Raw genomic sequence first — 55,480 nt, 5'->3', positions numbered from 1 at the left:
AGCAAGGTCAGGCGGGGTTCGCAGGCACCTGGCAACAGAAGCCTGCACTTTCCTCTTCCATTCAACCTTGCCGATATCCGCCGCGCGCCACGATGGCACACGCGCGCGCATGCGCGACACAGGCATGCATCACATTCCTTTTTCCGCATATTTTTGACCTAGGTCAAAGTCACCCCTTCGTCCGGTCGTTAGGCGGGGAGGTGTGAAAACCTGTTTCGCAAATTCAGGTTTGAATGCCAAAGGAGATTCGACATGCGCAAGACCCTCACCGCCGTCGCGCTGACGCTGGCCGCCGCCGCGGGCCTGCCCGCCCAGGCCGAGGAGGCCAACGACAAGCTCGTGACCATCCTGACGAGCGAGAACCCCCAGACGCAGCTCATGAGCATGGTGCTGACCATGACGTCGCTCAAGCAGGGCGCCGAGACCTACACGCTGCTGTGCGGCCCGGGCGGCGACGTCGCGCTGAAGGACGCGCCCGAGGGTGCCACCGCCCCGCAGGAACCCAAGGGCATGAGCCCGCAGAAACTGATGAAGATGATCATGGACCAGGGCGGCACGGTCGAGGTTTGCGCGATCTACCTGCCCAACAAGGGCGTGGGTCAGGACGCGCTGATCGACGGCGTGGGCGCGGCCAAGCCGGGCCCGATGGCCAAGCGCCTGATGGCCGAGGACACGCAGGTCATGTCGTTCTGATCCTGCAACCCTGCACCGAATCGGAGCCCTCTCCTTTCTCCTCCCCGGGCTCCTTTACCTGGGCCGCCGCGCCATCGTGCGGGCGGCCCTTTTTCATGCGGGCGCGGCATTGCCGACGGCATCTTCGCAAGCGGTGCGCCTGCGGCGCGCATGATGTCTCGTCGCCGGCCTGCGGCCGTCCTCCTCGGGCGGGTGCGATCGTGGCCGTTGGCCCCCGGCCCCGCCCGGCGGGGACACGCGGCGGATGTCAGGCGCCTCCGGCGGGAGTATTTGGGCCAAGGTGAAGGCACGGGCGCTCTCAGCGCTCGGCCTTCTTTTCCCACTTGCCGGAGGCTTCCGACCAGTACTGCGCCCGGCACCCGGCCTGCGTGAGAGCCCTCCATTGCGCCCGCGCCTGGTCGACCGCCGCCGCGTCGCCGCCGTCGAAGATGACGCAGACACGTTCGAGGCGCTGCACCTCGCCGGGGTCGACCGGGGCGCCGTCCACGCTCATCAGGCATTCCGCCGCGTTGGGCGCGGCACCCGGCGCGGTGGTCAGAAGGATGGGCTGATGGGCGGCGTTGGGCGCCCCGGCCAGCCCGTGGGCCAGGAACTGCTCCTCGGGGCCGAGCCACAGCTTCTCGTCCAGCCATTCCATGCGCGCGGCATCGACGCCGCGCACCGCCACGCGCCAGCCGGCCGCGCGCGCCTTTTCCAGCAGCATGGGCAGCGTGGCCTCCAGCGGCCGGCGCGTGAGGTGATAGAAGAAGGCCGCCCCCATCGCCGCGCGCCTCAGCCGGTCTCGTACCCGTCGGCGACCAGCCGGTCGAGCGCGCGCACGCCCCAGCCCGTGGCGCCCTTCGGGGCAAGCGTGGTCTCGGTGCCCGTGCGCGCCACCCCGGCGATGTCGAGGTGGATCCACGGCGTGTCGTCGGTCACGAACCGGGCGAGGAACTGCGCGGCCGTGATCGAGCCGGCCGAGCGGCCACCCACGTTCTTCATGTCGGCGATCTGGCTCTTGAGCAGCTCGTCGTAGGCATCGCCCATCGGCAGTTGCCACGCGCCCTCGCCGGTGTCGTCCGCCGCCTTGAGGAAGGCGCGGCACAAGCCGTCGTCGTTGGCGAAGGCGCCCGCTTTCTCGTGGCCCAGCGCGATGATCATCGCGCCCGTCAGCGTGGCAAGATCCACCATCGCAGCGGGCTTGAACCGCTGCTGCGCGTACCACAGCACGTCGGCCAGCACGAGCCGCCCCTCGGCATCGGTGTTGATCACCTCCACGGTATCGCCCTTCATCGAGGTGACGACGTCGCCGGGCCGGTAGGCGCGGGCCGAGGGCATGTTCTCCACCAGCCCGACGAGACCCACGACATTGGCGCGCGCCTTGCGGGCGGCCAGCGCGTGCATCACGCCGGTGACGACGCCCGCACCGCCCATGTCCATCGTCATCTCCTCCATGCTTGCGGCAGGCTTGAGGCTGATGCCGCCGGTATCGAACACGACGCCCTTGCCGATCAGCGCGAGCGGCGCGGCGTCCTTTTCACCGTGCCGCCACTGCATCACCGCCACCTTGGAGGGGCTGTCGCTGCCCTGCCCCACGGCCAGCAGCGCGCCCATGCCGAGCTTTTCCAGTGCGTCCTCTTCGAGGATCTCGACCTCGACGCCCAGTGCCTCCAGGCCCTGGATGCGGCGGGCGAACTCGGTGGTGGTCAGCACGTTGGCGGGTTCGTTGACCAGGTCACGGGTCAGGAAAACGCCCTCGGCCACGGCCAGCCCCGGGCGGGCGGCGGCCTCGGCCTCGTCGGGCTTGCCGCACATCACGGTGAGCGGGCCGGGCGCGGTGTCATCCGCGTCGTCGCCGGCATCGCGCGTCTTGTGCACGTCGAACTCGTAGGCGCGAAGCACCGCGGCCTGCACCAGCTCGGCGGGTTTGCGCAACGGGCCGGCCAGGACGAGCAGCGGCGCCTTGCCCTTGGCCTTGCCCAGCGCCGCGCCGGCCTTGCGCAGGTCCTCGGCGCCCGCGTTGCGGGGCAGGCAGACGATGTCGACGGCCTCGGCGGCCATGCCCGCCGGCCAGGCCAGGGTCACGACGTCGCCGGGTTTCTTCCTGGCGAAACCCGGCGCCTCGGTCATCCGCGCCAGCGCGCCCTTGGTCAGCTTGTTCACACGCCGGGCACCGGCGTCCATCTTGCCGTCGGGGGTGATGAAGGCCGCCACGCGGCCCTCGGCCTCGGCCACGCGGGCAAGATCGGTCTCGGTGAACTGGACGGCGACCGGTTGGGTCATGTTGGCTGCTCCCATTCCTGTGGATGACTGTCGCGGTTGCGCGAGTCCTAGCGCGCCTGCGCGAGCATGACCAGTTAGCAGTTTTCCCCCGTGGCCAATTCCGATAGATTGCCGGACAATATCTTGAGGGGTGGGAGTCTTCCGTGACCAGATTCGACAGGTACATGCTGTCGCAGTTCATGGTCCTGTTCGGGTTCTTCGCCCTCGTTCTGGTGCTGATCTTCTGGATCAACAAGGCCGTGCGCGTTTTCGACCGGCTGCTGGGCGAGGGCCAGACCGGCATGGTGTTCCTGGAGTTCACGGCGCTGTCGCTGCCCGCGGTGATCGGCGTGGTGCTGCCGATCGCGGTGTTCGCGGCGGCGATCTACGTGACCAACCGGCTGAGCACGGAAAGCGAGCTGACGGTGATGCAGGCGACGGGCTATTCGCCGTGGCGGCTGGCAAGGCCCGTGCTGGTCTACGGGCTGATCGCGGCGGCGATGATGTCTGTGCTGACGCACGTGCTGATCCCCATGAGCGCCAGCCAGCTTTTCCTGCGCCAGACCGAGGTGTCGCGCAACGTGACCGCCAAGTTGCTGACCGAGGGCGAATTCCTGCACCCGGCCGACGGCATGACCTTCTACATCCGTGAAATCACGGCCGACGGCGCGCTGAACGACGTTTTCCTGTCCGACCGGCGCGACCCGGCCAACCCGATCACCTACACCTCGTCGCAGGCCTACCTGGTGCAGGAGGCCGGCGACACGCACCTCGTCATGGTCGAGGGGCTGGCGCAGAACGTGCGCGGCGACGGCGACCGGCTGTTCACCACGCATTTCGAGGACTTCTCCTATGACATCAGCCAGCTGATGGAGGCCGGCGCCGTCAACCGCGACCGGGTGAGCTTCACCGCCACCCCGGCGCTGCTGGGCCAGCCGGCGGCGGTGGCGGCGCGCACGGGCGCCGCCGTGGGATCGGTGTTGCTGGAAGGGCATTCGCGCATAACGCAGGCGCTGATGTGCGTCATCGGGGCACTGGTCGGCTTCGCCACGCTGCTCGTGGGGACCTACAGCCGTTTCGGCGTCTGGTGGCAGATCCTGGGCGCCTTCGTTCTTCTCGTGCTGCTCAAGCTGGCCGAAAGCGGGGTGTCCGGGCTGGTGCTGGCGCAGCCGGCGCTGTGGCCGCTTCTCTACCTGCCGGTGGTGGCCGGGTTCGGAACCGTCATGCTCCTGCTGGCGGTGGCGGCTCGGCCGGGGCTTGTGACCCGCGCGATCGCCCGCGCGCGGTGGAAGGGAGGCACCGCATGACGCTCGACCTTTACTTCGCGCGCAAGTTCCTGGTGTCGTTTCTCGGCGTCTTCGTGGTTTTCGTCGTGATCCTGACGCTCATCGACCTCGTGGACGAGGTGCAGGATTTTCCCGACATGTCCTTTGCCGAGGTGCTCGAGCTGGTGTTCCTCAAGGCGCCGGAGGCCAACTACGAGATCATGCCGCTGGTGATGATCCTGTCCACCGTCGCGCTCTTCGTCCGGCTCGCCCGCAGCTCGGAACTCGTCGTCGTCCGCGCCGCGGGGCGCTCGGCGCTGCGTACGCTGGCCGCGCCCATGATCGTGGCCGCGCTGGTGGGGGTCGTGGGCCTGACCGTCTTCAATCCGGTCGTGGCGGCCACCGCCAAGCGATACAACGAACTGATAAATGCGCACCTCGGCGCCGGTCGCAACGTGCTCGCGATTTCCGACACCGGGCTGTGGCTGCGCCAGGGTGGCGCGCGGGGCCAGACGGTGATCCATGCCGAACGCGCCAGTTCCGACCTCAGCGTGCTTTACGCGGCGACCTTCATCGCGTTTTCGCCCGACGGGCAGCCGTTGCGCCGCATCATGGCAGACAGCGCCGCACTGGAAGACGGCGGATGGCGGTTGCGCGACGCCAAGATCTGGCCGCTGCGCGTGAGCGGCAATCCCGAACGCGCGGCGCGCGAACTGGACGAGATGACGGTTCCCTCGGCGCTGACCCGGGATCGGATCGTCGACAGCTTCGGCAAGCCCGAATTCATTTCGATCTGGGCGCTGCCCGGCTTCATCGACCAGCTCGAGGAGGCGGGTTTCTCCGCGCGGCGCTACGCCGTCTGGCTGCAGTCCGAGATCTCGCGCCCGTTGTTCCTGACCGGACTGGTCATGATCGCGGCGGCCTTCGCCATGCGCCACGCACGGCTGGCCGATACCGGCGTTTCCGTGCTGACGGCCGTTCTGCTGTGCTTCGTGCTCTACTACATCCGCAACTTCGCCCAGATCATGGGCGAGAACGGGCAGGTTCCCGTGCTGCTGGCGGCCTGGGCCCCGCCACTGGCCACCTTCCTGCTGGCCGTCGGCATCCTTCTGCACATGGAGGACGGATGAGACCGGCGCGCCGCATCTTCCGCCACGGCGCGTGGCTGGCCGCGCTGGCCGTGCTGCTTGGCGCGGCGTTGCTATCCACCTCGGCGGCGGCGCAGGACGGCCCGGCCGTCCTGGTCGCCGACAGTATCCGCACCGAGGGCGGCCGCCTGATCGCCGCGGGCAATGTCGAGGTCATGCACGGCGGCCGTCGCATGACCGCGGAACGCGTGGTCTACGACCGGGCCGCAGACAGCCTCCGGATCGAGGGGCCGATCACGCTGCACGAAGGCGAGGAGACCGTGGTGCTCGCCGACGCGGCCGCCCTCGACGCGGACCTGCGCAACGGGATCCTGCGCGGCGCGCGCATCGTGCTGGGCCGGCAGCTTCAGCTGGCCGCCGCTCGGATGGAGCGGCGCGGCGGCCGCTACGTGCAGCTGGACAAGACGGCCGTGACCTCCTGCCGGATCTGCGAGGACGGCGACGCGCCGTTGTGGCAGATCCGCGCCGACCGCGTGATCCACGACCGCGAAGCGCGTCAGCTCTATTTCGAGGGGGCCCGGTTCATGGTGCGCGACACGCCGGTGTTCTACCTGCCGCGGTTGCGCCTGCCCGACCCGACGGTGAAACGCGCGACCGGGTTCCTGATTCCCTCCCTCTACACGTCGAGCCTGCTGGGCACCGGGGTCAAGGTGCCCTATTTCATCCGCATGGGCGACCACCGCGACCTGACGCTCACCCCCTTCGTCACCGGCAAGACCCGGACGATGGAGTTCCGGTACCGCCAGGCCTTCCGCAACGGTGACCTCAGCTGGCGCGGCGCGGTGTCCGACGACGACATCGGCAGCGATTCCCGGCGCGGCTACAGCTTCTTGCAGGGCGATTTCGCGCTCGACCGCGGCTACCAGCTGAGCTTCGACATCGAGGCGACAAGCGACGATGTCTACATGCTCGAATACGGCTATTCCGAGAAGGACAGGCTGGACAGCCGGATCGCGGTGGACCGGGCCGAACGCGACGAATACGTGCTGGGCGCGTTGACCCACTACGAATCCCTTCGCGCCGGGGAAAGCAATGCCACGCTCCCCACGCGGGCGGTGGACGCCACCTATGAACGGCGCATGTTCCCGGCCGCGACAGGCGGCGAATTGCGGCTGACCCTGGGGGCACATGCGCACGAACGCACCTCCTCGATCGCGACGGACGGGCCCGACGTGGACCTGTTCGCGGACGGGCGCGACATGACGCGGCTGTCGGCGGGCTTCGATTGGCGCCGCACGTGGACGGGTCCGGCCGGGCTGCGCGCCACGACGCAGGCCGGGCTGGCCGCCGACGGCTTCTTCCTCTCGGATGCCGGCGCGACCAGCCTGAGCCGGGCCAGCGAGGTCACGCCGGAAACCGCGCTGACGCTGCGCTGGCCCCTGAGCAAGACCGGCCCGGATGGCGCGCGCCACCTGCTTGAGCCGCTGGCGCAGGTCGCCTGGGTCGGCGGGGCCAACCCCGACATCCCGAACGACGAAAGCACGCGGCCCGAGTTCGACGAAGGCAACCTGCTGTCGATGTCACGCTTCGCCGCCCCGGACCGCCGCGAGCGCGGCGCTGCTGCCGCGCTCGGCACGCGCTGGACCCGCTTCGGCACCGACGGGGGGCAGACCACCCTCGCGCTCGGCAAGGTCGTGCGGGACGAACGCCAGCTCGATGCCAACGGCACGCCCGATTTCACGCGCACCTCGGGGCTGCAGGGGCGCCATTCCGACACGCTTGCAGCCGTTCACGTCGAACGGCCGAACGGGCTGTCGCTGACGACCCGCGGATTGTTCGAAAACAGCCTGGACGCGGCCACGAAGGCCGAGACGCGCGCCGCCTGGACGAACGCGCGCGCCGATTTCGGCGCCACCTACATCTGGCTCCGGGCCGATCCGGCGGAAAACCGCCCACGCACGATCTCGGAATGGTCGCTCGACGGCAGCTACCGGTTGTCGCGGCACTGGACGGGCAGCGCCCACTGGCGTTATGACGTCGCCCGGGACGAGGCGGTGACCGCCGGTCTCGGCCTGACATACACGAACGAATGCGTGGACATCACGCTTTCGGCCTCGCGTCGGTTCACGTCATCCGGGGTGCTCGAGCCCTCGACCGGGGTCAGCCTGACCGTCGGGTTGCGGGGCTTCAGCGCACGCAAGAAGGACGGTGACTACGTCCGAACATGCAGGAACTAAGCAGGAAGATACATCGAATGCGTCACATTCTGACCGTCATGACCCTGGCCGCCGCGCTGGTGGCCGGCACCATGGGGCTGAGCACGCCGGCCAGCGCGCAGAACCTTTTCGAACCGGTCATCAAGGTCAACGACAAGGCGATCACGCGCTATGAACTGCAACAGCGCGAACGCCTGCTGCGCCTGCTGCGCGCGCCGGGCGACGCGGCCAAGCTTGCCCGCGAGCAACTGGTCGAGGAGCGTCTCAAGCTCGACGCGGCCGAGGCCGAAGGCATCGTCGTGGACGAGGCCGCCGTCGAAAGCGGCATGGAGGAATTCGCCGGCCGCAACGACATGTCCACCGAGGAATTCGTGGAGGCACTGGAAGGCAGCGGCGTGGAACGCGAGACGTTCCGCGATTTCGTGCATGCCGGCGTCACCTGGCGCGAACTGGTCCGCGCCAGGTTCGGAAGCCGCGTGTCGGTGAGCGAGGAGGACATCAAGCGTGCCAAGGCCGCGACCAGCGGGGTCACCGGGGTGCAGGTCCTGGTGTCGGAGATCATCCTGCCCGCGCCGCCGCAGCAGATGGCCCAGGCCGAACAGCTGGCCAAACGCATCGCGCGGGTCGAGACGATCGAGGGCTTCGCCGAGATGGCGCGCGAACACTCGGCCGCGCGCTCCAGCGTGCGCGGCGGGCGCATGGACTGGCTGCCGATCACGGAGCTGCCCGAACAGTTGCGCCCGATCATCCTCGGGCTCGCGCCGGGCGAGGTCACGGACCCGTTGCCGCTGGACGGCGCGCTCGCCCTGTTCCAATTGCGCAACATTCGCGAGGTTTCCGCGCCGGAGCCGGACTACGCGGCGATCGAATACGCAACGCTGGCGATTCCCGGCGGGCGCAGCGAGGAGACGCTTTCGACGGCGGCCGAGATCGAGGCGGTCACCGACACCTGCGACGACCTGTACGGCGTGGCCCGTGACATGCCCGAGGACGCGTTGCAGCGCACCAGCAAGGCGCCGGGCGAGATACCGCAGGACATCCGCCTGGAGCTGGCCAAGCTGGACGCGGGCGAGGTGTCCATGAACGTCACGCGCAACGACGGGCGAACGCTGCTGATGCTCATGCTCTGCGGCCGCAGCCCGGAGCTGGAAACCGACGCCGAGGGGCCGTCCGAGGAGGAGCTGAGCTTCCAGATCCGCAACCGGCGGCTGGAGTCCTTCGCGAATTCCTATCTCGAGCGGCTGCGCGCCGAGGCCCGCATCGTGAGGCAATGATCCCGCCCGTCGCACTGACCTGCGGCGAGCCCGCGGGCATTGGCCCGGAATTGGCCGCGCGGGCGCATGACGCCCTGGCCGATGTCTTGCCGTTCTTCTTCATCGGCGACCCGCGGCACCTGCCCGAGGGCACACCCGTGGCCGAGATCGATGACCCCGCCCAGGCGGCCGAGGCCGCCGGAACGGGCCTGCCGGTGCTGCGTCATGATTTCCCCGGCCCGGCAAGGCCCGGTCATCCCGACCCGGCGCTGGCGCGCGCGGTGGTCGAGGTCATCGCGCGCGGCGTCGCGCTGGTGCAATCGGGCGCGGCCGGCGCCCTGTGCACCGCGCCCATCCACAAGCAGGCGCTCCAGGAGGGGGCGGGGTTCGCCTATCCGGGCCATACCGAGTACCTCGCCGCGCTTGCGGGGGTCGACCGCGTCGTCATGATGCTTGCCGGTCCGCAGTTGCGGGTCGTGCCCGCGACGATCCATATCCCGCTGGCGCAGGTGCCCGGTGCGCTGACGGCCGAACTTCTGGAACAGACCGTGCGGATCACGCACGCCGCGCTGACCCGCGATTTCGGCATCGAGCGCCCCCGCATCGCCGTGGCCGGGCTCAACCCGCACGCCGGCGAAGGCGGCCGCATGGGACGCGAGGAGATCGAGGTGATCGCGCCGCGCCTTGATCGGCTGCGGGCCGAGGGGCTGGATCTGCGCGGACCGCTGTCGGCCGACACGATGTTCCACGATGCCGCCCGCGCGTCCTATGACGCGGCGGTGGCGATGTACCACGACCAGGCGCTGATCCCCGTCAAGACGCTGGATTTCGATCGCGGCGTGAACGTCACGCTGGGCTTGCCCTTCGTGCGCACCTCGCCCGACCACGGCACGGCACTGGATATCGCCGGAGAGGGAATTGCCAACCCGGCCTCGACGATCGAGGCGCTGAAACTGGCGCGTGACATGGCCCGGGCCCGCACCGCATGACGCGGTGGCGCCCCGCCTTGCCCCCGGGGGTTTGCCACCCCCGGACCCCCGGCGAGTATTTCGCGCAAGATGAAAACGGGGGGCACGCATGAGCGCCATCGACGATCTGCCGCCCCTGCGCGAGGTGATCGCGGCGCATGGATTGTCCGCCCGCAAGGCGCTGGGGCAGAACTTCCTGCTGGATCTCAACCTGACCGCAAAGATCGCCCGCACCGCGGGCGACCTGACACGGGCCGATGTGCTCGAGGTCGGGCCCGGGCCGGGCGGGTTGACGCGCGGCCTGCTGGCTCAGGGCGCGCGGCACGTGCTGGCGGTCGAGAAGGACGCGCGCTGCCTGCCCGTGCTGGCCGAGATCGCGGAGGCCTACCCGGGGCGGCTCGAGGTGGTGCAGGCCGACGCGCTGGATCTTGATCCGCTGACCCGCTTGACCCCGCCGATCAAGGTGGTCGCCAACCTGCCCTACAACGTGGGCACGGAACTCCTGGTGCGCTGGCTGACGCCAAGGGCCTGGCCACCGTTCTGGGACAGCCTGACGCTCATGTTCCAGCGCGAAGTGGCCGAGCGGATCGTCGCGACCCCCGGCTCGAAGGCCTACGGGCGCCTTGCGCTGCTGGCACAGTGGCGCACCGATGCGCGGATCGTCATGACGCTGCCGCCCGGCGCCTTCACGCCGCCGCCGAAGGTGGAAAGCGCGGTGGTGCAGCTGACCGCCCTGCCCCGACCGCGCTTCCCGGCGGACCCCGGGATTCTGGAGCGGCTGGTCGCGCGGGCCTTCAACCAGCGCCGCAAGATGCTGCGCGGGGCGCTGAAAGGGCTTTCACCGGACGTCGAGGATCGCCTGCGCGCCGCCGGGATCGCGCCCACCGACCGCGCCGAAGCCGTTTCGCTGGAAAAATTCTGCGCGCTGGCACGGGCCCTGGAACACTAGCACCCGGCGCACGGGGTGGGCGCCGCCGCGAAACCCGCCGGTTACTCGGCCGCGGCGGCCGTGCCCGAGCCGCCGGAGTCGCCCGACTGCTCATCGTTGCCGTCGTCGCCAGTCCCTTGGTCGTTGCCCTCTCCCGAAGAGCTATCGGAGCCCTCACCCGAAGCGTTCTCGGACCGTGCCTTGGATTTCTGCTTGGGCTTGCGGCCGCGTTTGCCCTGCGACTTGTTCTCGGGCGTTTCCACGAGGCCGCTGTCTTCGCTGCCGCTGTCGACCACGTCGGGCTGCGCCGCCTCGGCCGCGTCGGGCTGCTCGGATCCGCCGCCGGAGTCGCGCTCCTGCCGTTTCGAGCGCTCGCGGTCGCGTTCCGCCTGGCGTTCCCGGTTCTGGCGTTCCTGCTCCTCGCGGCGCTGGTCCTGCTCTTTCTGGGCGGCGCCCAGCATGCGCAGGTAGTGTTCGGCGTGCTGCTGGAAGTTCTCCGCGGCGACGCGATCATTGCCCAGCTGCGCGTCGCGCGCGAGCTGGTTGTACTTGTCTATGATCTGCTGCGGTGTGCCGCGCACCTTGCCCTCGGGCCCCGAGCTTTCGAACACCCGGTTGACGATGTTGCCCATCGAGCGGCTGCGGCCCGACTTGTTCCGCGAACGTGACTTGGAAGATCTCATGTTTTAGCTGTCAGCCCTGTGCTCGTCGCGTCGTTTTGATCCGAGGGGCGCGTCAGCGCGCCGATCTTGTTAACGGATCCCGACATATTCCGGCTTGGTGTCAAGCGGGACCGCCCGTGCGGGCATCCACCGGCCTGACTGTCTTCCACTAAACATGCCGACCGCCATAGCACAAGGGGAAAGCCGCAATTTTCCGCGCGAACCCGTCCATTCAGCCCCGATTCGGGTCGGATTGTCACGCCCCGGCGGCCGCACTGCACGCGCTCACGACACGATCGCGCCCCGCCATATCGGCATGCACCGCCACGTCGCGCAGGCCCGCCGCGCGGAAGATCGCGGCCACATCCGCCCCCTGCCGCCAGCCGATTTCCACCAGCAAACGCCCGCCGGCCGCAAGGTGCCCGGGCGCGTCCGCCGCGATGGCGCGGTAGGCCGAAAGCCCGTCACCGCCGGGTGTCAGCGCGCCGTGCGGGTCGTGGCCGGCCACGGCGCGCGGCAGCTCGGCCATCTCCGCGGCGGTCACATACGGCGGGTTCGCCACGACCAGATCGAAGCGGCCGGAAACGGAGCCGAACCAGTCGGATGCCAACAGGTGCAGCCGGTCCGCCACCCCGTGCGCGCGCGCATTGCGCCCGGCAACGGCCAGCGCGGCCCGAGAGACATCCGTCGCCACCGCGCAGGCCTCAGGCCATTCGGCCAACAGCGTGACGGCGAGTACCCCGCTGCCGGTCCCCAGATCCAGCAGGCGTGTGGGAGCGGGCCCGTCAAGCGCACGCGCCACCAGCGTCTCGGTTTCCGCGCGCGGGTCGAGCACATCGGGCGAGATCGCGAAATCGCGCCCCCAGAACACGCGGCGGCCGAGGATTCGCGCCACCGGTTCACCGGCGGCGTGGCGGTCGAGATATCCGTCGTAGGCGGCCCGGGCCGCGTCGGGCAAGGGGCTCCCGGCCTCCGGAACGAGACGGTCGGCGGCGATGCCGGCGGCCTCGGCCAGAAGCGCGCGGGCGGCGCGCGCAGGCGCTTCGGCGCCGGCCTCCGTCAACCGCCGGGTGCCCGCGGCCAGCGCCTCGCGCAGGGTCATGTCATCTCGGCCAGCTGGCGGGCCTGCGCGTCGGCGGTCAGCGCGTCGATCACATCGTCAAGGTCGCCGGACATGACCTCGCCCAGTTTGTAGAGCGTCAGGTTGATGCGATGGTCGGTCATCCGCCCCTGCGGGAAATTGTAGGTGCGGATGCGCTCGCTGCGGTCACCGGTGCCCACCTGCGCGGCCCGGTCGGCGCTGCGTTCCTCGGCGGCGCGCCTGCGCTCGATGTCGTAAAGGCGCGCGCGCAGCACCTCCATCGCGATCTCGCGGTTGCGGTGCTGCGACTTCTCGGAGCTGGTGACGACGATGCCGGTGGGCTCGTGGGTGATGCGCACCGCCGAGTCGGTGGTGTTGACGTGCTGGCCACCCGCCCCGGAGGCGCGCATCGTGTCCACGCGGATATCGCCGGGATCGATCTCGATGTCCACGGCCTCGGCCTTGGGCAGCACGGCGACGGTGGCGGCGCTGGTGTGGATGCGACCGCCGGATTCGGTTTCCGGCACCCGCTGGACCCGGTGCACGCCGGATTCGTATTTCAGCCGGGCAAAGACGTTCTCTCCCGTCACCTGCGCGACGGCCTCGCGCACGCCGCCCAGTTCGCTTTCCTGCAGTTCCACGATGTCGAAGCCCCAGCCCCTGGCCTCGGCGTAGCGCTGGTACATGCGCAACAGGTCGCCGGCGAAAAGCGCGGCCTCCTCGCCACCGGTGCCGGGGCGGATTTCGATCATGGCGGGGCGCCGGTCGGCCGCATCGCGCGGCAACAGCGCGCGTTGCAGCGCCTCCTCCAGTTCGGGGCGGCGCGCCCGCAACTCCTCGAGTTCCGCGCGTGCCAGCTCCGCCATCTCGGGATCGTCGAGCATGGCCTCTGCCGCCTCGATGTCCGACAGCAACTTGCGATAGGCCGCGATCCGCTCGACCACGGGGCGCAACTCGGCGTATTCGCGGGCCAGCTCGGCGATGTCACCGCTGCCCTCGGCCATGCGCGCCTCGAGATACTCGAAGCGCTCTGTGATCTGGTCTAGGCGGTCCAGGGGGATCATGGAGACAGGCAGATGCCCACTCGCGCGGGTTTGGTCAAGGGGCTGGGTCGTGGTATCGTCGACCCATGCGATCGATTTTGACCAGCTTGCTGGCGCTTGTCCCCCTCACGCCCGCCTTCGCCGACGCGCAGGTCGGTGGCAAGACGGTGGATTGCTATTGCACCGACCGTTCCGGCGATCGCGTGGAACTGGGCGAGGTCATCTGCCTGCGGGTGGATGGCCGGATGTTCATGGCGCAATGCCAGATGTCGCTGAACAACCCGATGTGGCGCAAGATCTCGGACGGCTGCCTGTCATCGTCGCTGCGCCAGCCGGGCGAGCCAGCGATCGACGCGTTCGGCATTGACCCCGAAGTCTGAGTTGCCGAAGCGCAGCCGCGCGTAGACCTCGATGCGTTCGCCCCGAAGGCGGATCGTGGTGTAGTCCGGAAACCCCCAGACCAGCGAGCGCGTGACGTAGGTGACCATTCTCTCCTCGACCGAGCCCGCCAGCACCCGCGTGCGCGGCGCGCCGGTGATGATCTCGTGCAGCCGCCGGAAGCTTTCGGCGTCCGCGTGCACCACGCGCATCGCCCCGCCCGTGAGATCACGGTCGGTCACCGCCTCGGGCATGCGGTGCCAGCGGTCGGCATCCGACGGCGCCAGGCGGATGTAGAGCGCCAGCGCGATCAGCAGCGCCAGGATCACGATCTGCACCACGTGTTTCACCCTCATGCGCATTTTCCTCACCGGCCGCTGTCGCGGCGCGTCCAGCCCCAAAGGCACAGCAGTTCCATCGCCACATGCGCGCCCGCCACCGCCGTCGCGCCGCCCGCATCGTAGGGCGGCGAGACCTCGACGACATCGCCGCCGACCATGTTGATGCCCGCGATGTCGCGCAGCAGGATCGCCGCCTGCGCGCTCGACAATCCGCCCCAGACCGGCGTTCCGGTGCCCGGCGCAAAGGCCGGGTCGAGGCAGTCGATGTCGAAGGTGACATAGACCGGCGCATCGCCCAGGATTTCGCGGATGCGCGCCGCGGTGGCGGCCGCGCCGTTCTCGTGCACCTCGCGGGCGTCGATGATCGGCACGCCCAGCGTGTCGTCCACGACCGTGCGGATGCCCACCTGGACCGAGCGGGCCGGGTCGACCAGCCCCGCCTTGACCGCCTTGTAGAACATCGTGCCGTGATCGATGCGGTGCATGTCGTCGTCGGGCCAGGTGTCCGGGTGGGCGTCGAACTGCAGCAGCGACAGCGGCCCGTGTGTCTCGGCGTGCGCGCGAAGGATCGGGAACGAGACATAGTGATCGCCGCCCAGGGCGATGCAGGCCGCGCCGGCCCCGAGGATGCCGCGGACATGCGCCGTCAGCGCACCGGGGAAATCGGGCACGTTGGCGTAATCGAAGGCGAGATCGCCGTAGTCGACGACCGAAAGTTCGCTCAGCGGGTCGAACCCGGCCCAGCCGTAGGGCGGGTCGAAGACCTGCAGCGCGCTGGCCTCGCGGATCGCGCGGGGACCCAGCCGGGCGCCGGGGCGGTTCGTCACCGCCTGGTCGAAGGGGACCCCGGTCACCGCCACGTCCACCCCCGACAGCTCCTTGGTATAGCGCCGCCGCAGGAACGACGGCGCGCCGCCGAAGGTGTTCTCGTGGCTCAGGCCCCGCGTCCGCTCGCGGGTGAAGGCCTGGTCGACCTCGTTCTTCGCGTCCTCAAGTGCCATCGGCGTGATGCCCTTTCACGTGTGTCCGGACGGCGCGCGACGTGGCATCACGCCGCCGCCGGCTGCGCCCTCTCCACCAGCCGCGCCAGCACCGAGGCCCCCACCGGCGCCACCCGGTCGTTGAAATCGAACCCGGGATGGTGCAGGCCCGGCCCCTCTCCCTGGCCGAGGAACATGTAGGCCCCCGGCCGCGCCTGCAGCATGAAGGCGAAATCCTCCGCCCCCATGCCGCGGGTCAGCGCGGTATCGACGCGCGCGGCCCCCGCGATCTCGCCGGCGACATCCGCGGCAAAGGCCGTGCATTCGGCATCGTTGACCGTCGGGGGATATCCCTCCTCGATGTGCAGCGCCGCCTCCACGCCGTAGCTCGCTGCCTGCCCCGCCACGATCTCGTCCAGGCGCCGCAGCACCATCGCGCGCACGTCGGCGTCGAAACTGCGCACCGTGCCGTTCACATAGGCCGTGTCGGGCACGATGTTCTCGGCACTGCCGGTGTGGATCTGCGTGACCGACACCACCAGGTCGTCAAGGGCGTGGTGGTTGCGGCTGGCAATCGTCTGGATGGCCTGCACCATGCCCGCCGCAGCGATCACGGGGTCACGGGTTTCGTGCGGATAGGCGCCGTGCCCGCCGTGGCCCGTGATGTCGACGTGGAAGGTGTCCACCGCCGCCATGATCGGCCCTGGGGTGGTCAGCAGCGCGCCCGCCTCGCGGCCCGGCAGGGTGTGCAGCGCGTAGACCTGGGCGATGCCGTGGCGCTCCAGCACGCCCGCGTCGACCATCAGCCTGGCCCCGCCCGGGCCTTCCTCGGCGGGCTGGAAGATCAGCACGGCACGGCCCGTGAAATTGCGCGTCTCGGCCAGGTATTTGGCCGCGCCCAGCAGCATCGCGGTGTGCCCGTCGTGACCGCAGGCGTGCATCGCGCCCGGCACCTGCGAGGCCCAGTCGGCACCCGTGGCCTCGGCGATGGGCAGCGCGTCCATGTCCGCGCGCAGCCCGATCGCGGGGCCCGCGCCGCCGCGCCCCTCGATCACCGCGACCACGCCCGAGGTGGCCACCCCGGTCTCGATCGAATCGACGCCGAAGGCGCGCAGCTTCTCGGTCACGAAACCGGCGGTCTCGTGGCAGTCGAGCCCCAGTTCGGGGCGGCGATGCAGCGCGCGCCGCCAGTCTGTCATCTCGTCCGCCAGTCCGGCGATGCGGTTGATCACGGCCATGTGCTGGACTCCGGTGCCTTTGCGCGTCAGGGTCCAGTCAACCCCAAAGCCGGAGCCGCCGCAATGCCCGATGACGCGCTCGTCCATGACCCCGCGGGGGGCATGCCCCGCCTGATCGAGATCATGCGCCGCCTGCGCGATCCCGAAACGGGCTGCCCCTGGGACATCGAGCAAGGGTTCGACACCATCGCGCCCTACACGATAGAGGAGGCGCACGAGGTCGCCGACGCCATCGCGCGCCGCGACTGGACGGAGCTGAAGGCAGAGCTGGGCGACCTGCTGTTGCAGGTGGTCTTTCACGCCCAGATCGCGGACGACGAGGGCCTGTTCGCCTTCGACGACGTGGCCAACGCCATCGCCGACAAGATGGTGGCGCGCCACCCCCACGTCTTCGGTGCGGACAGCCGCGACAAGACCGCCGCGCAGCAGACCCGCGACTGGGAGGCGATCAAGGCCGCCGAACGCGCGCAGAAGGCGCAGACCGGCACGCTCGACGGCGTGGCCGCCGGGCTGCCCGCGCTGATGCGCGCGGTTAAACTTCAGAAACGCGCGGCGCGCGTGGGCTTCGACTGGCCGCAGACGGACCAGGTGCTTGACAAGATCGCGGAAGAGACGACCGAGCTGCGCGAGGCGGCCCGGTCGCAATCGCAGGCCGAGACCGAGGAGGAGTTCGGCGACCTGCTGTTCGTGATGGCCAACCTCGCCCGCCACCTTGGCGTGGACCCGGAGGCCGCGCTGCGCGGCGCCAACGCGAAGTTCACGCGCCGCTTCGAACGGATCGAGGCGGCGCTGGCCGAGGCGGGCAAGCGGCCCGAGGACTCGGACCTCGCGGAGATGGACGCGCTCTGGGACGCCGCGAAGGCGCACGAACGCGGCGCCGGCTGAGGCCGGGGCCCGGACGCCGCCCGCTGGAGGCCCTTCCGCGACGGGATCTTGCGGAATCCGCCAACGGTTTTTTCGGCCCGCCGCCGAACCCGGCGCACAACGGCCGAACGCGCGGCCGGGGGCATGGACATCGCGGGCCGCAGCCGTCAGGAGGGACCACGCGCCGCCGCCCTTTTCCCGAGGAGCCCACATGACTTCGCTGCACCCGGCCGGTCCCGACGACCTAGCACGGCTCGTGCCGCTCGCCGCCGCCTTTCACGCCGAATCCGGCATCGACATGGACGACGAGACGCGCCGCGCGGCGCTTTCGCCGCTGCTCGACGGCGTGCCGCATGGCGCGGTCTACCTGATCGGGCCGGCGCGTGCGCCCATCGGCTATATTGTTCTGGGCTTCGGCTGGTCGGTCCGCCTCGGCGGGCTGCGCGCAGAGATCGACGAGTTCTACATCCGCGCCAGCGTGCGCGGCCGGGGCATCGGCGCGGAGGTGCTTTCGACCCTGCCGCGCCGGCTGGCGCAGGCGGGCGTCCGGGCGCTGCACCTGCCGCTGCGCCAGGGCGACGAGGCCGCCCGCCGCCTGTGCGCACGCCAGCGATTCGAAGTGCGCGACGACATGGTGCTGACAACGCGTCCGCTCTGACCGGGCGCCGCGGACGAAGCGCCTTCCTCTTGGACGGCCGCCGACAGAGGATTACGTGTCAAACATGAGCCTTTCGATCGACTTCGACAACAGCTACGCCCGGCTGCCCGACCGCTTCTATGCCCGGCTGGATCCGACGCCGGTGCAGGCACCGCGGCTGATCCGCTTCAATCATGACCTTGCCGCGGAACTCGGCATCACGCCCGGCGACGCGGACGAGCTGGCCGCGGTCTTTGCCGGCAACCGGCTGCCGGAGGGCGCCGCGCCGCTGGCGCAGGCCTATGCCGGTCACCAGTTCGGCGGTTTCTCGCCCCAGTTGGGCGATGGGCGCGCCACCCTGCTGGGCGAGGTCTTGGACCGCGCGGGGCGCCGCCGCGACATCCACTTGAAGGGATCGGGCCCGACGCCGTTTTCGCGCATGGGCGACGGGCGCGCGTGGATGGGCCCGGTGCTGCGCGAATACGTGGTCTCCGAAGCGATGCACGCGCTGGGGATTCCCACCAGCCGGGCGCTGGCGGCGGTGGCCACGGGCGAGCCGGTGTTCCGCGAGGCCGGCGGCCTGCCCGGCGCGATTCTGGCGCGCGTGGCATCCAGCCACATCCGCGTGGGCACGTTCCAGTACTTCGCCGCGCGCCGCGATCTCGATGCGCTGCGTACGCTGTTCGAACATACCCGCGCGCGCCATTTCCCCGACTGCGCCACCCCGCAGGAGGTGCTGGAGGCCGCGATCGAGCGGCAGGCGAAGCTCGTGGCGCAATGGCTTTCGGTGGGTTTCATCCACGGCGTGATGAACACCGACAACACCGCGCTTTCGGGCGAGACGATCGATTACGGCCCCTGTGCCTTCATGGACACCTATCACCCCGTCACGGTGTTCAGCTCGATCGACGCGCACGGCCGCTACGCCTATGACAACCAGGCGCGGGTGATCGTGTGGAACATGGCGCAGTTCGCCACCTGCCTCGTGCCCCTCAACGACGACCAGGACGCGGCCGTCGAGGCCTACACGCGGGCCGTGCACGCCATGCCGGACAGGATCGAGGCGCACCGCCGGCACCTGTTCGGCCGAAAGATCGGGCTTGCGCAGGCCACCGCGGAGGACGCGCCGCTGATCGACGACCTGTTGCAGCGCATGGCCGACAACCAGTGCGATTTCACCAATACCTTCCGCGCGCTGCACCGTGGCGACGCCCGCGACCAGTTCACCGACCCGACGGCCTTCGACGCCTGGGAAAGCGGCTGGCGGGCGCGGCTGGCCGCCGAGGAGGACCCGCAGGACCGCATGGCCCGCGCCAACCCCGCCTTCATCCCCCGCAACCATCGCGTCGAACAGATGATCGAGGCGGCCGTCGCGGGCGATTTCGCACCCTTCGAGCGGCTGGTGACGGTGCTGGCGCATCCCCATGACGATCAACCCGACGCGGACGACCTGGCGCGCCCGCCCGCGCCGTCGGAGATTGTCGAGCGCACCTTCTGCGGCACCTGATCCGCGACGGGCGGGGCGTCACTTGCGCCAGCGGCGGAAAAACCGCGGGTTGCGACGGACGAACTCGTCGATCAACCACATCAACCCGCCGCGCCTCTGGCCGCGGAGATAGGCATACCCGGTCCCCGCCCCGATCGCCGCGCCCACCATGTTGACGATCAGGTCGCTCATCGTGTCGGGAAGGCCGGATTTCTGCATGTTGAAACCGAAGAACTGGTCCATTGCGAACTCGAATATCTCCCACAGGCTGCCGATCATGATCGCGAAGCAGAAGGCGAAAAAGGCGAGGGCCAACGGCGGTGCCGCGTAACGATCGCCCTGGAACATCATGAAGACCAGCACGAAGCCGATCAGGCCGAACCCGATGGCGGACGTGGCGTGCATCGCCGTATCCCACCACCAGAACCGTTCGTAAAAACCGAACACCTCGCCCAGAAAGAGCGTCGCCGCCACGAAGATGACCACGGCCGCGATGAACGAGGGCGGCACGTGGATCTCGGCCCAGCGGGCGACCGCGACCGGCGCCAGCGACAACGACAGCGTGGCCAGCGCGACGAAGGCGAGTTCGAACCGCAACTGCACCAGCGCGGTCAGCACGACGGCGCCGAGCGCAAGCCAGATCAGGCGGGCCAGCCATGTCTGTTCCGCGAACATGGGTGGTGACATCCCCTTCGCGCCATGCTGATATCGTCCCCGATATGAGCCCATCCCCGGTCAGGATTGCAACCTACAACCTTCAGAAATGCGTCGGGCTGGACCTGCGGCGCCGCCCCGACCGCAGCCTTCAGGTGATCGAGGCGCTGCAGGCGCATGTGGTGGTCTTGCAGGAGGTGGACAAGCGCCTGCCGCCCCGGCCGGCCGCCCTGCCCCACGACATGGTGGAGGAGGCGGGCTGGCGCATCCTGCCGTTCGGCGCGCCCGGCGGATCGCTGGGCTGGCACGGCAATGCCATGCTGGCGCGCGACGGCGTCCGGGTGCTGCGCACCGGGCATATCGACCTGCCGGGACTCGAACCGCGCGGCGCGGTGCGGGCCGACCTGGAAACCGACATCGGCCCGCTGCGGGTGGTCGGGCTGCACCTCGGGCTGGTGCGGCGCTACAGGCTGCTGCAGATGGCCGCGATTTCAAGGGCGCTGGCGCGTCTTGCGCCGATGCCCACCGTGCTGGCGGGCGATTTCAACGACTGGGGCGAAGCGCTGGCGCTGGACGCCACGGCCAAGGCCGTGCGCTTCCTGCCGGGGCTTCCCAGCTTTCCCGCGCCACGGCCCGTGGCCGCGCTGGACCGGCTCGCGATCAGCCCCGGCCTGCATGCGCTGCGCAGCGGCGTGCACAGCGCCCGGCCGGCGCGCATCGCCTCGGACCACCTGCCCGTGTGGGCCGATTTCGCCGCGCCGGAGCGCTGAGGCTGGCCGGCGCGTGCCCCGCGTGCTAGCACCGGCGTGACGCGGACAAGCACGGGCCGGCATGACCATCCTCCAGATCGCATCGCTGTTGATCGTGCTGGCCGGGGTCTTCGGCGCGGTCAACTATTTCCTCCTGCGGCTGCCCGCGGCCATCGGGATCCTGGTGGTGGCGCTTTTCGCCTCGTTCGGTGTCATGGGCGTGGATGCGCTTTGGCCTGCGCTCGGCGTGGCCGACAGGGTGCGCGGCATCGTCACCACCATCGATTTTTCCGACACGCTGCTCGAGGGCATGCTGGGGCTGCTCCTGTTCGCCGGCGCGCTGCACGTCAAGCTGTCGGACCTGCGCGCGCAATGGCGGCTGGTGTTCCTGATGGCCACGCTGGGCGTGGCGCTGTCGACCGCGCTGGTCGGGCTGGGGTTCTGGTGGCTCACCGGCATGCCCCTGATCGTCGCGCTGGTCTTCGGCGCGCTGGTCTCGCCCACCGACCCGGTCGCGGTGCTGGGCGTGCTGCGCGAGGCCAATCTGCGCAAATCGCTGGAAACGAAGATCGCGGGCGAAAGCCTGTTCAACGACGGCGTGGGCTATGTCGTGTTCCTGGTGCTCGTCGGCCTGGCCTTCCCTGCGGGCGGCCACGGCGGCGGCGGGCTGGGCGACGCGGCGCTTCTGTTCGTGCAGGAGGCGCTTGGCGGTGCCGTCCTCGGGCTCGCGCTGGGGTGGCTGGTGTTCCGGGTGATGCGGCACATCGACGACTACGCGCTCGAGGTGCTGCTGACGCTCGGGCTGGCCTTCGGCGGCTACGAACTGGCCGTGGCGCTGCACGTCTCGGCGCCGATCATGGCCGTCTGCGCGGGGCTTCTGATCGGTGACGTGGGCGCCCGCCACGGCATGAGCGCGCAGACGCGCGACCACGTCGACGCCTTCTGGAAGCTGGTCGACGAGATCCTGAACGCCGTGCTGTTCCTGCTGATCGGGGTCGAGGTCTTCGCGGTGGCCTTCGACGCGGGTTACCTGGCGACGGGCGCGGGCACGATCGCGCTGGCACTGGCCGGGCGGCTGGCGGCGGTGGCGCTGCCGGTGCTGCTGCTCCACCCGTTCCGCACGTTCTCGCCCGGGGTGATCCCGATCATGACATGGGGCGGGCTGAAGGGCGGCATCTCGGTCGCGCTGGCGCTCAGCCTGCCCGACTCGGAATGGAAACCGCTGATCCTTACCGCCACCTACGTGATCGTCGTGTTCTCGATCGTGGTGCAGGGGTTGACGGTCGGCCGCCTGGCCAACCGCCTGGGCCGTGCGCCCGACCTGGTGTAGGGCGCCTCAGGCGGCCCTGGCCCGGGGCGGGCCGCGCCTGCGCCGGCGCCCGGATTTGCCCGGTTTTCCACCGCCCGCGCCCATCTCGCCCCGGCGCGGTCCGCCGCGCGACGGCTTGGCCTTGGGATCGGGAAGCGCGCGCCACGGCTCGCCCGAGGCGACCGGGATGGTCAGCGCCATCGCCTTCTGGATGTCTGCCAGCTCGCCCATCTCGTCTGGCGCGCAGAAGGCCACCGCGCGGCCGTCGCGGCCCGCGCGCGCCGTCCGGCCGATGCGGTGGACGTAGTTTTCCGGCACGTTCGGCAGCTCGTAGTTGTAGACGTGCTTGACGTCGGGGATGTCGAGCCCGCGCGCGGCCACATCGGTGGCCACAAGCACCCGCACCCGGCCCGCGCGGAACGCCGCGAGCGCACGTTCCCGCTGGCCCTGGCTCTTGTTGCCGTGGATCGCGGCCACGGCGTAGCCCGCCGCCTCCAGCTTGCGCGCGAGCTTGTCGCAGCCGTGCTTGGTGCGGCCGAAGACCAGCGCCAGCTCGTCGCGGTGCGCGTCCAGCAGATCGATCAGCAGCTCGGGCTTGCCCCCCTTCTCCACGAAATGCACCGCCTGCGCGATCTTGTCGGCGGCCTTGCCCGGCGGGCTGACCTGCACGCGCTTGGGATTCGTCAGGTAGCTCGACGCGATCTCGTTCATCTGCTTGGGCATGGTGGCCGAGAACAGCATGGTCTGGCGCGTCTCGGGCAGCAGACCGGCGATCTTGCGCAGCGCGTGGATGAAGCCGAGATCGAGCATCTGGTCGGCCTCGTCGAGCACCAGGAACCGCGTCTCGTCCAGCCGCACCGCACGGCGATCCAGAAGATCGAGCAGGCGCCCCGGGGTCGCCACCAGGATGTCGGTGCCCCGCTCCAGCCGCTTGACCTGCGGATTGATCCCCGCACCGCCCACGACGACGTTGACCTTCATCGGCGTGCCCTCGACCAGCGGCGCCAGCGCGTCGCGGATCTGGCCGGCCAGTTCGCGCGTCGGCGCCAGGATCAGGCTGCGCGCGGTCTTCGGCGCGGGCTTGCCCCGCACCGCGTCCAGCTGCGCGATCAGCGGCAGCCCGAACGCCGCCGTCTTGCCGGTGCCGGTCTGCGCCAACCCCATCACGTCGTCGCCGTCCAGCGCGTGCGGGATCGCGCGGGTCTGGATCGGTGTCGGCGTCTCGATGCCCATTTTCGCCAGCTTCGCCACCAGCGGGCCGGGCAGGCCCATTTCTTCGAAAAGGTTCAAGTTCATTCCTTCCCGGCATGGCCTGTCGCGGCCCCTGCCGATGCCGGCGCCGCGCACGCGGCCCCGTTCTTCGTGGTTTCGCCCGGAGCCTCGCGCGCGGCATCATTGCCGACACGCCGACCGGACGTCTGGACCCACGCGTGATTTTGGGACATTCCGCGACAGTTTCGGGTCGTACCGTCATGTATCGGACGGCGTCACTGCTCACGCGGCAGGAACTGTCGGTTGGCAAGGACATGCGCTGTCTGCCTGCCGAAGTCAACCACTTGCGGCGAAACGGGTGGAAACGCGGCCCGGATGACGCTATTGAGCACGCCACGACGACGAGAGGCCCCAGATGCCCGAGACCATCACCCAGCGCTGCGAAGCCAAGGGGCTGCGGATGACCGGCCAGAGGCGCGTGATCGCCCGCGTGCTCGAGGAGTCGCACGACCACCCGGACGTCGAGGAACTGCACGCGCGGGCCGCGGCCCGCGATCCCGGCATTTCCATCGCCACGGTCTACCGGACCGTCAAGCTGTTCGAGGAGGCCGGTATCCTCGACAAGCTGGAATTCGGCGACGGGCGCGCGCGCTACGAGGACGCCGAGCGTCACCACCACGACCACCTGATCGACCTGCACAGCGGCGAAGTGATCGAGTTCGTGGACCCCGAGATCGAGGCGTTGCAGGAAAAGATCGCCCGCAAGCTGGGCTACCGCCTCAAGGGGCACCGGCTGGAACTCTACGGCGTGCCGATCAAGAAGGGCTGAGCCCGCACGTCGGCCGGCTTGCCAATCGCGCCGCGCGGGCCTAGGGCTGGGCCGACCCATCCCGAAGAGGCCCCATGGAAAACCTGCGCGGCAGCGCCCTGATGATCCTGGCGATGGCCGGGTTCGCGCTCGAGGACATGTTCATCAAGCGCCTCGCGCTGGATCTGCCGGTGGGCCAGATCCTGATCTTCCTCGGTCTGGGCGGCGCCGTTCTCTTCGGTCTGGCGGCGCTGTCGCGGGGCCACCGGCTGTTTTCGCGCGATCTGCTGGCGCGGCCGGTGCTGCTGCGCAACGCCGGCGAGCTGATCGCGACGCTGGGCTTCGTCAACGCGCTGGCGCTGACGCCGCTGGCCTCGGCCTCCTCGATCCTGCAGGCGGTGCCGCTGGCCGTGACGCTGGGCGCCGCGCTTTTCCTGGGCGAGGCCGTGGGCTGGCGCCGCTGGAGCGCGATCCTGGTGGGCTTCATGGGCGTGCTCATGGTGATCCGCCCGGGGCTGGCGGCGTTCGAGCCCGCCTCGCTGTTCGCCGTGCAGGCGGTGATCGGGCTGGCGATCCGCGACCTGTCCACGCGCGCGGTGCCGCGCACCGTGTCGTCGTTGCAGCTGGCCTCCTACGCCTTCGCCATGCTGGTGCCCGCGGGCGCGGCGGTGCTGGTCTTTCACGGCACGCCCGCGATGCCAGATGCGGCCAACTGGCGGGACATCGCGCTGGCGCTGCTGACGGGCCTTGCCGCCTACTACGCCATCGTCGCCGCGATGCGGCTGGGCGACGTGTCGGTGATCGCGCCGTTTCGCTACTCGCGCCTCGTCTTCGCCATGGTGATCGCCGTGACCGTCTTCGGCGAACGGCCCGATGGCTGGACGCTGGCGGGCGCCGCGCTGATCATCGCCTCCGGTCTCTACACCTTCCTGCGCGAACGCCGGCTCGCCCGGCGCGCGCGCCGCGCCGCGGCGCTCTGACCGCGCCCGCGTTTGCAATCGCGGCGAAACTTGCTATGGCACGGCCAACCCGAAACAAGGCCCGAGGACGTTTTCCCATGAGCACCATCATCGACATTCACGCCCGCGAAATCCTCGACAGCCGGGGCAACCCGACGGTCGAGGTCGACGTGATCCTCGAGGACGGGTCCATGGGCCGCGCCGCCGTGCCCTCGGGCGCGTCGACCGGCGCGCACGAGGCCGTGGAACGCCGCGACGGCGACAGGGGCCGTTACCTCGGCAAGGGCGTTCTCGAGGCCGTGGCGGCCGTCAACGGCGAAATCGCCGACGCGCTGGCGGGCATGGACGCGACCGAGCAGGTCTCCATCGACAGCGGGCTGATCGAACTGGACGGCACGCCCAACAAGGGCCGGCTGGGCGCCAACGCGATCCTGGGCGTCAGCCTGGCCACCGCCAAGGCCGCGGCCGAGTTCACCACCCAGCCGCTCTACCGCTACGTCGGCGGCACCTCGGCGCGCGTCCTGCCGGTGCCGATGATGAACATCGTCAACGGCGGCGAACATGCCGACAACCCCATCGACATCCAGGAATTCATGATCATGCCGGTCAGCGCCGGCAACATCCGCGACGCGGTGCGCATGGGCTCCGAGGTGTTCCACACCCTCAAGAAGCAGCTCAACGCCGCGGGCATGTCCACGGGGCTGGGCGACGAGGGCGGTTTCGCGCCCGAGCTGGGCTCGACCCGCGAAGCACTGGACGCGATCCTCAAGGCGGTGGAGACCGCCGGCTACACCCCCGGCGAGGACATCTGCCTCGCGCTCGACTGCGCGGCCACGGAATACTTCCGCGACGGCAAGTACGAACTCTCCGGCGAGGGCGCCAGCCTGACCAGCGAGGAAAACGTCGACTACCTGCAGGGGCTGGTGGGCGACTATCCCATCGTGTCGATCGAGGACGGCATGGCAGAGGACGACTGGACCGGCTGGGCCGCGCTGACAGAGGCGCTGGGCGACAGGGTCCAGCTGGTGGGCGACGACCTGTTCGTCACCAACCCCGAGCGTCTGGCCGAGGGGATCTCGCGCGGGGCGGGCAATTCGCTGCTGGTCAAGGTCAACCAGATCGGCACCCTGACCGAGACGCTCAAGGCCGTCGACATGGCCCACCGCGCGCGCATGACCAACGTCATGTCGCACCGCTCGGGCGAGACCGAGGACGCCACCATCGCCGACCTCGCCGTGGCCACCAACTGCGGCCAGATCAAGACCGGCAGCCTCGCCCGCTCCGACCGGCTGGCCAAGTACAACCAGCTGATCCGCATCGAGGAGATGCTGGGCGAGACGGCCGAGTACGCCGGCCGCTCGGTGCTGCGCTGAACCGGCCGGCCCGGCCATGATCGCGGCGGGTCGCCCGAAGGTCGAGGCCCTGCTCTTCGACGTGTTCGGCACCTGCGTGGACTGGCGCGGATCGGTCGCGCGGCAGGTGGCCGACGCCCTGCCCGGCGTGGACGCCACCGCCTTCGCCGATGCCTGGCGCGCGGAATACCAGCCGTCGATGGCCCCTGTGCGCGCCGGGCAGCGCGCCTACGTGCCGCTCGACGACCTGCACCTCGAGAACCTGCACCGGGTCGCCGCGCGGTTGGGCGTGACCGCGCCCGACAGCCTGAACGCCGCGTGGGAACGGCTCGATCCCTGGGCCGACGTCGTCGCCGGGCTGACGCGGCTGCGGGCGCGATACATCGTGGCACCCTGTTCCAACGGCTCCATCGCGATGATGACGCGGCTGGCGCGCCATGCGGGCCTGCCGTGGGACTGCATCCTCGGCGCCGACATCGCGCAGGATTTCAAGCCCGCGCCGATCGTCTACCGCGCCGCCTGCGCCGCACTGCGGCTGCCGCCCGAGCGCGTGATGATGGTGGCCGCCCACAACGACGACCTTCGGGCGGCGCGCGCCGCCGGGCTGGCCACCGCGTTCATGGCCCGACCCGGCGAACACGGTCCCGGCCAGTCTGCCGACCTCGCCCCGACCGACGACCGGGACGTGGCGGCGCGCGATTTCCTCGAACTCGCAGAAAGGATGGATGCATGACCGCAGACGAGATCATCGAGACGCTCGGCCTCGCCCCCCACCCCGAGGGCGGCTGGTTCCGCGAGACATGGCGTCATGACGCGGGCGGCGCGCGCGCCGCCGGCACCTGCATCCATTTCCTGCTGGAGGCGGGCCAGCACAACCACTGGCATCGCGTCGACGCGGCCGAGATCTGGCACTTCTACGCCGGCACCCCGCTGGACCTGCTGATCGCGCAAGACGACACCGGCCCGGCCACGCGCCATGCGCTGGGGCCGGACCTGGCGGCGGGCCAGCGCCCGCAGGTCATCGTGCCCGCCCACCACTGGCAGCGCGCGGTCCCGGGCGATGGCTGGGCGCTGGTGGGCTGCACCGTCTCGCCCGGCTTCACGTTCGATGCCTTCACGCTGGCGCCCGCCGGTTTCGACATCCCCGAACGCGGATAACGGCACGCCGTCCACGCAAAAAAAATCGGGCGGGGTGAAACTCCGCCGCCGCTGCCTTCGTGTCTGCGCCGCAGGTCCCGCAAAAGGGACGAGCGACAAGACGAAGGGAGAGAGGAAATGACTTTCGCCAAGACCACAGCAACCGCAGCCGTGATGGCACTGGCCGCCGGCGGCGCATTCGCCGCGAACCCCATGGTGGGCGGCGCCCCGATGTCGCCCGACAAGACCATCGTGGAAAACGCCGTGAATTCCGAGGCACACACCACGCTGGTCAGCGCGGTCAAGGCGGCCGGGCTGGTGGACACGCTCAATTCGAGCGGCCCCTTCACCGTCTTCGCGCCGGTGAACGCCGCCTTCGAGAAGCTGCCCGACGGCACCGTCGAGACGCTTCTGAAACCGGAGAACAAGGACATGCTTCGGAAGGTCCTGACCGCCCACGTCGTGGCCGGTGACTGGTCCTCGGCGGAAATCGCCGCCAAGGCCCGAGCCAAGCCCGACAACTTCCACCATTTCGAAGCCGTCTCCGGCGACGCGCTGTCGGCGCAGGTCAAGGGCGGCGAGCTCTACATCTACGACGAAAGCGGTAACGCCGGCCGCGTCACCATCTCGGACGTGGATCAGTCCAACGGCGTGATTCACGTGGTCAACTCCGTTCTGGTGCCGGAATGACGGCCACGTGACGTACCGGGCGCGCTCCCCCGAGCATCCGCGGCGCGCCCGGTCCCCTCTCGGGTAACCAGTGCCCGGGTACGAGTGGCGGGCGGTGTCCTTCGCGGACGCCGCCCGCCCGGCGCACACCGCCTTCATCTTGCCCGAAATACTCCGGGGGTGAATTGGCCGAAGGCCAAGAGGGGGCAGCGCCCCCTGCCGGCACCCGTTCAGCGCCGCAGGAATGCCACCAGCTGCCGGGTGGAGCCGTCCCGCCCCTCCCCCGCGTCCTGCCCGGCGAGCACCGGCTCGAGCGTCGTGGCCAGTTCCTTGCCCAGTTCCACGCCCCACTGGTCGAAGCTGTTGATCCCCAGGATCACCCCCTCGACGAAGACCCGGTGCTCGTAAAGCGCGACGATCTGGCCCAGCCGGCGCGGGGTCAGCCGGTCGTAGGCGAGCGTGACGGAGGGACGGTTGCCGGGGAACACGCGGTGGCGCGCCTGCCGTTCCAGCGCGTCGCCGGTGTGCCCCGCCCGGGCCATGAGCGCGCGCGCCTCCTCCAGCGTGCGGCCCCGCATCAGGGCCTCGGACTGCGCGAGGCAGTTGGCCACCAGCAGGCGGTGGTGGTGGGCCAGCTCCGGCTCGTGCCCCTCGGCGGCCACCATGAATTCGCACGGCACCACCTGCGTGCCCTGATGCAGAAGCTGGAAGAACGCATGCTGGCCGTTGGTGCCGGGCTCGCCCCACACCACGGGGCCGGTCGGGCCATCCACCTGCGCCCCGTCCATCGTGACGCGCTTGCCGTTCGATTCCATCTCGAGCTGCTGGAGATAGGCAGGCAGCCGCGCCAGTCGCTGGTCATAGGGCAGAACGGCACGCGTCGGATACCCGCAGGCGCGGCTGTGCCACAGCCCCGTCAACGCCAGCATGACGGGCAGGTTCTCGGCCAGGGGCGCGGTGCGGAAATGCGTGTCCATCGACTGCGCCCCGCCCAGCAACTCGGCAAAGCCCGCCGGGCCGATCGCGATCATCAGCGGCAGACCGATCGGGCCCCAGAGCGAATAGCGCCCGCCGACCCAGTCGGCGAATCCGAACACGCGCTCGGGCGCAATGCCGAACTCGGCGGTGCGCGCGGCCGCGGTGGAGACGGCCGCGAACTGTGTTGCCGGCGCGGCGACGCGCCGGGCCATCCAGCGCCGCGCCGTTTCCGCGTTGGTCATCGTCTCCGAGGTCGTGAAGGTCTTGGAAGCCACGATGACCAGCGTGCGCGCGGGATCGAGCCCCTCGAGCGTGTCGGCGATGTCCGCCCCGTCGACGTTGGACACGAAATGGCAGCGCGGCCCGTCGTGATAGGGCGCGAGCGCCCGCGTGGCCATCTCGGGGCCCAGGTGCGACCCCCCGATGCCGATGTTGACGACATCCGTGATCGGCCCGCCCGCGCCGACGAAGCGGCCCGCGCGCAGGCTTTCGGCGAACTCCGACATCCGCGCCAGCGTTTCGCGCACCTGCGGCATCACGTCGGCGCCGTCGACCGTCACGGGGCCACCCTCGAGGTTGCGCAGCGCCGTGTGCAGCGCCGCGCGCCCCTCGGTTTCATTGACGGGTGCGCCGTCGAACATGGCCGCGCGCCTGCCCTCCACGTCGCGCGCATGTGCCAATTCCAGCAGCGCCTCGCGCGCCGCCGCGTCCAGGGCCGTCTTGGAATAGTCCAGCAGCAGCCCGTCGGCCTGCGCCGAGAAATCGGCGGCGCGGCCGGGCGCATCGAACAGGTCGGCGATGGCCTGCCCGCTGCGCGCCGCCGCCATCGCCTCAAGGTCGTCCCACATGGCCCGGGTCGCTGCCGTGTTCATTCCGCCGCCCAGTGCACTGTCGCCCCGTCCAGCACGGCGGCGATCGGGGCCTCTTCGGGCGTCATGCCCTGTGCGCGTTCGAATGCGTCGCGCTTGTCCTGTCCGGTGATGACGACGTGCTTTCGCATCGCGTCATCGAGGACGCGCGCGGTCAGTGTCACGCGTGGCTCCTCCAGGCCCTCGGCCCGGATCGCCGTCAGCACCGGGGCGTGGCGATCCAGCGCGACGGTTATCCCTTCGGCGCCCGGGAAAAGCGAGGCGGTGTGCATGTCCGCGCCCATGCCCAGCAGCGCGACCGATACCGGCAGGCAGGGCGCGATAACCGATTCAAGCTCGGCCAGCACCGCTTCGGGACGCGGCGCAGAAGCATAGAGCGGCAGGAACCGCGCGGCCGCCGCGCGGTCGACCAGCAGGCGTTCGCGCACGAGCCGGGTGTTGGAGCGCGGGTGATCCTCGGGCACCCAGCGTTCGTCCGACAGCATCACGTCCACCCGCGACCAGTCCAGGTCGGCCGCGCACAGGTCGTCGAACACCGGTCCCGGCGTGCTGCCGCCGGGCACCACCAGCAGCGCGCGCTCCTCGTGATCGAGCGCGGCGGTCAGTTCGCCGGCCAGTATGTTCGCCACGTCGATCGCCATCATCTCGGCATCGGCGTATTCAAGAAATGTCATGCCCGAATCTCCCGCCACTCCCGGCCGTCACGACGCATCAGCATCAGCGACTCGCGCGGCCCCGACGACCCGGAGGGATAGGGGATCGGCGCCGGCGCCATGCCGTCGCCCCCGTCCCAGGTCGCGATCGCCGGGTCCGTCCAGGCCCAGGCGGCCTCTACCTCGTCGCCGCGCATGAACAGGGTCTGGTTGCCGCGGATCACGTCCATGATAAGCCGCTCGTAGGCGTCGGGAAAGTCCGCTTCTTCGGGGCCGAGCGCCTCGGCAAAGGTCATGTCCAGCGGCACGTCGACGAGCCGCATGCCCCCCGGCCCCGGCTCCTTGATGGTCACGCCCAGCTCAATGCCCTCGTTGGGCTGCAGGCGGATCGTGAGGATGTTGCGGTGCCGGCCGGCGTCGTCGTCGAAGATCGAGTGCGGCGTGTCCTTGAACACCACGGCGATCTCGCTGGCACGGTCGCGCAACCGCTTTCCGGTTCGCAGGTAGAAGGGCGTGCCCGCCCAGCGCCAGTTGCTGATGTGCGCCTTGAGCGCCACGAAGCTCTCGGTGGTGCTGTCGGGGTTGCCCACATGGTCACGGTAACCGCGCATGCCGTCGCCGGCCGCGTACTGGCCGCGCACCAGGTTGTCCGGCTCGACGGGGTCGAGCGCCCGGATGACCTTGAGCTTCTCGTCACGCACCGGGTCGGGCTCGAAACGGGCGGGCGGTTCCATCGCGATCAGGCACAGAAGCTGCATCAGGTGGTTCTGCATCATGTCGCGCATCGCGCCGGCGCGGTCGTAGTAGTCGGCGCGGCCGTCCACGCCCACCGTCTCGGCCACGGTGATCTGGATGTGATCGACGTACTGGCTGTTCCACAGCGGCTCGAACAGCATGTTGCCGAAGCGGATCGCCATCAGGTTCTGGACCGTTTCCTTGCCCAGGTAATGGTCGATCCGGTAGATCTGGCCCTCGTGGAAATGCCGTGCCAGCGTCCGGTTGAGCTCCTGCGCGCTGGCCAGGTCGCGGCCGAAGGGCTTTTCCACGACGATGCGGCTGTCGCCGTCGGCCATGCCGTGCTGATGCAGCCGTTCTGCCAGTGCCCCGAACAGCCGTGGCGCCACCGAGAAATAGAAGGCGCGCACGCGCCCGTCGCCCACCAGCCCGGCCAGCTGCGCCCACCCGGTTTCACCGCTTGCATCCAGCACGACGTAGTCCAGCATCCGCACAAACCCCTCGCGCGCGGTCGCCTCCTCTCTGTCACCTTCCGCGTCCCGGGCGTGGGCCGAGATCGCCTCGGCCACGAAGTTGCGCCAGGCGGCGGTGTCCATCTCGCGGCGGGCCGCCCCGATGATGCGCGTGTCCGACCGGATCTGTCCGGCGCGGAAACGGCGGAACAGGGCCGGCAGGATCTTGCGGCGGGCCAGGTCGCCGGTGCCGCCGAAGATCACCAGGTCGAACGGCTCCACGGGAATGACGCGCGAGACCATGACGGGGGCAACTCCTGGCGGCAAGGGTGGTCGGCTGCGGCAGACACTAGCACGCGTGCCGGCATCCACAATGGCTTGTCACGGCCGCACCCACGCGCGGTTCACAATGCCGTCACCCGGGCCGTGCCGGGTTTTCCCCGCGCGCGGAAAGCGTTAGCTGGATGGCACAGGCAACATCGGAGTCCCCATGAAGGATACGGCCCCGCAAACCGCCAACGCCGGCAAGTTCGAGGATCCGCAGGTCACCGCCGACGGCGCGCCGCGCGCCAAGGTGCCGCTGCGCGCCCCGCAGACGCTATGGTTCAACACCGGCACGCTGTGCAACATCGAGTGCCGCAACTGCTACATCCTCAGTTCGCCCACCAACGACGCGCTGGTCTACATCACCGAGGCCGAGGTGCATGATTACCTCGACCAGATCGGCGCGCGCGGCTGGCCCGTGCGCGAGATCGGCTTCACCGGTGGCGAACCCTTCATGAACCCCGAGATGATCGCGATGGCCCGCGCCGCGCTGGAGCGCGGCTTCGAGGTTCTGATCCTCACCAACGCCATGCGCCCGATGATGCGCCCGCGCGTGCAGGACGGGCTGCGTGACCTCGCCGCGGCCCATGGCGACCGCCTGACGCTGCGCATCTCGATCGACCACTGGTCGGAACACCACCACGACGCCGAGCGCGGCCGCGGCGCCTTCGACAAGACGCTCGAGGGCATGCGCTGGCTGCGCGACGCCGGGGTTGCCATGACCGTGGCCGGCCGCACCGTCTGGGGCGAGACCGAGGCACAGGCGCGCGACGGCTATCGCGCGCTCTTCGCGCGCGAAGGCTTCGCCATCGACGCGGACGACCCCGCGCGGACGGTCCTGTTCCCGGAAATGGACGAAAGCGTCGAGGTGCCCGAGATCACGACGGCCTGCTGGGACATTCTCGGCAAGTCGCCCGGCGACGTCATGTGCGCGTCCTCGCGCATGGTGGTCAAGCGGCGCGGCGCGGATCGCCCGGCGGTGCTGTCGTGCACGCTGCTGCCCTACGACCCCGAGTTCGAGATGGGCGAGACGCTGGAAGAGGCCGAACGCGACGTGGCCCTCAACCACCCCCATTGCGCCAAGTTCTGCGTCCTGGGCGGCGCCAGCTGCTCCGGCTGAGCCATGCCCGAACGGCGCGCGGCCGCGGCCCGGGCCCGCGCCGACGACCTGGCGAACGCCCCACATGTTTCATCTTGCCCGAAATACTCCCGCCGGAGGCGGTCCCGGCGCTTGCCGCGGGCCGCGGCGTGGCCCATATAATCGGGCATGATCCGCTTCGCCCCGATCCTTTTGGCGGTGCTTTACGCCTATGGCATGTACCGGTTCTCGGTCTGGCGCACCAAGCGCGAGCTTGACGCGCGCTCGACCGAGCTGGCCGATCCACGCCTCAAGGAGATGACCGACCGGCTGGCGCGCGCCCTCGACCTGCCCCGCATCCGCGTTCACATCTACGAGATCGACCCCGTCAACGGGCTGGCGGCGCCGGACGGGCGGATCTTCATCACGCGCGGGTTCTACCGCAAGTTCCAGACCGGCGAGGTCACGGCGCAGGAGATGGCCAGCGTCATCGCCCACGAACTGGGCCACATCGCGCTGGGCCACGCGCGCCGCCGGATGATAGATTTCTCGGGGCAGAACGCGCTGCGCACGGCGCTGGCGATGGTGCTGTCGCGGATCCTGCCCGGAATCGGGGCGTGGATCGCCAGCGGCATCACCAGCCTGCTGGCCGCGCGTCTTTCGCGCGGCGACGAATACGAGGCCGACGAATACGCCGCCGCCCTGCTGACGAAGGCGGGCATCGGCACGGACGCGCAGAAATCGCTTTTCGAGAAACTCGAGGCCCTGACGCAGTCGCGCTCGGGCGCGATGCCGGCGTGGCTGATGAGCCACCCCAAGACGGCCGAGCGGATCGCCGCGATAGAGAAACTCGAGGCCAAGTGGGGCGTGGCACCGGCAACCTGATCCCGCTTGCACGGGCAACGCCTGTATCGGGCAACGCCGTCAGCTGCGCGCCGATCCCCGCCTGCCGCAGCGGCCCTTGCCTTGCATGGTCCGGTCGTGCCCGGGTCGGTTTCCCCAAGGCAGCACCGGCCACGAGCGCCATACAGGATTGCCGCGTGCTTTCGGCCATTCATACCGAAACCGACGCGCATGATTTCCACGACCCGCTGTCAAAACAGGTGCAGGACCATGTCGCGGCCGGCCCGCCGCCGCGTGGTTCGGTCAGCGCCGCGACGCCGGCCCGGCGCTCATCGTGATGCAGCTCCGTGATCCGCCACGGTGGCTGAACGGCGCGGCCCCCTTGTCCGTCAGGCTGCGGCCACCGCCTTGGCCAGCCGCGGCAGCCGGGCCTTCTTGAGCAGCGGGCGCATCTGCCAGTCCTCCCCCGACAGCCGCCGCGCCTGGGCCAGCACCTGCCCCGCGACGTGGCCGACCATCTCGGGATTCGCCTGCCAGAGTCCCAGCAGGAAGGCATCCGGGTCGGCGCGGCTCACGCCTTCCTCGGCCAGGATATTGCGGGGAAAATCCCTGACGTTGAAGGTGATGATCAGGTCGGCGGACCCCGCGATCGCGGCGGCCAGCACGTGCAGGTCGGCCGCGTCGGGCAGCCAGAGCCGCGATTCCAGCGACAGCGGCCAGTCCACCTGCGCGTCGGGCCAGTCGAGGGCGAGTTGCGCCGCCTCGGCGCGCGCCTGGGCCGCGCCCTGCGGGCCCAGTTTCTCGGCCGCGCGCAGCCATTCGCCCACGATCCGGGCCGACCACAGCGGCGTGAAGGCGCCCTGGGCCGCCACCCCCAGCAACATCTGGCGCAGTACCGTGGGGTAGATCACGCAGGTATCCAGAACCGCCTTCATGACAGCGCGAAAACCAGCGCCTTGAGATAGCCCGACTCGGCCAGCTGCGGGTGCATCGGGTGATCGGGGCCGGCCAACCCGGTGTGCACCAGCGGCCCGGCCCGTCCCGCCTTGTCGATGCCGCGCACGCAGGCGCCGCGGAAGGCCGCCAGATCGGCGGCGTGCGAACACGAACACAGCACCAGCCCCCCGCCCGCCGCCACCAGCGGCGCGGCCAGCCGCGCGAGTTTCTCGTAGGCGCGCAGGCCCGCGGCGCGCGCCGCCTTGTTGGGGGCGAACGCCGGCGGATCGCAGATCACCAGCCCGAAACGCGCGCCCTCGCGCCCCAGTTCCCCGAGCGCGGCGAACGCGTCCTGTCGGCGTGTTTCCAACCGGTCCGTGGCACCCATCCGCGCCGCGCCGGCCCGCGCCAGCTCCAGCGCCGCGGCGGAGCCATCCACCGCCAGCGCATGGTCGGCCCCGCCGGCCAGCGCAGCCAGCGCGAAGCCGCCGACGTGCGAGAACACGTCGAGCACGCGCGCGCCGTCCGCGAGGCGCGCGGCGAAGGCATGGTTGGGACGTTGGTCATAGAACAGCCCCGTCTTCTGTCCGCCCTGAAGGTCGGCCATGTAAGTGGCGCCGTTCATCTCCACGGGCACGGGCCCATCCGGCGCGAAGCCGGCCAGACAGGCCGGCGCATCGTCCAGCCCCTCGAGCGCGCGGGCCCGGCCCGACGCGTTCTTGAGCACCGTCTTCACACCCGTCACACGGCGCAGAGCGGCGGTGAGCGCGTCCAGCTTTGCCTCGGCCCAGGCGGCATTCGGCTGGACGACCGCCACGTCGCCGAACCGGTCGATCACCACGCCGGGCAGACCGTCGGCCTCGGCGTGAACGAGCCGGTAGAAGCGCGTGGGGAAAAGCCGCGCGCGCAGCGCCAGCGCGCGGGTCAGCCGCGCGGCGATCCAATCGGCGTCGATGCGCGTCTCCGGCACCGGGTCCAGCACGCGCGCGATGATTCGCGAGGCCGGGTTGACCGCGACGGTGGCCAGCGGCGTGCGCGCGTTGTCCTGCAGGACGGCGATGGTGCCCGGCGCCAGTGCCTGGGTGCGCCGGTCGGTCACCAGCTCGTTGTCGTAGACCCAGGGGAAGCCGTGGCGCAGGGCGCGCGCGGGCCCCTTGGGCTTCAGGCGCACGACGGGAAAGGGGGGCGGTGTCATGCCCGCCCCCTTACGGCGTTTCGCGCCGGGCGAAAAGGTCAGAGGTGGTTGAGCGCGCCGATGAGCCCGTAGCTTTCGCCGCGGAAGCCCTCGGGGTCGGTCAGCTCGGTGCGGATCACGTCGGACAGATGCTCGGTGATCCGTGCCTTCTGGGTGATCCCGGCCCGCTCGGCCCGGATCGCGCGGGCCCCGCCGAATGCCTTGAGATCGGCCTTGATGCTGCGGGCGCGGCTCAGCGGCGCGCCGGTGGCCGGGTCGTGCAGGCTGAGCTTGAAGCGCAGGCCGTGCACGCCGCCGGTGGTGTAGCGCGCCTTCTCGGTCAACGCGTGGAACTTCTCGACCTCCGCGCGCAGGATCACCTTCACCGCGTCATCGCCGGTTTCGGCCATCCCTGCCAATCCGCGGTCGATCGCCGCTTCGAAGATCCGTGCAACCTGCGCATGCCGGTCGCCCGGGGGATCCTCGCGCCAGACGATATCCCCCCCGGGAAGATAGGTGTTGGCCTCCGACACGTGCAGCGACCGCGGCACCACGACGCGCGTCGCGATCACTTTCACGGGGGCCATCGCTTCGGGGGCGTCGGCCGATGGAGACGGGACCGCGTCGACGGCGGCCTCGTCCACCGGCCCGGCGGAGATGTTGCGCGTCGCGGTCTCGACCGTGGCGCAGGCCGAAAGCGTCAGGCCGAGCGCAGCGGCGGCGACAAGGCGTAGCTTCGTTGTCATGGCACCCTCCCTGGGGCAGTTCCGGTATTCGGTCAGCGGGGAAGATGCCCTTCGAATCGGGCGCGAATTGGGCGCAATCCGCTCGTTTCTCCGGCCGCGGCGAGCGAACGGCGCACGCGCAACCGTCAGTTGCCGCGCCGTGATTTCCAGCCGCCGCGCCGCTTGGGCGCGATGATCTTCTGACGCCCCTCCGCCATGACGCGGGTCATCGGGTGGTCCGGGTTGCCGGGGCGGTAGCGGTCCAGCAACTCGGCCAGCGCCGCCTGCGTGTCGTCGCCGTCGGGCAGTGACAACGCCCAGTCCAGGAAGATCGAGCGGCACTCGGCCTCGCCGATGCCCTCGATGCGATACGCCTCGCGGATCAGGCCCTTGGGATCGCGCGGGTCAGTCTCCATCTGTCGCCTCCCCCGGACGGCGGGCCAGCGCGGCGTCGATCACCCCGGCGGCCCAGTCGGTTGCCTGTTGCAGCGCCGCGTGCAGCGACGCGATGTCGTCGTGGCCCGTCTCGCGCAGCACGAAGGCCGCGCCACCCTCGCCGATGCGCTCGGGGTCGAGCGACCGCGCGTCCAGCAACCGGCCGACCTGCAACACCTGCCAGCAAAGCCCATGGGCCTGCAACAGCGCGCTCCTATCGGCGTCATCCAGCCACCCGATCGCGACACAGGCATCCAGCCCCGACGCCACGTCGCGCGCCATCTCGCCGGCCAGCAGCGTTCCGGCCTGCGCGACGAGCTCGATCTCCTGCATCCGGCCGGGGCCAAGCTTGGGGTCCCACGGGCCGTCGGGCGTCTTGGCCGCCGCGATGCGGTCGCGCATCCGGGCGACCTCGTGCAGCACCCCCTCGGGCGTGCCGGTCTCGGCCAGCAGCGTGGCGCGAAACGCCTCGACGTCATCGGCGAGGTCCGGGGCGCCGGTCACGACACGCGCGCGGGTCAGCGCCAGGTGCTCCCAGGTCCAGGCTTCCTCTCGCTGGTAGTGGCGGAACGCGTCCCAGCCGGTGGCCACCGGCCCCTGGTGTCCCGAGGGGCGCAGGCGCATGTCCACCTCGAACAGCCGGCCCTCGGCCATCGGCGCGGTCAGCGCCGTGATCAGCGCCTGCGTCAGCCGCGCGTAATAGGCGCCTGACGACAGCGGGCGGCGCCCGTCGGAGCCCTCGGCGCCCTGCGCGTCGTAGATCACGATCAGATCGAGGTCCGAGGTCGCGTTCAGCCGCTCGGCCCCCAGCGACCCCATGCCGACCACAACCGCCCCGCGCCCGGGGGGCGCGCCATGCTTGGCCGCGAACTGCTCGACCACCACCGGCCAGAGCGCGCCGATCACCGCGCCGGCAAGGTCGGCGTACTGACGGCCCGCGTCGTCGGCGCCGATCAGCCCGCGCAGGTGATGCACGCCGACGCGGAAGTGCCATTCGCGGAACCACCGGCGCGCGGCGTCGAGACGGCGTTCGTAGTCGTCCTCGCGTGCCATCCGGTCGGCCAGTTCGGATTCCAGCGCGCCGCGCCCCGGCCACGGCGCGAAGAAATCGCCGCCGATCACCGCGTCGAAGACCCCGGCGTTGCGCGACAGGTGCGCGGCCAGCGCCGGCGCGGTGCCGGCAATGTCCACCAGAAGGTCGATGAGCTGGGGGTTGGCCTCGAACAACGAAAACACCTGCACGCCGGCGGGCAGCCCGGCCAGGAAGCCGTCGAAGGCCAGCAGCGCCTCGTTCGGATGGGCGGTGCGCGCCAGCCGCGACAGGATGTCGGGACGCAACCGCTTGAAGATCTCCTCGGCGCGGGCCGAACGCAGCGCCGGGTAGCTGTGCCAGCGCGCGATAACTTCCTGGTCCAGCATCTCGACCCCGGGGGCGGCCACGTCCGGCGGCGCGGCGGCCTCATCGGGGGCGAAGAAACTCTCGATGGTTTCGTGAACCTCGCCCAGCCGGTCGCGCAGCTCGCGCTGCAGGTCGGCGCGGTCGCGGTCCATGAAAGCGGCAAGGCGGTCGAACTCCGCTTCCGCTGACGGCAGGGCATGGGTCTGCGCATCGCGCAGCATCTGGAGGCGATGCTCGACCTCGCGGTGAAAGCGGTAATGCCGCGTCAGCAGCTCGGCCGTCTCCTGCGGCACCCACCCCTGCCCGGCCAGCCGCGCCAGCCCGTCGACGGTGCCGCGCACGCGAAGCGCGGGGTCGCGTCCACCGGCGATGATCTGGCGGGTCTGGGTGAAGAACTCGATCTCGCGGATGCCGCCGCGGCCCAGCTTCATGTCGTGGCCCGGAAGGGTTATGGGGCCGGCCAGCCCCTTGTGTTCGCGAATGCGCAGCCGCATGTTGTGCGCGTCCTCGATGGCCGCGAAATCGAGGTGCTTGCGCCAGACGAAGGGGCGCAACGCCTCGAGGAACCGTGCGCCGGCGTCCAGGTCGCCGGCGCAGGGCCGCGCCTTGACGTAGGCCGCGCGCTCCCACGTCCGGCCCAGGCTTTCGTAGTAACGCTCGGCCGCTTCCATTGCCATGCACACGGGGGTGACCGAGGGATCGGGGCGCAGGCGAAGGTCGGTGCGAAAGACATAGCCCTCGGCGGTTCGGTCGCTGAGCGTCGCGCTCATCTGCCGGGTCGCGCGCACGAAGGCGGCGCGCGCATCGTGCAGCTCGGCCTCGTCGAAGCGGGTTTCGTCGTAGAGGCAGATCAGGTCGATGTCCGAGCTGTAGTTCAACTCGCCCGCGCCCATCTTGCCCATCGCCAGCACGACCATGCCGGCGGCGTCCTGCCGGGCGGCGGACTCGTCGGCGCCCGGCACCTTGCCACGCCGGGCCTGCCGGGCCACGGCCGCCTTCAGCGCCAGGTCGCAGGCCAGGCCGGCGAACTCGGTCAGGCGGGCCGTCACCGTCTCCAGCGGCCAGACGCCGGCGAGGTCCGCCAGCGCGATCAGCAGCGCCACGCGGCGCTTGGCGCGGCGCAACTCGGCGGGCAGCGCGTCGTCGGCCACCTCCGGCAGCGCGGCCAGCAAGGCCGCCCACGCCGCCTCCGGCGCCTCGAGGGCGCCGGGCAGCCAGTCGCGCTCGGCTTCCGCGAGCGTGCGCAGGTAGGGGCTGCAGCCGGCGGCCCCGGCGACAAGCTCGCCCAGCGGTTCGGGAAGGTCCGGAAACAGCGCGCGCGTCTCGGCGGCGTGCTCGGGCTCATGGGCGCGGGGGACGCGCACGATGCGTGACATGAAATCCATGCGGCCAGTGATACGCGCCGCCCCGGGCTGGTCAATGCCCGCGCGCATGCCGATACTGCGGCAAAACGCGAAGGAGGCACCAGCCATGAGCAAGAGCCTGCGGCGCGTGACCCGCGCGCTCGAGGACGCCGGTGTGGCGGCCCGGCCGGTCGAGATCGGTCCGGCGAACACCGCGCAGATGGCCGCCGATCTTGCCGGGTGCGGCATCGACCAGATTGCCAAGTCGGTCATGGTCCGCGGCCTGTCGAGCGGCGCGGCGATCCTGTTCGTCACCGCAGGCGGCAACCGGGTGGACGACGCCAAGGCCGCTAGGCTGGCCGGCGAGGCGCTGGGCAAGGCCGACGCCGGGCTGATCCGGGCCCAGACCGGGTTCGCCATCGGCGGCGTGGCGCCGGTCGGCCACGTGACGCGACCCCGGGCCTACTTCGACGCGCGGCTGCTGGACTTCGACGAGGTCTGGGCCGCGGCGGGCACGCCACGGCACGTCTTCGCCATCGCCCCGCGCGACCTGCTCCGCGCGTCGGGTGCGCAACTCGCTGATTTCACGATACATTCGGAAAAAATGTAAAAATTTTTCACATCACCCCTTGCGTGCGGCGGGCGCAGGCCCGATGTTGTCGATGTGAAGGTCGTTAACATCCATCCTTCGCACGACACCGCAGAGAAAGGACCGCACGCATGACCACCCTCGCCCGATCCGCCCCCGATTCCGGCCCGCTGGGCTGGCTCGCGCGGGCCGAATCCTGGCTGGACGACCGGGGCAAAGGGGCCTGGATCACCGCCATGGTACTCGGCTTCATCCTGTTCTGGCCCATCGGCCTGGCCCTTCTTTTCTACATGATCTGGAGCAACCGCATGTTCTGCAAGACCGATCGCAAATGCCGTGGCGGCCGCCGCCATCGTCACGCCGCCCGCGCCGGACGACCCACCGGCAACACCGCCTTCGACACCTACCGCGAGGAGACCCTGCGCCGGCTGGAGGAGGAGCAGGAGAGCTTCGAGGCGTTTCTCCAGCGCCTGCGCGAGGCCAAGGACAAGGCCGAGTTCGACCAGTTCATGGCCGAGCGTGCCCGCGCCGCCGCCGCAGACACCGATGAGGGCGGGAACGCCGACGCGACAAGGGCCTGACGCCCTGGCGGCGCCCGGCCCCACCGGGCGCCGCCCCCGCGCATCGCCGGGCCGGGCTTTCGGCCCGGCGCCCCCTGTTGTAAGGACGCGGCAATGCAGATGGACGCCCGCAACCTCCCCGACCCGCACAGCCAGCCGGAATTCTACGCGGGCGTGCCCGCGAAGCGCCTGGTGGCCTTCGTCATCGATACGGTTCTGATCGCGCTGATCTGCCTGCTGATCCTGCCGTTCACCGCCTTCGCCGGCGTGTTCTTCTTTCCGTTCCTGATGCTCACGGTGGGGTTCGCCTACCGCGTGGTCACCATTGCCAACGGCTCGGCCACCTGGGGAATGCGGGCCACGGCGATCGAGTTCCGCGGCATCACGGGCGAACGCTTCGACCTGCGGCTGGCGTTCCTGCACACGCTGGGGCTGACGGTCTCTTTCGCGATCCCCGTGCTGCAGGTGATCTCCATCGTGCTGATGCTGACGACCGACCGGGGCCAGGGGCTGAGCGATCACCTGCTGGGAACGGTCGCATTGCGCCGCCGCGCGGCGGCGTAGCACGCGCGCTGCCCCCTTGGCGCCCGTGGGGATCGTTGTTATCGTTTTCATGACAACGAGATACCGGAGCCGGGATGCGCCACACACTCCCCCTTGCCCCGCAGTTTTACGTCACGGCCCCGCAGCCCTGCCCCTATCTCGAGGGCCGGATGGAGCGCAAGCTGTTCACCGCGCTCCAGGGCGAAGGCGCGCAGCGGCTCAATGACAGCCTGTCCAAGCAGGGGTTCCGGCGGTCGCAGAACGTGCTTTACCGCCCGTCCTGCGCCGACTGCGCGGCCTGCCTGTCGGCACGCATCGACGTGGCGGCCTTCTCGCCCTCGAAAAGCCAGAAGCGCACGCGCAACCGCAACGCGCAGCTGACCCGGAAGGCGACCTCGCCCTGGGCCACCGAAGAGCAATACGCGCTGTTTCGCGCCTACCTCGAAAGCCGCCACGCCGAAGGGGGCATGGCCGACATGGATGCCTTCGAATTCGCCGCGATGATCGAGGAGACACCGATCAAGACCCGGTTGGTCGAATACACCGATCCAGAGACGGACGCGCTGGTGGCGGTCAGCCTGACAGACGTGCTCGATGACGGGGTGAGCATGGTCTATTCCTTCTACGACCCCGACCGGCCCAAGGCGTCGCTGGGCACCTACCTGATCCTCGACCACGTCGAGATCGCGCGCGCGGCGGGGCTGCCTTACGTCTACCTCGGCTACTGGGTGCCGGGCAGCCCGAAGATGGGCTACAAGTCCGCGTTTTCCGGGCTCGAGGTCTATGTGAACGGGGAATGGGAACGGATGCGCGACCCGTCCGACTACGACAGCCAGGCGCACCCGCTGTCCAACGACCCGATCGCCGAGCAGGTCGCCAACATCTCTTTGCCCGACGGTCGCCCGCTGCGCCCGCGCAAGGGCTGATCGGCGGCCCGCGGGACGGCGCAGGTGATCCGCGGCTTGAACCCGACAGCATCTTGAATGACTGCGCCAAGGCGCGCCGAAGGAAACCGGTCATGGCACAGCTTCTGATCGTCTATCACTCGAAAACCGGGGGCAGCCAGCAGATGGCCGAGGCCGCCGCCGAGGCCGCACGCGCGGAAACGACGACCGTGCTGAAGACCGCGCCAGAGGCCGGGCCGGAGGACCTGCTGGGGGCCGACGGGTACCTGTTCTGCGCGCCCGAGAACCTGGCCGCCATCGCGGGCGTGATGAAGGATTTCTTCGACCGGTGCTATTATCCCGTGCTGGGCCGGATCGAGGGTCGGCCCTATGCCCAGATGGTCTGCGCCGGCTCGGATGGCACGAACGCCGCGCGCCAGACGGCCCGCATCGCGCAGGGCTGGCGACTGCGCGAGGTGCAGGAACCGATCATCGTGTGCACCCACGCCCAGACCGCCGAGAAGATCCTGGCGGAAAAGACGATCCCCGAGACGGAACTGGACCAGTGCCGCGAACTCGGCGCGGCGCTGGCCGCCGGTTTGAGCATGGGCGCGTTCTGAGCATGCCGTCCCCGCGCCGGCGCGGCGGCGCGGGCGCCGGTCAACGCCCGAGCAGCTGCGGCACGATGGTCACGATGTCGGGGAAGTACCACAGCAGCGCAAGCCCGACGACCTGGATCAGCACGAAGGGCGCCACCCCGCGATAGATCTGGACGGTCGTCACCTCCTTGGGCGCCACCCCGCGCAGGTAGAACAGCGCGAAGCCGAAAGGCGGCGTGAGGAAAGATGTCTGCAGGTTGATCGCGATCATGATCGTCACCCATTTCGGGTCGAAGGAGCCGCCGTAGATCACGGGCCCAACGATCGGCACGACGATGTAGATGATCTCTAGGAAGTCCAGCACGAAGCCCAGGATGAACAGCACGAGCATGACCAGCAGGAACACCGTGTGTTCGTTGTCGAAGCTCTTGAGGAACTGCTGGATGTAGTGTTCGCCGCCGAAGGAGATGACCACCAGGTTCAGAAGCTGCGAGCCGATCAGGATGGTGAACACCATCGAGGTGACCTTGGCCGTCTCGCGCACCACCGGAGTCAGCACGCCCTCGCGGAACAGGATCCAGCACGAGAACAGCAGCCCGAAGGCGGCGAAGAGATAGGCGGCGTAGGCCACGAAGAATGCGATCCAGGTTTCGGGATCGACGTCTTCGTTATTGATGCGCAGGTCGAAGTTGATGCCCACCAGGATGCACAGGATGATCGCCAGCGTGGCCCAGATGATGAGCTTCGCGCTGGTCTCGCCCGTTTCCTTGAGCTTGCGATAGGCGGCCAGCATGATCGCGCCGCCCGCACCAAGCGCCGCCGCCGGCGTCGGGTTGGTGATGCCGCCGAGGATCGAGCCCAGGACCGCCACGACAAGCACGAGCGGCGGGAAGACGACGCGGATCAGCTCGTTCTCGGCCAGGCGGGCCGCGGCCGCGGCACATCCGTGCAGCGCCATGCCGTAGGGGATCGCGAGGATCAGGAAACTGATGGCCGGCGAGGTTGACGGGGCAATCAGCAGGATGTCGGCGATCAGCCCGAGCACGACACCCAGCCCCCCGATGAGCAGCGGCTTGGGGTCGGCGGCGGGCTTGATGCCGCGGGCGAGAACGAGGATCAGCGACAGGATCAGCATGATCGTGGCCACGCCGGTGCCGATGGGGGCGGCGTTCGCCTCCTTCTCGGCAATGCGCTGCGCGATCTGTTCCTCGGTCAGATCCTCGCTTTCCGCGATCCCGCCCTGGGCCTCGATCTTTTCCTGTTCGGCCAGCGCCCGGTCCCAGGCGGCCTGGCCGTGCAGCTCGATCATCGATTCCTTGCAGTCCTCGCTGACGTTGGTGCGCAGCGAGGCGGTATCGCCCGCCTGCGTGGCGGTGGCGACATCGAGGCTTTGAGAGCCGATCACGTTCACCTGCATCAGCAGAAGCATCCCCGCGATCAACGCGACGGGCAGGCCTATGAACCAGGTGAATGTCTCGGCGCGCGTGCGCGGTTCCGGGTCGCCGCTGCCAAGCGCGACCGCCGGCGCGCGCGAGGGATAGATCAAGGCGTAGCCGAAGGCGTAGAGCGCATAGAGCAGCGCCAGCATGATGCCGGGCAGCAGCGCGGCCTGGAAAAGCGTGCCCACCGACACCACCGCCGGCTCGCCGAGGTAGGTCAGCGCGTCGGAGCACCCCGCCTCCTGCGCGCGGTTCTCCTGCGCGGTGGAGTACAGGTCACCGGCCAGCGTGCCCAGAAGCACGATCACGATCGACGGCGGGATGATCTGCCCGAGCGTGCCCGAGGCCGAGATCACGCCGGTGGCGATCTGGGGCGAGTAGTTGTTGCGCAGCATCGTCGGCAGGCTGAGCAGGCCCATGGTCACCACGGTGGCGCCCACGATGCCCGTGGACGCGGCGAGGAACGCCCCCACGACCACGACCGAGACGGCCAGACCGCCCGGCAGCGGGCCGAAGACGCGCGCCATCGTGGTCAGAAGGTCCTCGGCGATGCGCGAGCGTTCCAGCGTGATGCCCATCATCACGAACATCAGCACCGCCAGCAGCGTCTCGATGGACTGCCCGGCAAGGACGCGTTCGTTGATGCGGTTGACGATGAAGCTGATGTTGCGGTTGAGCGCGGATTCCCAGCCGCGCTCGAACACCGGCTCGGCGATGCGCGGCAGCTCGGGGTATCGGAAGATCGATATCTCCTGCGGCTTCACGCCCTGCGCGATCAGCGCATCGTAGGCCTGGCTGCCGGTGTCGATGGCCTGGTGGATCAACAGCCCGGCGCTGTCGAGCGCGGCAATGATCGTGAACGACACCACCCCGGCCCCGCCGATGGCGAACGCGACCGGGAAGCCCGACAGGATACTGCCGAAAAGGCAGAGAAACACTATGATCAGGCCGATCTCGACGCCGTCAAGTCCGAAAAGCATTGTCCCCTGCCCCGTTAATGTGTGCCTTCATAGGCGTCTTCGCCCGCGCCGAGGCTGTCCTTGTCGAGATACTTGTTGGCGCTGGCCTCGCCCTCCTTCCATTCGAGGTAGGAGCGGTAGAAGAACGCGACGGCGTGCACGAAGATCATCCCGGCAAAGGCCACAAGCAGAACCTTGAACAGGAAATAGCCGTTGAACCCGTTGGGCGAGAACCCGATCGTCTCGACGTTCCAGCGCATCGCGCGGGACTTGAGCAGCAGCCTCTCCAGCGTGTCCGAGGCCGATGGCTTAGGCACGATCAGGTGGCGCCAAAGGAAGAACCAGCCGTACAACCATATCAGCACCGCGGCCGGCATCATGAACAGCAGCGACCCGAGCATGTCGATCACCCTCTTCGTGCGAAAGCGCACGGCGGAATAGACGAGGTCAACGCGCACGTGCCCGCCCTGCACGAAGGTGTAGGTGCAACACAGTGCAACAATGGCGGCGTTGTAGAGTTTCAGTTCCTCGGCATACCAGCTGATGTCGTATTCCAGCGGAATGCCGAATCCCAGTACGATGTCGGGGCGCGCGAAAATGCGCTGGATGAACACGATGATGATCTGCTGGACCACCATTATAAGGCCCGCCCAGGCGATCGTGCGGCCCACGGTGTTGGCAAAACCCTCGAGCACGCGCACCGCGCCCCACATCACGCTGTTGCGCCAAAGGCCGACGCCGGTGAGCACGAGGAAGGCCGTGAACACCACGAAGAAGAATTCGCTCGATCCGCCGAAGTAGACGAAGCGCATCACCGCTTCCTTGTCCGACCAGTCGAGCCAGAGCTGCGGATGCGTCACCGCGTAGCCGAAGTGGTAAAAGGCAAGGCCGATGTTCTTGAAGAACCAGACGATGGCGTCCAGCATCACACCCCCCTACGGTAGATGGCGCACCCACGGCCGGATGATGGACGGGCCCCGCGACCGGGGCCCGCCGTTTCGGGCCGTTGACCCGATATCAGATACCCAGCACGCGGTCGCGCTGCTCGCGGTAGGTGCCCTCGGAGCGATCGATCCAGCCCGAGGACTTGGCCATCGATGCCTCGGCGCTCTTGCGGATCTCGGCAAACAGCGGATCGTCCATGAACTCGTCGAGCGTCTCGATCGAGGCCTTGCCGAAGGCATCCCAGACGCTTTCGGGGAATTCCTTGACCTGTACGCCACCGGCCTGCAGCCGATCGAGCGCGGCACCGTTGTTCATCAGGAACTGGCCGAGGTTCCACTGGTGCGCTTCCGCGCAGGCGATTTCGATCACCTTCTGGTGCGCCGGCGACAGATCCTCGAAGACCGCGCGGTTGGTGGCCACCGACAGGCCCGCACCCGGCTCGTGGAACCCGGCGGCGTAGTAGATCTTCGTGATCTCCTGGAAACCGGCCTTCTCGTCGGCCCAGGGGCCGATCCATTCCGTGCCGTCGATCGCGCCGCTGGCCAGCGCCTGGTAAACTTCTGCGCCGGGAATATTCTGGACGCTGGCGCCCAGCTTGCCAAGCGCCTTGCCGCCCAGGCCCGGCATGCGGAACTTGAGGCCGTTGAAGTCCTCGGGGCTCGTGATCTCCTCTGCGTACCAGCCGCCGGCCTGCGCGCCGGTGTTGCCGGCGAGGAACGATTTCAGGCCGAAGATCTTGCCCAGCTCGTCGTGCAGTTCCATGCCGCCGTCGTGGTAATACCAGTTCACGAGTTCCTGCGCCGTGGTGCCGAACGGTGCACAGGTGAAGTACTGGTAGGCCGGGTGCTGGCCGGTGAAGTAGTAGTCGGCGCCGTGGTACATGTCCGCCTGGCCGGCGGTGACGGCGTCGAACACCTCGAACGCGCCGACAAGTTCGCCCGCCGCCTTGAGCTCGACGGTCAGCTGGCCGTCGGTCATGGCGGTGATGCTGTCGGCCACGCGCTGGGCGGCATCATGCACGCCCGCCAGACCGCGGCCCCACGTCGTGACCATGGTCAGCGTGCGCTTGCCCTGCGCGTAGGCCGGCGCGGCCAGCGTGCCGGCAGCGGCGGCCGTGCCGCCCAGTGCGGATTTCGTTAGGAAAGAACGACGATCCATTATCTTCAACCTCCCAGTCTGCTGTTGTTGCGGGCAGAGCCTCCCCTACCCGCGGATCGTTTCAGGTGGGCCGAGCGTAGCGTGCCGACCCTGCAATGCAACTACCAAGTTCGGCGCAAATCGCAACATGTGGCAAGAATTTTTAACCCCTTTGCCGCCTTGCCGTCGCGACAGGCGGGATAAAGCAGCGACGCCGCCCACGCAACAAATGAAAAGCCCACGCGCCCCGCGGCGACATTTTCCCAGCAAAAGCCGGTTGACGCCCCGCCGGGGCCGCCATAGTGTCCCGCGTGCGCACCGGGCCCTGTACGGGCCCGGCGCGCGCCGCAATCGAAGGAGACACCCGGTGGCACGGCTGGTGGTAATCGTAGACGCTTGGCGCATGGGCCGGTAACGGACGCCATAACGGCACCCCATGCGCCCCCGCTGCCCACCGGGGGCTTTTTTGTGCGCGGACAACACGGATGACGTCATGAATGGAGCAAGGCAATGTCACGTCAGATGACCGGAGCGAAGATGGTGGTCCAGTCCCTGAGGGATCAGGGCGTGGACGTCGTATTCGGCTATCCCGGCGGGGCGGTGCTGCCCATCTATGACGAGATCTTCCAGCAGAACGAGATCCGCCACATCCTGGTGCGCCACGAACAGGCCGCCGTCCACGCCGCCGAAGGCTACGCCCGCGCCACCGGCAAGCCGGGCGTCGTGCTGGTGACCTCCGGCCCCGGCGCGACCAACGCGGTCACCGGCATCACCGACGCGCTGATGGATTCGATCCCCGTCGTCGTGCTGACCGGGCAGGTGCCCACCTTCATGATCGGCAACGACGCCTTCCAGGAGGCCGACACGGTGGGCATCACGCGCCCCTGCACCAAGCACAACTGGCTGGTCAAGGACACCGCGAACCTGTCCGGCACGCTGCACGAGGCGTTTCACGTCGCCACCAGCGGGCGGCCCGGGCCGGTGCTGGTGGACATCCCGAAGGACGTGCAGTTCGCCAGCGCCGACTACACCCCGCCGGCGCAGGCCAAGACCAGCCATTACCAGCCCCGGGTCAAGGGCGACACCGCCGCGATCACAGAACTTGTCGCCGCGCTGGAAGAGGCCGAGCGTCCCATCTTCTACACCGGCGGCGGCGTCATCAACTCGGGCACCGCGGCCAGCCAGCTGCTGCGCGAACTGGTGGACGCCACCGGCGTGCCCGTCACCTCCACCCTGATGGGTCTGGGCGCCTACCCGGCGTCGGGCCGGAACTGGCTGGGGATGTTGGGGATGCACGGCCTCTACGAGGCGAACATGGCGATGCACGACTGCGACCTGATGATCAACATCGGCGCGCGCTTCGACGACCGGATCACCGGCCGCGTCGACGCCTTCAGCCCCGGCTCCAAGAAAGCGCACATCGACGTGGACCCGTCGTCGATCAACAAGGTCATCAGCACCGACATCCCCATCGTCGGCGACGTGGCGCACGTGCTCGAGGATCTACTGAAGATCTGGAAGTCGCGCGGGCGCAAGACCAACCGCGCGGGCCTCGAGAAATGGTGGGCCCAGATCGGCGACTGGCGCAAGATCGACTGCCTTGCCTACACCGACGGCGGCCGCACGATCAAGCCGCAGCACGCGATGGCGCGGCTCGAGGCGCTGACCAAGGACCGCGCCGACCGCTACATCTGCACCGACGTGGGCCAGCACCAGATGTGGGCCGCGCAATACCTGGGTTTCGAGGCGCCCCACCAGTGGATGACCTCCGGCGGGCTGGGCACCATGGGCTACGGCTTCCCGGCGTCGCTGGGCGTGCAGATGGCGCACCCCGACGCGCTGGTCATCAACGTCGCCGGCGAGGCGAGCTGGCTGATGAACATGCAGGAGATGGGCACCGCGGTGCAGTTCATGCTGCCGGTCAAGCAGTTCATCCTCAACAACGAACGCCTCGGCATGGTGCGCCAGTGGCAGGAGCTGCTGCACGGCGAACGCTACTCGCACTCGTGGTCCGAGGCCCTGCCCGACTTCGTGAAACTGGCCGAGGCCTTCGGCGCCAAGGGCATCCAGTGCTCCGACCCGGCCGACCTTGACGACGCGATCATGGAGATGATCCGGCACGACGGGCCCGTGGTCTTCGACTGCCTCGTGGAAAAGCACGAGAACTGCTTCCCGATGATCCCGTCGGGCGAGCCGCACAACAAGATGCTGCTGGGCGAGAACGCGGAAACCGGTGACGCCATCGGCACCAAGGGCGCGGTGCTCGTCTGACTGACCGGCGGCGCGCGGGATCACGCACCCGGCGCCACAATTCGAACGTAGCGTGCGTGATCTCACGCGCCGGCACGAGGAAAACGAACATGTCAGCTCTACAGATCAAGAAAGGCTCGTCCAGACACTCGGCCTACAACCTGCGGCCGCAGTTCTCGGACGTGCAGGAAACGCACACGCTGGCGGTGCTGGTGGACAACGAGCCCGGCGTGCTGGCCCGCGTGATCGGGCTGTTTTCCGGGCGCGGCTACAACATCGACAGCCTGACCGTGGCCGAGGTGGACCACACCGGCCACACCAGCCGCATCACCATCGTCACCACCGGCACCCCGCAGGTGATCGAACAGATCAAGGCGCAGCTGGGCCGCATCGTGCCCGTCCACGATGTCCACGACCTGACGGTCGAAGGGCCCAGCGTGGAGCGCGAGCTTGCCTTGCTGAAGGTGCGCGGCGAGGGCAACAACCGGGTCGAGGCGCTGCGGCTGGCCGACATCTTCCGTGCCAACGTGGTCGACAGCACGCTCGACAGCTTCGTCTTCGAGATCACCGGCCCGCCCGACAAGATCGACGCCTTCGCCGACCTGATGCGCCCGCTGGGCCTGGAGGAAATCGCGCGCACCGGCGTCGCCGCCCTGCCCCGCGGCGCCAAGGGCGCGGAGTGAGCGCGCCCCGCGTCACCGTGTCGCCTTGAGGAAACTCCGGTCGCGGACGGTCGGTTTCGGCCCGGTCAAACCTGTTTTGCATCAAGCATCGCATGCAGCAGGAGAGTGCCATGACGTCACCCGTCACCGATCTGTCCAACGTTCGCCGCTCTGTTGAACATGCCAACGGGCTGCCCAACGACCATTACATCGACCAGGCGATCTACGAAGAGGAAAAGCACGCGCTGCTGTTCTCGCAGTGGGCCGGCCTTGCCGTTGCGGCGGACGTCCCCGAGCCCGGCGACGCGGTGCCGATCGAGTTCATGGGCCTGCCGCTGCTGCTGATCCGCGACCGGGAGGGCACGGTGCGCGTGTTCCAGAACATCTGCCGGCACCGCGGCATGATCCTTGTCACCGAGCCGCGCAAGATCGAGGGCGCGATCCGCTGCCCGTACCATTCGTGGTGCTACTCGACCACCGGCCGGCTGGTCAGCACGCCCCATGTCGGCGGCCCGGGCCACAACACCCACGACGCCATCAACCGCGACGAACTCGGGCTCGTCGAAGTGCGCAGCCACATCTGGCGCGACGTGGTGTGGATCAACGTCTCGGGCGACGCGGCCCCGTTCGAGGAGGCGATGGCCGACATCATGCACCGCTGGCGCGAGTTCGAACTGCCGCTCTACCACGGCGGCCACGACAGCCGTTTCCAGCTCGAGGTGCAGACCAACTGGAAACTGGCGGTCGAGAACTACTGCGAAAGCTACCACCTGCCCTGGGTGCACCCGGGCCTCAACAGCTATTCGCGGCTGGAGGACCACTACCACATCGAGCAGCCCGGTGAGTTCTCGGGCCAGGGCACCAAGGTGTATCGCCAGCTGACCAACGAGAACGGCCAGACATTCCCCGATTTCGAGGACGTCGGCGCAAGCTGGAACGAGCAGGCGGAATACATCGCCGTCTATCCCAACGTGCTGCTGGGCACCCACCGCGACCACGCCTTCGCGATCATCCTCGAGCCCCGCGGCCCGGAGCGGACGGCAGAGCACATCCACCTCTACTACGCCGTCCCCGACGCCGACGAGGGGCTGAAGATGCGCAACACGCAGCAGTGGAAAACCGTGTTCGAGGAGGACATCTTCGTCGTCGAGGGCATGCAACGCGGCCGTCACGCGGCGCATTTCGACGGCGGGCGGTTCTCGCCGGCGATGGACACGCCGACGCACTGCTTCCACGACTGGGTGGCCAGCAAGATCGAGGCCCACCGCGCCAAGGCGAGGGCGGCGGAATGATGCGCGATCTCGACACGCGCATGATCGCGGCGCACGACGCCGGCGACAACCGCGCCCTGGTGGCCCTCTATACCCAGGCGGCCGAGAGCATGAACGACGTGGATGCCTCGTGCTTCTTCCTTACGCACGCCTATGTCTTCGCGCTCGAGGCCGGCGTATCCGACGCGCAGGGCCTGCACGCGCGCCTCAAGGCGCACGGCCGCGAGGAATAACCGCCGCCCCGACCGGATCGGGCGGGTCGGCCTGCCCCCGGCATCACTTTCCGGTTCTCCCCCGCGTCCACCGGGGCGCGGGCGGAAAAGCTGTGGCCGACACACGGTGAAATTCGCCCTCGCAACGCGGGCCCGGATGGTGTATCTGATAGTTTAACACTAAACTATTTGTGGACCGCAGGAGGCGCAGGCCCATGGCAGCCCGAAAAAGCACAAAGAAACCGAATGTTTCCGCCGAAGAGTTAAAGCAATATTACCGTGACATGTTGCTGATCCGGCGATTCGAGGAAAAGGCCGGGCAACTCTACGGCATGGGGCTGATCGGGGGCTTCTGCCACCTCTACATCGGGCAGGAGGCCGTCGTCGTGGGGCTGGAGGCCACCGCCGAGGAGGGCGACAAGCGCATCACCACCTATCGCGATCACGGCCACATGCTGGCCTGCGGCATGAACCCCGACGGCGTCATGGCCGAGCTGACCGGCCGCGAGGGCGGCTATTCCCGCGGCAAGGGCGGCTCGATGCACATGTTCTCGAAGGAAAAGGATTTCTACGGCGGCCACGGCATCGTCGGTGCCAACGTGCCGCTGGGCGCCGGGCTGGCCTTCGCCGACAAGTACAAGGGCACCGACCGGGTCACGTTCACGTATTTCGGCGACGGCGCGGCCAACCAGGGCCAGGTCTACGAGACCTTCAACATGGCGGCCCTTTGGGACCTTCCGGTCGTCTTCGTGATCGAGAACAACCAGTACGCCATGGGCACCTCGCAGCAACGCTCGACCTCGACGCCCGAGATCTACACACGCGGCGATGCCTTCGGCATTCCCGGCGAGGCAGTTGACGGCATGGACGTCCTCGCCGTGCGTGACGCGGGGCAGAAGGCCGTGAAGCACTGCCGCGCGGGCAAGGGGCCCTACATCCTCGAGATCAAGACGTATCGCTACCGCGGGCACTCGATGTCGGATCCCGCGAAGTACCGCACGCGCGAGGAGGTCCAGAAGATGCGCGAGGAAAAGGACGCGATCGAACACGTCCGCGATCTGCTGCTGCAGGGCGAGCACGCCACCGAGGAGGACCTCAAGGCCATCGACAAGGAGATCAAGGACGTGGTCAACGCCTCCGCCGAGTTCGCCAAGGAAAGCCCGGAACCCGACGAGGCCGAGCTGTGGACGGACATCTACGCCGAAACCACGCCGCAGAAAGCCTGAGCAGGAGGGACGACCATGGCAACCGAGATCCTTATGCCCGCCCTCTCGCCCACGATGGAGGAAGGCACGCTTGCAAAATGGCTGGTCAAGGAAGGCGATACCGTCTCGGCCGGCGACATCCTGGCCGAGATCGAGACCGACAAGGCCACGATGGAGTTCGAGGCCGTCGACGAGGGCACGCTGGGCAAGATCCTCGTGGCCGAGGGCACCGAAGGGGTGAAGGTCAACACGCCCATCGCCGTACTGCTCGAGGAAGGCGAAAGCGCGGATGACATCGACACCGCCGGTGCATCGGGCGCCGGCGCGCCCGCGTCGGCAGAACCCGAACCCGAGGCCGCCAAAGGGGCCGACACCCCCGCGCCGGCCCGGGCCGCCGCGCCGCAGGCCCCTGCCCCGGACCGCAGCCCCGACTGGCCCGAGGGCACCGAAACCCGGAACCAGACGGTGCGCGAGGCGCTCAACGCCGCCATCGCCGAGGAACTGCGCCGCGACGACGACGTGTTCCTGATGGGCGAGGAGGTCGCGGAATACGAAGGCGCCTACAAGATCACGCAGGGCCTGCTGGACGAGTTCGGCGCGCGGCGGATCATCGACACGCCGATCACCGAGCACGGCTTCGCCGGCATCGGCGTGGGCGCGGCCTTTGGCGGGCTGCGGCCCATCGTCGAATTCATGACCTGGAACTTCGCCATGCAGGCGATCGACCAGATCATCAACTCTGCCGCCAAGACGCTCTACATGTCGGGCGGACAGATGGGCTGCCCGATGGTGTTCCGCGGCCCCAACGGCGCCGCCGCCCGCGTCGGCGCCCAGCACAGCCAGGATTATGCGGCGTGGTACGCGCACATTCCCGGCCTGCGGGTCGTCCAGCCCTATTCGGCCTCGGACTACAAGGGGCTTTTCAAGTCGGCAGTGCGCGACCCCAACCCGGTGATCTTCCTGGAAAACGAGATCCTCTACGGCAAGAGCTTCGAGGTGCCCGTGATGGACGACTTCACGGTGCCCTTCGGCAAGGCCCGCGTCTGGCGCGAGGGCGGCGACGTGACGCTGGTGAGTTTCGGCATCGGCATGACCTACGCCATGGAGGCGGCCGAGAAACTGGCCGAGGACGGCGTGCAGGCCGAGGTGATCGACCTGCGCACGCTGCGCCCGATGGACACCGACACCGTGGTCGCCAGCGTGATGAAGACCAACCGCTGCGTGACCATCGAGGAGGGCTGGCCCGTGGCCTCGATCGGAAACCACATCTCGGCCGTGCTGATGAGCCGCGCGTTCGACTACCTCGACGCGCCGGTGATCAACTGCACGGGCAAGGACGTGCCGATGCCCTATGCCGCGAACCTCGAGAAGATGGCGCTGACCTCCACCGACGAGGTGCTCGAGGCCGTGCGCCAGGTGACCTACCGCTGAGAAGGGGGACAGCGATGCCGACCGAAGTTCTGATGCCCGCCCTGTCGCCCACCATGGAGGAGGGCACGCTGGCCAGGTGGCTGGTCAAGGAGGGCGACACCGTATCCGCCGGCGACCTGCTGGCCGAGATCGAGACCGACAAGGCCACGATGGAATTCGAGGCCGTCGACGAGGGCACCGTCGGCAGGATCCTTGTCGACGAGGGCACCGAAGGGGTGAAGGTCAACACGCCCATCGCCGTGCTGCTCGAGGAAGGCGAGGACGCCTCCGACATCGACACGGGCGGTGCCGGGGGGACGTCCGGGCAATCCCCGGCGCCCGCGCCGGAAGAGACGGGGGACAGCGCCCCGACCGCCACCCCTGATGCTGCGGACGCACCGGCGGATCTTCCCGACACCCCCGCGCCGGCGGCCCCCACCGACGCCAAGGGCAACCGCATTTTCGCCTCGCCTCTGGCGCGCCGGATCGCGGCGCAGAAGGGGCTGGACCTTGCGCGGATCACCGGGTCGGGCCCGCACGGCCGGATCGTACGCGCCGACGTGGAGGCGGCGCAGCCGGCCGCCGCCCCCGCCGCCCCGGCGGCGGAAGCGCCGGCACCGGCGGCACAGGCCCCGGCAGCGGCTGCCGCCGGTGCCGGCG

General features: G+C 69.3%; 54 protein-coding genes and 1 other RNA gene (1 of these 55 cut by a window edge). 34 read left to right on the top strand and 21 right to left on the bottom strand.

The window, feature by feature from the left end; translation table 11 throughout:
* Together ssrA and CEF10_RS03255 are read left to right on the top strand one after the other, a co-directional pair.
* Positions 1–49, top strand: a transfer-messenger RNA (tmRNA) gene (gene ssrA / locus CEF10_RS16740); it begins 303 nt to the left of the window's first position.
* 203 nt (positions 50–252) lie between these two features.
* Entirely contained in the window at positions 253–693 is a 441-nt protein-coding gene (locus CEF10_RS03255; RefSeq protein WP_101066174.1) for a hypothetical protein, read from the top strand.
* Between the two features lie 298 nt (positions 694–991).
* On the opposite strand, the gene CEF10_RS03250 is transcribed toward CEF10_RS03255, so the two are convergent.
* Both CEF10_RS03250 and CEF10_RS03245 read right to left on the bottom strand, forming a co-directional pair.
* Entirely contained in the window at positions 992–1,453 is a 462-nt protein-coding gene (locus CEF10_RS03250) for a DNA polymerase III subunit chi (protein ID WP_101066171.1), read from the bottom strand.
* Positions 1,454–1,464: 11 nt separating this feature from the next.
* Positions 1,465–2,955 (bottom strand): leucyl aminopeptidase, encoded by a 1,491-nt coding sequence (locus tag CEF10_RS03245; protein WP_101066169.1) that lies wholly within the window; start codon positions 2,953–2,955, stop codon positions 1,465–1,467.
* A 164-nt stretch (positions 2,956–3,119) separates the two neighbouring features.
* On the opposite strand from CEF10_RS03245, the gene lptF reads away from it, so the two are divergent.
* The 6 genes from lptF (at position 3,120) to rsmA (ending at position 10,673) form a co-directional block, all read left to right on the top strand.
* Positions 3,120–4,241, top strand: coding sequence for an LPS export ABC transporter permease LptF (lptF, locus tag CEF10_RS03240; protein WP_101066167.1), 1,122 nt, complete (start codon positions 3,120–3,122; stop codon positions 4,239–4,241).
* Positions 4,238–5,329, top strand: a complete 1,092-nt coding sequence (gene lptG, locus CEF10_RS03235; protein WP_101066165.1) for an LPS export ABC transporter permease LptG — start codon at positions 4,238–4,240, stop codon at positions 5,327–5,329. Before lptF ends, lptG begins: the two co-directional genes overlap by 4 nt.
* The gene (locus CEF10_RS03230; RefSeq protein WP_101066163.1) at positions 5,326–7,524 is read left to right on the top strand and encodes an LPS-assembly protein LptD; all 2,199 of its coding nucleotides are present in this window, start codon (positions 5,326–5,328) and stop codon (positions 7,522–7,524) included. The genes lptG and CEF10_RS03230 overlap by 4 nt, the downstream gene beginning before the upstream one ends.
* Positions 7,525–7,541: 17 nt before the next feature.
* Complete coding sequence (locus CEF10_RS03225; RefSeq protein WP_232796387.1) at positions 7,542–8,777, top strand: peptidylprolyl isomerase; 1,236 nt, start codon at positions 7,542–7,544, stop codon at positions 8,775–8,777.
* Positions 8,774–9,745 carry a 4-hydroxythreonine-4-phosphate dehydrogenase PdxA gene (pdxA, locus tag CEF10_RS03220; protein WP_101066159.1) on the top strand — a complete coding sequence of 324 codons (972 nt, stop codon included), beginning with the start codon at positions 8,774–8,776 and terminating at the stop codon, positions 9,743–9,745. Before CEF10_RS03225 ends, pdxA begins: the two co-directional genes overlap by 4 nt.
* An 88-nt stretch (positions 9,746–9,833) precedes the next feature.
* On the top strand, positions 9,834–10,673 hold the full coding sequence (gene rsmA / locus CEF10_RS03215) for a 16S rRNA (adenine(1518)-N(6)/adenine(1519)-N(6))-dimethyltransferase RsmA (RefSeq protein WP_101066157.1): 840 nt from the start codon (positions 9,834–9,836) through the stop codon (positions 10,671–10,673).
* A 41-nt stretch (positions 10,674–10,714) separates the two neighbouring features.
* Here rsmA and CEF10_RS03210 read toward each other — a convergent pair whose 3' ends face one another.
* The 3 genes from CEF10_RS03210 to prfA all read right to left on the bottom strand — a co-directional run bounded on the left by CEF10_RS03210 (position 10,715) and on the right by prfA (position 13,459).
* On the bottom strand, positions 10,715–11,335 hold the full coding sequence (locus CEF10_RS03210; RefSeq protein ID WP_101066155.1) for a DUF4167 domain-containing protein: 621 nt from the start codon (positions 11,333–11,335) through the stop codon (positions 10,715–10,717).
* Between the two features lie 235 nt (positions 11,336–11,570).
* Positions 11,571–12,416 (bottom strand): peptide chain release factor N(5)-glutamine methyltransferase, encoded by an 846-nt coding sequence (gene prmC, locus CEF10_RS03205; protein WP_101066153.1) that lies wholly within the window; start codon positions 12,414–12,416, stop codon positions 11,571–11,573.
* On the bottom strand, positions 12,413–13,459 hold the full coding sequence (gene prfA / locus CEF10_RS03200) for a peptide chain release factor 1 (RefSeq protein ID WP_101066151.1): 1,047 nt from the start codon (positions 13,457–13,459) through the stop codon (positions 12,413–12,415). Before prfA ends, prmC begins: the two co-directional genes overlap by 4 nt.
* Positions 13,460–13,524: 65 nt before the next feature.
* Here prfA and CEF10_RS03195 point away from each other — a divergent pair, with 65 nt between their 5' ends.
* On the top strand, positions 13,525–13,818 hold the full coding sequence (locus CEF10_RS03195; RefSeq protein WP_101066149.1) for a hypothetical protein: 294 nt from the start codon (positions 13,525–13,527) through the stop codon (positions 13,816–13,818).
* Here the strand turns inward: CEF10_RS03195 and CEF10_RS03190 are convergent.
* The 3 genes from CEF10_RS03190 to CEF10_RS03180 are packed head-to-tail and all read right to left on the bottom strand — an operon-like array spanning position 13,753 to position 16,375.
* Entirely contained in the window at positions 13,753–14,172 is a 420-nt protein-coding gene (locus CEF10_RS03190) for a DUF1499 domain-containing protein (protein ID WP_332870126.1), read from the bottom strand. The two genes, CEF10_RS03195 and CEF10_RS03190, sit on opposite strands and share 66 nt — an antisense overlap.
* Positions 14,173–14,183: 11 nt before the next feature.
* Positions 14,184–15,158 carry an agmatinase gene (gene speB, locus CEF10_RS03185; RefSeq protein WP_101066145.1) on the bottom strand — a complete coding sequence of 325 codons (975 nt, stop codon included), beginning with the start codon at positions 15,156–15,158 and terminating at the stop codon, positions 14,184–14,186.
* Between the two features lie 47 nt (positions 15,159–15,205).
* Positions 15,206–16,375 (bottom strand): M20 aminoacylase family protein, encoded by a 1,170-nt coding sequence (locus CEF10_RS03180; RefSeq protein WP_101066142.1) that lies wholly within the window; start codon positions 16,373–16,375, stop codon positions 15,206–15,208.
* A 63-nt stretch (positions 16,376–16,438) separates the two neighbouring features.
* On the opposite strand from CEF10_RS03180, the gene mazG reads away from it, so the two are divergent.
* The 3 genes from mazG (at position 16,439) to CEF10_RS03165 (ending at position 19,383) form a co-directional block, all read left to right on the top strand.
* Positions 16,439–17,260 (top strand): nucleoside triphosphate pyrophosphohydrolase, encoded by an 822-nt coding sequence (gene mazG, locus CEF10_RS03175; protein WP_101066140.1) that lies wholly within the window; start codon positions 16,439–16,441, stop codon positions 17,258–17,260.
* A 190-nt stretch (positions 17,261–17,450) separates the two neighbouring features.
* Entirely contained in the window at positions 17,451–17,897 is a 447-nt protein-coding gene (locus tag CEF10_RS03170; protein ID WP_101066138.1) for a GNAT family N-acetyltransferase, read from the top strand.
* 64 nt (positions 17,898–17,961) lie between these two features.
* Entirely contained in the window at positions 17,962–19,383 is a 1,422-nt protein-coding gene (locus CEF10_RS03165) for a protein adenylyltransferase SelO (RefSeq protein WP_101066136.1), read from the top strand.
* Between the two features lie 18 nt (positions 19,384–19,401).
* Here CEF10_RS03165 and CEF10_RS03160 read toward each other — a convergent pair whose 3' ends face one another.
* Entirely contained in the window at positions 19,402–20,037 is a 636-nt protein-coding gene (locus CEF10_RS03160) for a hypothetical protein (RefSeq protein ID WP_101066134.1), read from the bottom strand.
* Between the two features lie 44 nt (positions 20,038–20,081).
* Here CEF10_RS03160 and CEF10_RS03155 point away from each other — a divergent pair, with 44 nt between their 5' ends.
* Together CEF10_RS03155 and CEF10_RS03150 are read left to right on the top strand one after the other, a co-directional pair.
* On the top strand, positions 20,082–20,786 hold the full coding sequence (locus CEF10_RS03155; RefSeq protein ID WP_101066132.1) for an endonuclease/exonuclease/phosphatase family protein: 705 nt from the start codon (positions 20,082–20,084) through the stop codon (positions 20,784–20,786).
* Between the two features lie 61 nt (positions 20,787–20,847).
* The gene (locus CEF10_RS03150) at positions 20,848–22,095 is read left to right on the top strand and encodes a cation:proton antiporter (RefSeq protein ID WP_101066130.1); all 1,248 of its coding nucleotides are present in this window, start codon (positions 20,848–20,850) and stop codon (positions 22,093–22,095) included.
* Between the two features lie 6 nt (positions 22,096–22,101).
* Here the strand turns inward: CEF10_RS03150 and CEF10_RS03145 are convergent, their stop codons facing one another.
* The gene (locus CEF10_RS03145; protein WP_408638408.1) at positions 22,102–23,364 is read right to left on the bottom strand and encodes a DEAD/DEAH box helicase; all 1,263 of its coding nucleotides are present in this window, start codon (positions 23,362–23,364) and stop codon (positions 22,102–22,104) included.
* A 337-nt stretch (positions 23,365–23,701) separates the two neighbouring features.
* Here CEF10_RS03145 and CEF10_RS03140 point away from each other — a divergent pair, with 337 nt between their 5' ends.
* The 6 genes from CEF10_RS03140 to CEF10_RS03115 all read left to right on the top strand — a co-directional run bounded on the left by CEF10_RS03140 (position 23,702) and on the right by CEF10_RS03115 (position 28,232).
* The gene (locus tag CEF10_RS03140; RefSeq protein WP_101066128.1) at positions 23,702–24,115 is read left to right on the top strand and encodes a Fur family transcriptional regulator; all 414 of its coding nucleotides are present in this window, start codon (positions 23,702–23,704) and stop codon (positions 24,113–24,115) included.
* Between the two features lie 74 nt (positions 24,116–24,189).
* Positions 24,190–25,074 carry a DMT family transporter gene (locus tag CEF10_RS03135; protein ID WP_101066126.1) on the top strand — a complete coding sequence of 295 codons (885 nt, stop codon included), beginning with the start codon at positions 24,190–24,192 and terminating at the stop codon, positions 25,072–25,074.
* A gap of 77 nt (positions 25,075–25,151) precedes the next feature.
* The gene (gene eno, locus CEF10_RS03130) at positions 25,152–26,426 is read left to right on the top strand and encodes a phosphopyruvate hydratase (protein WP_101066123.1); all 1,275 of its coding nucleotides are present in this window, start codon (positions 25,152–25,154) and stop codon (positions 26,424–26,426) included.
* A 16-nt stretch (positions 26,427–26,442) separates the two neighbouring features.
* Positions 26,443–27,138: a haloacid dehalogenase type II gene (locus CEF10_RS03125; protein WP_101066122.1), complete on the top strand. Its 696-nt coding sequence runs from the start codon at positions 26,443–26,445 to the stop codon at positions 27,136–27,138.
* The gene (locus tag CEF10_RS03120; protein ID WP_101066120.1) at positions 27,135–27,563 is read left to right on the top strand and encodes a cupin domain-containing protein; all 429 of its coding nucleotides are present in this window, start codon (positions 27,135–27,137) and stop codon (positions 27,561–27,563) included. Before CEF10_RS03125 ends, CEF10_RS03120 begins: the two co-directional genes overlap by 4 nt.
* Before the next feature lie 117 nt (positions 27,564–27,680).
* The gene (locus tag CEF10_RS03115; protein WP_101066118.1) at positions 27,681–28,232 is read left to right on the top strand and encodes a fasciclin domain-containing protein; all 552 of its coding nucleotides are present in this window, start codon (positions 27,681–27,683) and stop codon (positions 28,230–28,232) included.
* Positions 28,233–28,441: 209 nt separating this feature from the next.
* On the opposite strand, the gene pgi is transcribed toward CEF10_RS03115, so the two are convergent.
* The 3 genes from pgi to zwf are packed head-to-tail and all read right to left on the bottom strand — an operon-like array spanning position 28,442 to position 32,201.
* Positions 28,442–30,061 (bottom strand): glucose-6-phosphate isomerase, encoded by a 1,620-nt coding sequence (gene pgi, locus CEF10_RS03110; RefSeq protein WP_101066116.1) that lies wholly within the window; start codon positions 30,059–30,061, stop codon positions 28,442–28,444.
* On the bottom strand, positions 30,058–30,732 hold the full coding sequence (gene pgl / locus CEF10_RS03105; protein ID WP_101066114.1) for a 6-phosphogluconolactonase: 675 nt from the start codon (positions 30,730–30,732) through the stop codon (positions 30,058–30,060). The genes pgi and pgl overlap by 4 nt, the downstream gene beginning before the upstream one ends.
* Complete coding sequence (gene zwf, locus CEF10_RS03100) at positions 30,729–32,201, bottom strand: glucose-6-phosphate dehydrogenase (protein ID WP_101066112.1); 1,473 nt, start codon at positions 32,199–32,201, stop codon at positions 30,729–30,731. Before zwf ends, pgl begins: the two co-directional genes overlap by 4 nt.
* Positions 32,202–32,388: 187 nt before the next feature.
* On the opposite strand from zwf, the gene CEF10_RS03095 reads away from it, so the two are divergent.
* Positions 32,389–33,342, top strand: a complete 954-nt coding sequence (locus CEF10_RS03095; protein WP_101066110.1) for a radical SAM protein — start codon at positions 32,389–32,391, stop codon at positions 33,340–33,342.
* A 147-nt stretch (positions 33,343–33,489) separates the two neighbouring features.
* Complete coding sequence (locus CEF10_RS03090) at positions 33,490–34,185, top strand: M48 family metallopeptidase (protein ID WP_101066108.1); 696 nt, start codon at positions 33,490–33,492, stop codon at positions 34,183–34,185.
* Between the two features lie 347 nt (positions 34,186–34,532).
* Here the strand turns inward: CEF10_RS03090 and CEF10_RS03085 are convergent, their stop codons facing one another.
* The 5 genes from CEF10_RS03085 to CEF10_RS03065 form a co-directional block, all read right to left on the bottom strand.
* On the bottom strand, positions 34,533–35,078 hold the full coding sequence (locus tag CEF10_RS03085) for an RSP_2648 family PIN domain-containing protein (RefSeq protein ID WP_101066106.1): 546 nt from the start codon (positions 35,076–35,078) through the stop codon (positions 34,533–34,535).
* The gene (locus tag CEF10_RS03080) at positions 35,075–36,274 is read right to left on the bottom strand and encodes an RSP_2647 family RNA methyltransferase (protein ID WP_101066104.1); all 1,200 of its coding nucleotides are present in this window, start codon (positions 36,272–36,274) and stop codon (positions 35,075–35,077) included. The genes CEF10_RS03085 and CEF10_RS03080 overlap by 4 nt, the downstream gene beginning before the upstream one ends.
* Positions 36,275–36,312: 38 nt before the next feature.
* Positions 36,313–36,999, bottom strand: a complete 687-nt coding sequence (locus tag CEF10_RS03075; protein ID WP_101066102.1) for a DUF6778 family protein — start codon at positions 36,997–36,999, stop codon at positions 36,313–36,315.
* 125 nt (positions 37,000–37,124) lie between these two features.
* Positions 37,125–37,394, bottom strand: a complete 270-nt coding sequence (locus CEF10_RS03070) for a hypothetical protein (RefSeq protein WP_101066099.1) — start codon at positions 37,392–37,394, stop codon at positions 37,125–37,127.
* Positions 37,384–40,197 (bottom strand): bifunctional [glutamine synthetase] adenylyltransferase/[glutamine synthetase]-adenylyl-L-tyrosine phosphorylase, encoded by a 2,814-nt coding sequence (locus CEF10_RS03065; protein ID WP_101066097.1) that lies wholly within the window; start codon positions 40,195–40,197, stop codon positions 37,384–37,386. The genes CEF10_RS03070 and CEF10_RS03065 overlap by 11 nt, the downstream gene beginning before the upstream one ends.
* Positions 40,198–40,282: 85 nt before the next feature.
* Here CEF10_RS03065 and CEF10_RS03060 point away from each other — a divergent pair, with 85 nt between their 5' ends.
* From CEF10_RS03060 to CEF10_RS03040, 5 genes are all read left to right on the top strand, one after another.
* The gene (locus tag CEF10_RS03060; protein WP_101066095.1) at positions 40,283–40,765 is read left to right on the top strand and encodes a YbaK/EbsC family protein; all 483 of its coding nucleotides are present in this window, start codon (positions 40,283–40,285) and stop codon (positions 40,763–40,765) included.
* Between the two features lie 110 nt (positions 40,766–40,875).
* Positions 40,876–41,325 (top strand): DUF2852 domain-containing protein, encoded by a 450-nt coding sequence (locus tag CEF10_RS03055; protein WP_101066093.1) that lies wholly within the window; start codon positions 40,876–40,878, stop codon positions 41,323–41,325.
* A gap of 93 nt (positions 41,326–41,418) precedes the next feature.
* Positions 41,419–41,868: an RDD family protein gene (locus CEF10_RS03050; protein WP_101066091.1), complete on the top strand. Its 450-nt coding sequence runs from the start codon at positions 41,419–41,421 to the stop codon at positions 41,866–41,868.
* 74 nt (positions 41,869–41,942) lie between these two features.
* Positions 41,943–42,773, top strand: coding sequence for an arginyltransferase (locus CEF10_RS03045; RefSeq protein ID WP_101066089.1), 831 nt, complete (start codon positions 41,943–41,945; stop codon positions 42,771–42,773).
* Between the two features lie 92 nt (positions 42,774–42,865).
* The gene (locus CEF10_RS03040; RefSeq protein ID WP_101066087.1) at positions 42,866–43,351 is read left to right on the top strand and encodes a flavodoxin family protein; all 486 of its coding nucleotides are present in this window, start codon (positions 42,866–42,868) and stop codon (positions 43,349–43,351) included.
* 40 nt (positions 43,352–43,391) lie between these two features.
* On the opposite strand, the gene CEF10_RS03035 is transcribed toward CEF10_RS03040, so the two are convergent.
* From CEF10_RS03035 to CEF10_RS03025, 3 genes are all read right to left on the bottom strand, one after another.
* Positions 43,392–45,749 carry a TRAP transporter large permease gene (locus tag CEF10_RS03035; RefSeq protein WP_101066084.1) on the bottom strand — a complete coding sequence of 786 codons (2,358 nt, stop codon included), beginning with the start codon at positions 45,747–45,749 and terminating at the stop codon, positions 43,392–43,394.
* A gap of 14 nt (positions 45,750–45,763) precedes the next feature.
* Positions 45,764–46,654: a TRAP transporter small permease subunit gene (locus CEF10_RS03030; RefSeq protein ID WP_101066082.1), complete on the bottom strand. Its 891-nt coding sequence runs from the start codon at positions 46,652–46,654 to the stop codon at positions 45,764–45,766.
* 91 nt (positions 46,655–46,745) lie between these two features.
* A complete protein-coding gene (locus CEF10_RS03025; RefSeq protein WP_101066079.1) occupies positions 46,746–47,831 on the bottom strand; it encodes a TRAP transporter substrate-binding protein in 1,086 nt (361 codons plus the stop codon).
* A gap of 489 nt (positions 47,832–48,320) precedes the next feature.
* On the opposite strand from CEF10_RS03025, the gene CEF10_RS03020 reads away from it, so the two are divergent.
* The 7 genes from CEF10_RS03020 to CEF10_RS02990 all read left to right on the top strand — a co-directional run.
* Positions 48,321–50,081: an acetolactate synthase 3 large subunit gene (locus CEF10_RS03020; protein ID WP_101066077.1), complete on the top strand. Its 1,761-nt coding sequence runs from the start codon at positions 48,321–48,323 to the stop codon at positions 50,079–50,081.
* Between the two features lie 89 nt (positions 50,082–50,170).
* Positions 50,171–50,743 carry an acetolactate synthase small subunit gene (gene ilvN / locus CEF10_RS03015; RefSeq protein ID WP_101066075.1) on the top strand — a complete coding sequence of 191 codons (573 nt, stop codon included), beginning with the start codon at positions 50,171–50,173 and terminating at the stop codon, positions 50,741–50,743.
* A 110-nt stretch (positions 50,744–50,853) separates the two neighbouring features.
* The gene (locus CEF10_RS03010; protein WP_101066073.1) at positions 50,854–52,014 is read left to right on the top strand and encodes an aromatic ring-hydroxylating oxygenase subunit alpha; all 1,161 of its coding nucleotides are present in this window, start codon (positions 50,854–50,856) and stop codon (positions 52,012–52,014) included.
* Positions 52,014–52,226 (top strand): hypothetical protein, encoded by a 213-nt coding sequence (locus CEF10_RS03005; protein ID WP_101066665.1) that lies wholly within the window; start codon positions 52,014–52,016, stop codon positions 52,224–52,226. Before CEF10_RS03010 ends, CEF10_RS03005 begins: the two co-directional genes overlap by 1 nt.
* 194 nt (positions 52,227–52,420) lie before the next feature.
* Positions 52,421–53,431, top strand: a complete 1,011-nt coding sequence (gene pdhA, locus CEF10_RS03000; RefSeq protein ID WP_101066071.1) for a pyruvate dehydrogenase (acetyl-transferring) E1 component subunit alpha — start codon at positions 52,421–52,423, stop codon at positions 53,429–53,431.
* Positions 53,432–53,446: 15 nt separating this feature from the next.
* Complete coding sequence (locus CEF10_RS02995; RefSeq protein ID WP_101066069.1) at positions 53,447–54,841, top strand: pyruvate dehydrogenase complex E1 component subunit beta; 1,395 nt, start codon at positions 53,447–53,449, stop codon at positions 54,839–54,841.
* A gap of 14 nt (positions 54,842–54,855) precedes the next feature.
* On the top strand, positions 54,856–55,480 hold a 625-nt coding region (locus CEF10_RS02990), incomplete at its 3' end, for a biotin/lipoyl-containing protein (protein ID WP_157932951.1).

It is taken from the genome of Roseovarius salinarum, assembly GCF_002834145.1.
Taxonomy (GTDB): Bacteria; Pseudomonadota; Alphaproteobacteria; order Rhodobacterales; family Rhodobacteraceae; genus Roseovarius; species Roseovarius salinarum.
The sequence above is the reverse complement of the archived record's forward strand: the minus strand, read 5'-3'. Positions and strand labels throughout refer to the sequence as shown.

Bases quoted from the DNA above. Each gene is read 5' to 3' on its own strand.
- CEF10_RS03020 (WP_101066077.1), top strand. From the start codon at position 48,321: ATGTCACGTCAGATGACCGGAGCGAAGATGGTGGTCCAGTCCCTGAGG.
- CEF10_RS03120 (WP_101066120.1), top strand. From the start codon at position 27,135: ATGACCGCAGACGAGATCATCGAGACGCTCGGCCTCGCCCCCCACCCC.
- CEF10_RS03060 (WP_101066095.1), top strand. From the start codon at position 40,283: ATGAGCAAGAGCCTGCGGCGCGTGACCCGCGCGCTCGAGGACGCCGGT.
- CEF10_RS03115 (WP_101066118.1), top strand. From the start codon at position 27,681: ATGACTTTCGCCAAGACCACAGCAACCGCAGCCGTGATGGCACTGGCC.
- CEF10_RS03030 (WP_101066082.1), bottom strand. From the start codon at position 46,654: ATGCTGGACGCCATCGTCTGGTTCTTCAAGAACATCGGCCTTGCCTTT.
- CEF10_RS03135 (WP_101066126.1), top strand. From the start codon at position 24,190: ATGGAAAACCTGCGCGGCAGCGCCCTGATGATCCTGGCGATGGCCGGG.
- mazG (WP_101066140.1), top strand. From the start codon at position 16,439: ATGCCCGATGACGCGCTCGTCCATGACCCCGCGGGGGGCATGCCCCGC.
- CEF10_RS03160 (WP_101066134.1), bottom strand. From the start codon at position 20,037: ATGTTCGCGGAACAGACATGGCTGGCCCGCCTGATCTGGCTTGCGCTC.
- CEF10_RS03155 (WP_101066132.1), top strand. From the start codon at position 20,082: ATGAGCCCATCCCCGGTCAGGATTGCAACCTACAACCTTCAGAAATGC.
- CEF10_RS03070 (WP_101066099.1), bottom strand. From the start codon at position 37,394: ATGGAGACTGACCCGCGCGATCCCAAGGGCCTGATCCGCGAGGCGTAT.
- CEF10_RS03140 (WP_101066128.1), top strand. From the start codon at position 23,702: ATGCCCGAGACCATCACCCAGCGCTGCGAAGCCAAGGGGCTGCGGATG.
- CEF10_RS03165 (WP_101066136.1), top strand. From the start codon at position 17,962: ATGAGCCTTTCGATCGACTTCGACAACAGCTACGCCCGGCTGCCCGAC.
- CEF10_RS03075 (WP_101066102.1), bottom strand. From the start codon at position 36,999: ATGACAACGAAGCTACGCCTTGTCGCCGCCGCTGCGCTCGGCCTGACG.
- CEF10_RS03040 (WP_101066087.1), top strand. From the start codon at position 42,866: ATGGCACAGCTTCTGATCGTCTATCACTCGAAAACCGGGGGCAGCCAG.
- CEF10_RS03190 (WP_332870126.1), bottom strand. From the start codon at position 14,172: ATGAGGGTGAAACACGTGGTGCAGATCGTGATCCTGGCGCTGCTGATC.
- CEF10_RS03230 (WP_101066163.1), top strand. From the start codon at position 5,326: ATGAGACCGGCGCGCCGCATCTTCCGCCACGGCGCGTGGCTGGCCGCG.
- CEF10_RS03085 (WP_101066106.1), bottom strand. From the start codon at position 35,078: ATGAAGGCGGTTCTGGATACCTGCGTGATCTACCCCACGGTACTGCGC.
- CEF10_RS03125 (WP_101066122.1), top strand. From the start codon at position 26,443: ATGATCGCGGCGGGTCGCCCGAAGGTCGAGGCCCTGCTCTTCGACGTG.
- CEF10_RS03210 (WP_101066155.1), bottom strand. From the start codon at position 11,335: ATGAGATCTTCCAAGTCACGTTCGCGGAACAAGTCGGGCCGCAGCCGC.
- lptF (WP_101066167.1), top strand. From the start codon at position 3,120: ATGCTGTCGCAGTTCATGGTCCTGTTCGGGTTCTTCGCCCTCGTTCTG.
- pdhA (WP_101066071.1), top strand. From the start codon at position 52,421: ATGGCAGCCCGAAAAAGCACAAAGAAACCGAATGTTTCCGCCGAAGAG.
- pdxA (WP_101066159.1), top strand. From the start codon at position 8,774: ATGATCCCGCCCGTCGCACTGACCTGCGGCGAGCCCGCGGGCATTGGC.
- CEF10_RS03035 (WP_101066084.1), bottom strand. From the start codon at position 45,749: ATGCTTTTCGGACTTGACGGCGTCGAGATCGGCCTGATCATAGTGTTT.
- speB (WP_101066145.1), bottom strand. From the start codon at position 15,158: ATGGCACTTGAGGACGCGAAGAACGAGGTCGACCAGGCCTTCACCCGC.
- pgl (WP_101066114.1), bottom strand. From the start codon at position 30,732: ATGACATTTCTTGAATACGCCGATGCCGAGATGATGGCGATCGACGTG.
- prfA (WP_101066151.1), bottom strand. From the start codon at position 13,459: ATGATCCCCCTGGACCGCCTAGACCAGATCACAGAGCGCTTCGAGTAT.
- CEF10_RS03250 (WP_101066171.1), bottom strand. From the start codon at position 1,453: ATGGGGGCGGCCTTCTTCTATCACCTCACGCGCCGGCCGCTGGAGGCC.
- CEF10_RS03045 (WP_101066089.1), top strand. From the start codon at position 41,943: ATGCGCCACACACTCCCCCTTGCCCCGCAGTTTTACGTCACGGCCCCG.
- CEF10_RS03055 (WP_101066093.1), top strand. From the start codon at position 40,876: ATGACCACCCTCGCCCGATCCGCCCCCGATTCCGGCCCGCTGGGCTGG.
- lptG (WP_101066165.1), top strand. From the start codon at position 4,238: ATGACGCTCGACCTTTACTTCGCGCGCAAGTTCCTGGTGTCGTTTCTC.
- CEF10_RS03095 (WP_101066110.1), top strand. From the start codon at position 32,389: ATGAAGGATACGGCCCCGCAAACCGCCAACGCCGGCAAGTTCGAGGAT.
- CEF10_RS03090 (WP_101066108.1), top strand. From the start codon at position 33,490: ATGATCCGCTTCGCCCCGATCCTTTTGGCGGTGCTTTACGCCTATGGC.
- zwf (WP_101066112.1), bottom strand. From the start codon at position 32,201: ATGGTCTCGCGCGTCATTCCCGTGGAGCCGTTCGACCTGGTGATCTTC.
- CEF10_RS03245 (WP_101066169.1), bottom strand. From the start codon at position 2,955: ATGACCCAACCGGTCGCCGTCCAGTTCACCGAGACCGATCTTGCCCGC.
- pgi (WP_101066116.1), bottom strand. From the start codon at position 30,061: ATGAACACGGCAGCGACCCGGGCCATGTGGGACGACCTTGAGGCGATG.
- rsmA (WP_101066157.1), top strand. From the start codon at position 9,834: ATGAGCGCCATCGACGATCTGCCGCCCCTGCGCGAGGTGATCGCGGCG.
- CEF10_RS03170 (WP_101066138.1), top strand. From the start codon at position 17,451: ATGACTTCGCTGCACCCGGCCGGTCCCGACGACCTAGCACGGCTCGTG.
- prmC (WP_101066153.1), bottom strand. From the start codon at position 12,416: ATGACCCTGCGCGAGGCGCTGGCCGCGGGCACCCGGCGGTTGACGGAG.
- ilvN (WP_101066075.1), top strand. From the start codon at position 50,171: ATGTCAGCTCTACAGATCAAGAAAGGCTCGTCCAGACACTCGGCCTAC.
- CEF10_RS03150 (WP_101066130.1), top strand. From the start codon at position 20,848: ATGACCATCCTCCAGATCGCATCGCTGTTGATCGTGCTGGCCGGGGTC.
- CEF10_RS03005 (WP_101066665.1), top strand. From the start codon at position 52,014: ATGCGCGATCTCGACACGCGCATGATCGCGGCGCACGACGCCGGCGAC.
- CEF10_RS02995 (WP_101066069.1), top strand. From the start codon at position 53,447: ATGGCAACCGAGATCCTTATGCCCGCCCTCTCGCCCACGATGGAGGAA.
- CEF10_RS03065 (WP_101066097.1), bottom strand. From the start codon at position 40,197: ATGGATTTCATGTCACGCATCGTGCGCGTCCCCCGCGCCCATGAGCCC.
- CEF10_RS03180 (WP_101066142.1), bottom strand. From the start codon at position 16,375: ATGGCCGTGATCAACCGCATCGCCGGACTGGCGGACGAGATGACAGAC.
- eno (WP_101066123.1), top strand. From the start codon at position 25,152: ATGAGCACCATCATCGACATTCACGCCCGCGAAATCCTCGACAGCCGG.
- CEF10_RS03050 (WP_101066091.1), top strand. From the start codon at position 41,419: ATGCAGATGGACGCCCGCAACCTCCCCGACCCGCACAGCCAGCCGGAA.
- CEF10_RS03025 (WP_101066079.1), bottom strand. From the start codon at position 47,831: ATGGATCGTCGTTCTTTCCTAACGAAATCCGCACTGGGCGGCACGGCC.
- CEF10_RS03010 (WP_101066073.1), top strand. From the start codon at position 50,854: ATGACGTCACCCGTCACCGATCTGTCCAACGTTCGCCGCTCTGTTGAA.
- CEF10_RS03225 (WP_232796387.1), top strand. From the start codon at position 7,542: ATGCGTCACATTCTGACCGTCATGACCCTGGCCGCCGCGCTGGTGGCC.
- CEF10_RS03255 (WP_101066174.1), top strand. From the start codon at position 253: ATGCGCAAGACCCTCACCGCCGTCGCGCTGACGCTGGCCGCCGCCGCG.
- CEF10_RS03195 (WP_101066149.1), top strand. From the start codon at position 13,525: ATGCGATCGATTTTGACCAGCTTGCTGGCGCTTGTCCCCCTCACGCCC.
- CEF10_RS03080 (WP_101066104.1), bottom strand. From the start codon at position 36,274: ATGACACCGCCCCCCTTTCCCGTCGTGCGCCTGAAGCCCAAGGGGCCC.